The 57,671-nt window shown below is 33.9% G+C and carries 62 protein-coding genes and 1 riboswitch (1 of these 63 cut by a window edge); of the genes, 52 read left to right on the forward strand and 10 right to left on the reverse strand.

Annotation, left to right across the window (positions count from 1 at the left end):
* The 10 genes from ABZA65_RS05420 to ABZA65_RS05465 form a co-directional block, all read left to right on the forward strand.
* Positions 1-986, forward strand: partial view of an SPFH domain-containing protein gene (locus ABZA65_RS05420; RefSeq protein WP_373071632.1) — the 3' portion only. 106 nt of this gene lie to the left of the window's left edge; only the last 986 of its 1,092 coding nucleotides appear in the window; its start codon lies beyond the left edge, outside the window; the stop codon is at positions 984-986.
* Complete coding sequence (gene hisIE, locus ABZA65_RS05425) at positions 986-1,666, forward strand: bifunctional phosphoribosyl-AMP cyclohydrolase/phosphoribosyl-ATP diphosphatase HisIE (RefSeq protein WP_373071457.1); 681 nt, start codon at positions 986-988, stop codon at positions 1,664-1,666. The genes ABZA65_RS05420 and hisIE overlap by 1 nt, the downstream gene beginning before the upstream one ends.
* Before the next feature lie 9 nt (positions 1,667-1,675).
* Complete coding sequence (locus ABZA65_RS05430) at positions 1,676-2,188, forward strand: DUF2393 family protein (RefSeq protein ID WP_373071459.1); 513 nt, start codon at positions 1,676-1,678, stop codon at positions 2,186-2,188.
* A complete protein-coding gene (locus ABZA65_RS05435) occupies positions 2,188-2,727 on the forward strand; it encodes a DUF2393 family protein (protein WP_373071461.1) in 540 nt (179 codons plus the stop codon). Before ABZA65_RS05430 ends, ABZA65_RS05435 begins: the two co-directional genes overlap by 1 nt.
* A 143-nt stretch (positions 2,728-2,870) precedes the next feature.
* Positions 2,871-3,278, forward strand: a complete 408-nt coding sequence (locus ABZA65_RS05440; RefSeq protein ID WP_373071463.1) for a DUF1924 domain-containing protein — start codon at positions 2,871-2,873, stop codon at positions 3,276-3,278.
* A gap of 11 nt (positions 3,279-3,289) precedes the next feature.
* On the forward strand, positions 3,290-3,811 hold the full coding sequence (locus tag ABZA65_RS05445) for a diheme cytochrome c (RefSeq protein WP_373071465.1): 522 nt from the start codon (positions 3,290-3,292) through the stop codon (positions 3,809-3,811).
* An 11-nt stretch (positions 3,812-3,822) separates the two neighbouring features.
* Positions 3,823-4,938 (forward strand): cytochrome b/b6 domain-containing protein, encoded by a 1,116-nt coding sequence (locus tag ABZA65_RS05450; RefSeq protein WP_373071467.1) that lies wholly within the window; start codon positions 3,823-3,825, stop codon positions 4,936-4,938.
* Between the two features lies 1 nt (position 4,939).
* Positions 4,940-5,335, forward strand: a complete 396-nt coding sequence (locus ABZA65_RS05455) for a Spy/CpxP family protein refolding chaperone (protein ID WP_373071469.1) — start codon at positions 4,940-4,942, stop codon at positions 5,333-5,335.
* Positions 5,328-5,999, forward strand: a complete 672-nt coding sequence (locus tag ABZA65_RS05460; RefSeq protein WP_373071471.1) for a response regulator transcription factor — start codon at positions 5,328-5,330, stop codon at positions 5,997-5,999. The genes ABZA65_RS05455 and ABZA65_RS05460 overlap by 8 nt, the downstream gene beginning before the upstream one ends.
* Before the next feature lie 3 nt (positions 6,000-6,002).
* Entirely contained in the window at positions 6,003-7,211 is a 1,209-nt protein-coding gene (locus tag ABZA65_RS05465; RefSeq protein ID WP_373071473.1) for an ArsS family sensor histidine kinase, read from the forward strand.
* A 4-nt stretch (positions 7,212-7,215) separates the two neighbouring features.
* Here the strand turns inward: ABZA65_RS05465 and ABZA65_RS05470 are convergent, their stop codons facing one another.
* Positions 7,216-8,178: a TIGR01212 family radical SAM protein gene (locus ABZA65_RS05470; protein ID WP_373071475.1), complete on the reverse strand. Its 963-nt coding sequence runs from the start codon at positions 8,176-8,178 to the stop codon at positions 7,216-7,218.
* A 17-nt stretch (positions 8,179-8,195) separates the two neighbouring features.
* The gene (gene purF, locus ABZA65_RS05475; protein WP_373071477.1) at positions 8,196-9,557 is read right to left on the reverse strand and encodes an amidophosphoribosyltransferase; all 1,362 of its coding nucleotides are present in this window, start codon (positions 9,555-9,557) and stop codon (positions 8,196-8,198) included.
* Positions 9,558-9,706: 149 nt separating this feature from the next.
* Between purF and ABZA65_RS05480 the strand changes: the two genes are divergently transcribed.
* Entirely contained in the window at positions 9,707-10,510 is an 804-nt protein-coding gene (locus ABZA65_RS05480; protein WP_373071479.1) for a J domain-containing protein, read from the forward strand.
* Between the two features lie 2 nt (positions 10,511-10,512).
* Here ABZA65_RS05480 and ABZA65_RS05485 read toward each other — a convergent pair whose 3' ends face one another.
* Positions 10,513-11,406: a DUF234 domain-containing protein gene (locus ABZA65_RS05485; RefSeq protein ID WP_373071481.1), complete on the reverse strand. Its 894-nt coding sequence runs from the start codon at positions 11,404-11,406 to the stop codon at positions 10,513-10,515.
* Positions 11,407-11,426: 20 nt separating this feature from the next.
* Positions 11,427-12,698, reverse strand: coding sequence for a DNA polymerase IV (locus ABZA65_RS05490; RefSeq protein WP_373071483.1), 1,272 nt, complete (start codon positions 12,696-12,698; stop codon positions 11,427-11,429).
* Between the two features lie 148 nt (positions 12,699-12,846).
* Here ABZA65_RS05490 and ABZA65_RS05495 point away from each other — a divergent pair, with 148 nt between their 5' ends.
* From ABZA65_RS05495 to ABZA65_RS05600, 22 genes are all read left to right on the forward strand, one after another.
* Positions 12,847-13,728 (forward strand): hypothetical protein, encoded by an 882-nt coding sequence (locus ABZA65_RS05495; protein WP_373071485.1) that lies wholly within the window; start codon positions 12,847-12,849, stop codon positions 13,726-13,728.
* Between the two features lies 1 nt (position 13,729).
* The gene (locus ABZA65_RS05500; protein ID WP_373071487.1) at positions 13,730-15,724 is read left to right on the forward strand and encodes an EAL domain-containing protein; all 1,995 of its coding nucleotides are present in this window, start codon (positions 13,730-13,732) and stop codon (positions 15,722-15,724) included.
* 44 nt (positions 15,725-15,768) lie between these two features.
* The gene (locus ABZA65_RS05505; protein ID WP_373071489.1) at positions 15,769-16,236 is read left to right on the forward strand and encodes a hypothetical protein; all 468 of its coding nucleotides are present in this window, start codon (positions 15,769-15,771) and stop codon (positions 16,234-16,236) included.
* A 3-nt stretch (positions 16,237-16,239) separates the two neighbouring features.
* On the forward strand, positions 16,240-17,127 hold the full coding sequence (gene nfo, locus ABZA65_RS05510) for a deoxyribonuclease IV (RefSeq protein WP_373071491.1): 888 nt from the start codon (positions 16,240-16,242) through the stop codon (positions 17,125-17,127).
* A 52-nt stretch (positions 17,128-17,179) separates the two neighbouring features.
* Positions 17,180-18,388: an OmpP1/FadL family transporter gene (locus ABZA65_RS05515; protein WP_373071493.1), complete on the forward strand. Its 1,209-nt coding sequence runs from the start codon at positions 17,180-17,182 to the stop codon at positions 18,386-18,388.
* An 8-nt stretch (positions 18,389-18,396) separates the two neighbouring features.
* The gene (locus tag ABZA65_RS05520) at positions 18,397-20,130 is read left to right on the forward strand and encodes an ATP-binding protein (RefSeq protein WP_373071495.1); all 1,734 of its coding nucleotides are present in this window, start codon (positions 18,397-18,399) and stop codon (positions 20,128-20,130) included.
* A gap of 244 nt (positions 20,131-20,374) precedes the next feature.
* Complete coding sequence (locus tag ABZA65_RS05525; protein WP_373071497.1) at positions 20,375-20,764, forward strand: NAD(P)H-quinone oxidoreductase subunit 3; 390 nt, start codon at positions 20,375-20,377, stop codon at positions 20,762-20,764.
* Positions 20,746-21,255 (forward strand): NADH-quinone oxidoreductase subunit B family protein, encoded by a 510-nt coding sequence (locus tag ABZA65_RS05530; RefSeq protein WP_373071499.1) that lies wholly within the window; start codon positions 20,746-20,748, stop codon positions 21,253-21,255. The genes ABZA65_RS05525 and ABZA65_RS05530 overlap by 19 nt, the downstream gene beginning before the upstream one ends.
* A complete protein-coding gene (locus ABZA65_RS05535) occupies positions 21,255-22,064 on the forward strand; it encodes an NADH-quinone oxidoreductase subunit C (RefSeq protein WP_373071501.1) in 810 nt (269 codons plus the stop codon). Before ABZA65_RS05530 ends, ABZA65_RS05535 begins: the two co-directional genes overlap by 1 nt.
* Positions 22,065-22,075: 11 nt before the next feature.
* Positions 22,076-23,317: an NADH dehydrogenase (quinone) subunit D gene (gene nuoD, locus ABZA65_RS05540; protein ID WP_373071503.1), complete on the forward strand. Its 1,242-nt coding sequence runs from the start codon at positions 22,076-22,078 to the stop codon at positions 23,315-23,317.
* Positions 23,317-23,541, forward strand: a complete 225-nt coding sequence (locus ABZA65_RS05545) for an NADH-ubiquinone oxidoreductase subunit E family protein (protein WP_373071505.1) — start codon at positions 23,317-23,319, stop codon at positions 23,539-23,541. Before nuoD ends, ABZA65_RS05545 begins: the two co-directional genes overlap by 1 nt.
* 9 nt (positions 23,542-23,550) lie before the next feature.
* Positions 23,551-25,593, forward strand: coding sequence for an FAD-dependent oxidoreductase (locus ABZA65_RS05550; RefSeq protein WP_373071507.1), 2,043 nt, complete (start codon positions 23,551-23,553; stop codon positions 25,591-25,593).
* 9 nt (positions 25,594-25,602) lie between these two features.
* Positions 25,603-27,792, forward strand: a complete 2,190-nt coding sequence (locus tag ABZA65_RS05555; RefSeq protein ID WP_373071509.1) for a 2Fe-2S iron-sulfur cluster-binding protein — start codon at positions 25,603-25,605, stop codon at positions 27,790-27,792.
* Positions 27,785-30,274, forward strand: coding sequence for an NADH-quinone oxidoreductase subunit G (locus ABZA65_RS05560; RefSeq protein WP_373071511.1), 2,490 nt, complete (start codon positions 27,785-27,787; stop codon positions 30,272-30,274). The genes ABZA65_RS05555 and ABZA65_RS05560 overlap by 8 nt, the downstream gene beginning before the upstream one ends.
* 3 nt (positions 30,275-30,277) lie before the next feature.
* On the forward strand, positions 30,278-31,258 hold the full coding sequence (gene nuoH / locus ABZA65_RS05565) for an NADH-quinone oxidoreductase subunit NuoH (protein ID WP_373071512.1): 981 nt from the start codon (positions 30,278-30,280) through the stop codon (positions 31,256-31,258).
* A 10-nt stretch (positions 31,259-31,268) separates the two neighbouring features.
* Complete coding sequence (gene nuoI / locus ABZA65_RS05570) at positions 31,269-31,889, forward strand: NADH-quinone oxidoreductase subunit NuoI (RefSeq protein ID WP_373071514.1); 621 nt, start codon at positions 31,269-31,271, stop codon at positions 31,887-31,889.
* 11 nt (positions 31,890-31,900) lie between these two features.
* Positions 31,901-32,476, forward strand: coding sequence for an NADH-quinone oxidoreductase subunit J (locus ABZA65_RS05575; RefSeq protein ID WP_373071516.1), 576 nt, complete (start codon positions 31,901-31,903; stop codon positions 32,474-32,476).
* Positions 32,473-32,781, forward strand: coding sequence for an NADH-quinone oxidoreductase subunit NuoK (nuoK, locus tag ABZA65_RS05580; protein WP_373071518.1), 309 nt, complete (start codon positions 32,473-32,475; stop codon positions 32,779-32,781). The genes ABZA65_RS05575 and nuoK overlap by 4 nt, the downstream gene beginning before the upstream one ends.
* 4 nt (positions 32,782-32,785) lie before the next feature.
* Positions 32,786-34,711, forward strand: coding sequence for an NADH-quinone oxidoreductase subunit L (gene nuoL, locus ABZA65_RS05585; protein ID WP_373071520.1), 1,926 nt, complete (start codon positions 32,786-32,788; stop codon positions 34,709-34,711).
* Between the two features lie 3 nt (positions 34,712-34,714).
* Entirely contained in the window at positions 34,715-36,268 is a 1,554-nt protein-coding gene (locus tag ABZA65_RS05590) for an NADH-quinone oxidoreductase subunit M (protein ID WP_373071522.1), read from the forward strand.
* Positions 36,268-37,782 carry an NADH-quinone oxidoreductase subunit NuoN gene (gene nuoN / locus ABZA65_RS05595; protein ID WP_373071524.1) on the forward strand — a complete coding sequence of 505 codons (1,515 nt, stop codon included), beginning with the start codon at positions 36,268-36,270 and terminating at the stop codon, positions 37,780-37,782. The genes ABZA65_RS05590 and nuoN overlap by 1 nt, the downstream gene beginning before the upstream one ends.
* 22 nt (positions 37,783-37,804) lie before the next feature.
* Entirely contained in the window at positions 37,805-40,180 is a 2,376-nt protein-coding gene (locus ABZA65_RS05600; RefSeq protein WP_373071526.1) for a tetratricopeptide repeat protein, read from the forward strand.
* Position 40,181: 1 nt separating this feature from the next.
* Here the strand turns inward: ABZA65_RS05600 and dapB are convergent, their stop codons facing one another.
* Positions 40,182-40,949, reverse strand: coding sequence for a 4-hydroxy-tetrahydrodipicolinate reductase (gene dapB, locus ABZA65_RS05605; protein ID WP_373071528.1), 768 nt, complete (start codon positions 40,947-40,949; stop codon positions 40,182-40,184).
* 93 nt (positions 40,950-41,042) lie between these two features.
* On the opposite strand from dapB, the gene ABZA65_RS05610 reads away from it, so the two are divergent.
* A complete protein-coding gene (locus ABZA65_RS05610) occupies positions 41,043-41,465 on the forward strand; it encodes a hypothetical protein (RefSeq protein WP_373071530.1) in 423 nt (140 codons plus the stop codon).
* Here ABZA65_RS05610 and trxB read toward each other — a convergent pair.
* From trxB to trxA, 3 genes are read right to left on the reverse strand one after another with little or no spacing between them, the layout of a single operon-like run.
* Positions 41,462-42,400: a thioredoxin-disulfide reductase gene (gene trxB, locus ABZA65_RS05615; RefSeq protein WP_373071634.1), complete on the reverse strand. Its 939-nt coding sequence runs from the start codon at positions 42,398-42,400 to the stop codon at positions 41,462-41,464. The genes ABZA65_RS05610 and trxB overlap by 4 nt on opposite strands.
* Positions 42,401-42,428: 28 nt before the next feature.
* Positions 42,429-42,917 (reverse strand): hypothetical protein, encoded by a 489-nt coding sequence (locus ABZA65_RS05620; RefSeq protein WP_373071532.1) that lies wholly within the window; start codon positions 42,915-42,917, stop codon positions 42,429-42,431.
* A gap of 17 nt (positions 42,918-42,934) precedes the next feature.
* Complete coding sequence (trxA, locus tag ABZA65_RS05625) at positions 42,935-43,255, reverse strand: thioredoxin (RefSeq protein ID WP_373071534.1); 321 nt, start codon at positions 43,253-43,255, stop codon at positions 42,935-42,937.
* 202 nt (positions 43,256-43,457) lie between these two features.
* Between trxA and ABZA65_RS05630 the strand changes: the two genes are divergently transcribed.
* Positions 43,458-43,901 carry a globin gene (locus ABZA65_RS05630; protein ID WP_373071536.1) on the forward strand — a complete coding sequence of 148 codons (444 nt, stop codon included), beginning with the start codon at positions 43,458-43,460 and terminating at the stop codon, positions 43,899-43,901.
* Here the strand turns inward: ABZA65_RS05630 and ABZA65_RS05635 are convergent.
* Positions 43,898-44,677, reverse strand: coding sequence for a histidinol-phosphatase (locus tag ABZA65_RS05635; protein ID WP_373071537.1), 780 nt, complete (start codon positions 44,675-44,677; stop codon positions 43,898-43,900). The genes ABZA65_RS05630 and ABZA65_RS05635 overlap by 4 nt on opposite strands.
* Before the next feature lie 70 nt (positions 44,678-44,747).
* Between ABZA65_RS05635 and ABZA65_RS05640 the strand changes: the two genes are divergently transcribed.
* The 17 genes from ABZA65_RS05640 (at position 44,748) to ABZA65_RS05720 (ending at position 57,151) form a co-directional block, all read left to right on the forward strand.
* Positions 44,748-45,455 (forward strand): chemotaxis protein, encoded by a 708-nt coding sequence (locus tag ABZA65_RS05640; RefSeq protein WP_373071539.1) that lies wholly within the window; start codon positions 44,748-44,750, stop codon positions 45,453-45,455.
* A 6-nt stretch (positions 45,456-45,461) separates the two neighbouring features.
* Positions 45,462-46,754: a peptidase U32 family protein gene (locus tag ABZA65_RS05645; RefSeq protein WP_373071541.1), complete on the forward strand. Its 1,293-nt coding sequence runs from the start codon at positions 45,462-45,464 to the stop codon at positions 46,752-46,754.
* A 36-nt stretch (positions 46,755-46,790) separates the two neighbouring features.
* Entirely contained in the window at positions 46,791-47,717 is a 927-nt protein-coding gene (locus ABZA65_RS05650) for an exopolyphosphatase (RefSeq protein WP_373071543.1), read from the forward strand.
* 47 nt (positions 47,718-47,764) lie between these two features.
* Positions 47,765-48,265, forward strand: a complete 501-nt coding sequence (gene purE, locus ABZA65_RS05655; protein WP_373071545.1) for a 5-(carboxyamino)imidazole ribonucleotide mutase — start codon at positions 47,765-47,767, stop codon at positions 48,263-48,265.
* Positions 48,266-48,287: 22 nt separating this feature from the next.
* A complete protein-coding gene (locus tag ABZA65_RS05660) occupies positions 48,288-48,761 on the forward strand; it encodes a DUF3972 domain-containing protein (RefSeq protein WP_373071547.1) in 474 nt (157 codons plus the stop codon).
* Positions 48,762-48,774: 13 nt separating this feature from the next.
* Positions 48,775-49,632, forward strand: coding sequence for a DUF89 domain-containing protein (locus tag ABZA65_RS05665; RefSeq protein ID WP_373071549.1), 858 nt, complete (start codon positions 48,775-48,777; stop codon positions 49,630-49,632).
* 74 nt (positions 49,633-49,706) lie between these two features.
* A riboswitch (cyclic di-GMP riboswitch) is annotated at positions 49,707-49,788 on the forward strand.
* Between the two features lie 77 nt (positions 49,789-49,865).
* A complete protein-coding gene (locus ABZA65_RS05670) occupies positions 49,866-50,255 on the forward strand; it encodes a hypothetical protein (protein WP_373071551.1) in 390 nt (129 codons plus the stop codon).
* Between the two features lie 62 nt (positions 50,256-50,317).
* Positions 50,318-51,169 carry a S1 RNA-binding domain-containing protein gene (locus ABZA65_RS05675; RefSeq protein WP_373071553.1) on the forward strand — a complete coding sequence of 284 codons (852 nt, stop codon included), beginning with the start codon at positions 50,318-50,320 and terminating at the stop codon, positions 51,167-51,169.
* Complete coding sequence (locus ABZA65_RS05680) at positions 51,169-51,852, forward strand: lysophospholipid acyltransferase family protein (RefSeq protein WP_373071555.1); 684 nt, start codon at positions 51,169-51,171, stop codon at positions 51,850-51,852. The genes ABZA65_RS05675 and ABZA65_RS05680 overlap by 1 nt, the downstream gene beginning before the upstream one ends.
* A 14-nt stretch (positions 51,853-51,866) precedes the next feature.
* A complete protein-coding gene (locus ABZA65_RS05685) occupies positions 51,867-52,652 on the forward strand; it encodes an MlaE family ABC transporter permease (protein ID WP_373071557.1) in 786 nt (261 codons plus the stop codon).
* A gap of 23 nt (positions 52,653-52,675) precedes the next feature.
* Complete coding sequence (locus ABZA65_RS05690) at positions 52,676-53,104, forward strand: hypothetical protein (RefSeq protein WP_373071559.1); 429 nt, start codon at positions 52,676-52,678, stop codon at positions 53,102-53,104.
* Entirely contained in the window at positions 53,086-53,937 is an 852-nt protein-coding gene (locus ABZA65_RS05695; RefSeq protein WP_373071561.1) for an MlaD family protein, read from the forward strand. Before ABZA65_RS05690 ends, ABZA65_RS05695 begins: the two co-directional genes overlap by 19 nt.
* Positions 53,934-54,581 carry a hypothetical protein gene (locus ABZA65_RS05700; protein WP_373071563.1) on the forward strand — a complete coding sequence of 216 codons (648 nt, stop codon included), beginning with the start codon at positions 53,934-53,936 and terminating at the stop codon, positions 54,579-54,581. Before ABZA65_RS05695 ends, ABZA65_RS05700 begins: the two co-directional genes overlap by 4 nt.
* Positions 54,582-54,719: 138 nt before the next feature.
* On the forward strand, positions 54,720-55,013 hold the full coding sequence (locus tag ABZA65_RS05705; RefSeq protein ID WP_373071565.1) for a chorismate mutase: 294 nt from the start codon (positions 54,720-54,722) through the stop codon (positions 55,011-55,013).
* An 8-nt stretch (positions 55,014-55,021) separates the two neighbouring features.
* Positions 55,022-55,876: a sulfurtransferase gene (locus ABZA65_RS05710; protein WP_373071566.1), complete on the forward strand. Its 855-nt coding sequence runs from the start codon at positions 55,022-55,024 to the stop codon at positions 55,874-55,876.
* A gap of 35 nt (positions 55,877-55,911) precedes the next feature.
* Complete coding sequence (gene glyQ, locus ABZA65_RS05715) at positions 55,912-56,793, forward strand: glycine--tRNA ligase subunit alpha (protein WP_373071568.1); 882 nt, start codon at positions 55,912-55,914, stop codon at positions 56,791-56,793.
* 106 nt (positions 56,794-56,899) lie between these two features.
* A complete protein-coding gene (locus ABZA65_RS05720) occupies positions 56,900-57,151 on the forward strand; it encodes a hypothetical protein (RefSeq protein WP_373071570.1) in 252 nt (83 codons plus the stop codon).
* 2 nt (positions 57,152-57,153) lie between these two features.
* Here ABZA65_RS05720 and ABZA65_RS05725 read toward each other — a convergent pair whose 3' ends face one another.
* Positions 57,154-57,621, reverse strand: a complete 468-nt coding sequence (locus tag ABZA65_RS05725; protein WP_373071572.1) for a rhodanese-like domain-containing protein — start codon at positions 57,619-57,621, stop codon at positions 57,154-57,156.
* Positions 57,622-57,671: the final 50 nt, after the last annotated feature.

The raw sequence follows: 57,671 nt of genomic DNA on the forward strand, positions 1-57,671 counted from the left end.
TGCCTAAGATGGATCTTAATTTCGGCGGTGGAAAAGCCGGTATGATCTATTTCTTAATAGCAGTGGTTTTACTATTAGTTTTATCTAAACCTTTTGCAATTATTGAAGAGGGTGAGCGCGGTATTTTAAGTACTAACGGTAAGTACTCTAACGATGCTTTACTTCCTGGTCTACATTTTGTAATACCTGTTATTCAAAAAGTGTATGTAGTTGATACTCGTGTACGTATTATTAACTATGCTTCAAAAATTGAAGCAAGCGGGGGTAGCAGTGCAGGTATCAATGCAAAACCGGCAGTTACAGTTTTAGATAAACGCGGTCTTCCTGTTTCAATTGAGCTTACTGTTCAGTACAGACTTAATTCACAGTTTGCCGCTCAGACAATTTCAAACTGGGGATTTAGCTGGGAAGACAAGATTATCAATCCTGTTGTTCGTGACATAGTAAGAACTGTTGTTGGTAAGTATGATGCAGAATCTCTACCACAGCTTCGTAACCAAATAGCTGCAGAGATCGACAAGGGTATTCGCGACAACATTGAAAGTTTAAAAAATTCACCAGCTGATCTTCAGTCTATTCAACTTCGCGAGATCATTTTGCCTCCTAAAGTAAAAGAGCAGATCGAGCGTGTACAAGTTGCAAAACAAGAAGTTCAACGTGCAGAACAAGAGGTTCAACGTGCAAAACAAGAAGCGCTAAAACGTGCAGCTGAAGCTGAGGGTATTGCTCAGAAAAAACGTATTGAAGCTCAAGGTAAAGCAGATGCAGTAACTATTGAAGCAAAAGCTCAAGCAAAAGCAAATAAAATTATTGCAGAATCTTTAACATCTAAACTTTTACAATTAGAGCAGATCCAAGTTCAAGGTAAGTTTAACGAAGCACTTCAAGTAAATAAAGATGCTAAAATTTTCTTAACTCCTGGTGGATCAACTCCAAATATCTGGGTTGATATGAAAAATAAACAACAAAGAACTACGGCTCAATAATGCAAGAGATCTTAAACAGAGTTGATTGGGAGAAGCAAGAGCTTCTTCCTGTTATTGTTCAAGATGTTGAATCAAATGAAGTTTTGATGATGGCATATATGGACAAAGAAGCGCTAGAACTCTCACTTAAAACAAAAACTGCTCACTATTTTTCACGTTCAAAACAGCGTATTTGGAAAAAAGGTGAGAGCAGTGGACATATTCAAACAATTCATTCATTTAATATAGACTGCGATAACGATACTCTTCTTATAAAGGTAACTCAAGAGGGTGTAGCTTGTCATACGGGAAGAAAATCTTGTTTCTTTACAGAACTAGAATCCGGTGAAGCTACTAGTGAATCAGAAGTAAGCTCTGAAGCTATTTATGGAGTTATAGACACACTTTACCATACGATTCAAGAGCGTAAAAATGCAGATCCAAGTGAGTCTTGGACAGCAAAACTTTTAAGTAAAGGGGATAACACTATACTTAAAAAAGTAGTTGAAGAAGCAGGTGAGTTCTCTTTTGCTTATAAAGACAACGATGAGCCAGAGATGATCTACGAAGCTGCTGATCTGACTTACCATATGTTAGTTGCCTTAGCAGCTAAAAATATCTCTCCTGATCGTATAAAACAAGAACTGGCACGCAGATTTAACATGAGTGGAATAGCAGAAAAAAATTCGAGAAAAGACTAGAGCTTTAGAATGAGAAAAAACATAGATGCAATTATAGATAATTTGATTGTTCAAGATTACATATTATTTGCAAGTGTGTTTATTCTTTTCATAGTTTTAATGATCTTGGGGGTTATACTAAGAGCGAAAAAAAATGTATCTAGACTTATAGTCTCAATCGCTTTTTTGATCCTTTTATTGGGGCCGACACTTGGTTATATAGAGATGCACAAGTTTTTATTTAAAAATCATGTAGAACTCCTCAGAGAACAAAAACTTGAATTTACAAAAGCCATAGTAGTAGAAGGTAAGATTACAAATGGTTCAGAAGTTGATTTTTATGCTTGTAAAATAATAGCTACAGCCTATAGAAAAACACCAAATGAATATAAAAATTACATATTAAGATTAAAACCAATACAAATATCGTCGATTGTTATACAAGATATTCAAAAAAATCAGACAAAAGAGTTCAAAATGTTTATAGAACCGTTTAGCTATTCAAATGAATACGAAGTTGGGCTGGAAGCGAGCTGCAAATAATGACTTTGTTTAATTTTTGGCATTTTCTTACACTAGCTGTACTTCTTGTTATCTATATTGTCGGTGTAGTTGTTGCAAAAAAACAAGAGAAAAGAAAAATAAGAATAACATTCATAATTGCTTTAAGTATTATTATGATTTTATTTTCTATATTCTCTATATTAGCCGTAGATAAGTATACAAAGCATGTAGAACTTTACAAATTCGATAACAAACGACTACTCAGTATTGAAAAGATTGTGTATACAGGGATAGTTAGAAATGAGGGTAATTATCCTATAGGTGAAGTTACACTTGAAGTAAAAATAGTAAATAAAGCACGCCAAATGGGCGCTAGGGCTAGCTTTTTTACACCTAGCGGATTTGCTGAGTTTTTCGGAGGAGGGGCAAATATACTTTACAGGCCTCAACATATTGTAAAAACTTTTGTTGTAGCTGAAAACTTACAACCGGGTCAGGCAAAATCGTTTAGAGTTCATTTTGATTACCCTGCTTATTTTAAAAACGTATCTCAGTTCGCAAAAGTATACGGTCACTAATTAACATTAAAGTTTATCTTTCTTCTCTCTTTTTAATTTTATAAAATTCCCAACTTTTAAATGTCAAGAAACTGTCAAGTAAATATCCTTATAACTTGACACTATAGTAATACTATATCAGTATCAAAATATAAGGAGAGAAAATGAAAAGCTTGATATTGATAATATCTTTAACATTGTCTATATATGCTAATAGTGATGAAGTAAATTCATACATAGAGACTTTGAAATCAGAAGTTCAAAAAACAGATCCTGCTTTTAAAGGTTTTGATGCTAAACGTGGAGAGATTATCTTTACTTCTAAACATATAGGTAAAAAAGGAAAAGAGATATCTTGTGAGAGTTGTCATTCAAACAATTTGAGAAAAAAAGGTGAAAACTTTTTTACAGGAAAAACTATAGAACCTCTTTCACCAAATACAAATAAAGAGCGTTTAAGTAGTGTTAAAAGTATAAAAAAATGGTTACGCCGTAACTTTAAAGATGTTTATAACAGAGAAGGGACTGAAAAAGAGAAAGGTGATGTACTGACATACATCTCAACAAAGTAAAAGGATAAAAGATGAAAACAATAATATTAACATTAGTAGTACTAAGTACAGGTTTGTTAGCAGATGATGATTATGGACATAGAGGATATAAAGGTGTAGCACCTGTAACTAATCAACTCTATATTAAGGAGTGTGCAAGTTGTCACTTTGCATATCAGCCCGGTTTATTGCCTGAGCGTTCATGGGTAAAGCTGATGGATAATTTGGAAAACCATTTTGATACAGATGCAACCATTGAGCCTGAAGATAATCAAAAAATACTAAGATATCTAGTAAATAATTCGGCAGATAAGTTTACAAATTATAAAAGAAGCAGAAAAATCAACAATAGTATAAGACCATGTGAAACACCTATCGCCGTATCTGATACACCGTATTTTAGAAAAGAACACAGAGGTATAAGAAAAGACCTGATTGAGCAAAAAGATGTTAAATCAATATCAAACTGTAAGGCTTGTCATACTAGTGCCGATAGGGGTATATACGGTGAGAGATATATAGACATTCCAAACTACGGAAGATGGGATGATTAATTAGGAGGTATATGATGAAAACATATGTTTGGACTTTGCCGACACGTATTTTTCATGCCTTGCTTGTTATATTTGTTATCAGTGCATTTATAAGTTCTGAATGGGATAAATACCTAACTCTGCACGTCGCTTTTGGCAGTGCTATTGGAGTATTGGTTATATATAGAGTTATATGGGGATTTATAGGTCCGAAATATTCAAAATTCAGCGATTTCAATCTTAGTATATACCCTTTAAAAGAGTATATATTTTCTATGTTTAATCCTAAAAAAGAATATGTAGGACATAACCCTGCAGCTGGATATACGATGGTTGCTATCTTAATTGTTCTGCTATTACTTATAATAACAGGATTTTTAACATATGGTATACAGGAAAATCGTGGTGTATTTGCATTTTTGCACAGTTCGTATTTCAGAGAGATGGAACTTTTTGAGGAGATTCACGAGTTTTTAGGCGGGCTGTTATATCTGCTGATTGGTGCCCATATAGCAGGTGTGTTGTTTGATAAGTTATTACATTCAAAAAGAGGAACTTTAGAGTCCATAGTTAAAGGGTATAAAAATATTGAAGGTGAAGATACTAAACTTTCATTTTTGCAAATATTGCTATCTATAATTGGTATAGGGTTAAGCATATATGTATTGATATATATCTTAAGTGTAAAAGACAACCCCGTAACATTAGGATATAACGAGGTTATAGACTACAAAAAGGAGAACACTCTTTTTGTAGATGAATGTGCCTCATGTCATACCTTATATCCTCCCTCACTACTTCCAAAAAAATCATGGAATATTATGATGGCTGATCTTGAAAATCATTTTGGTGACGATGCATCATTAGAAAGTGAAGATGCCCAGAATATTTTGAGATACTTGCTTAATAATTCTGCAGAAGACTCAACAAGCGAAGCTTCGGTAAATATATTGAAAACTTTGGAAAATAAAGATACTATAGCTATAACACAAACACCTTTTTGGAAAAGCAGACACAAAGATATAGATAAAAAATATTTTGAAAGTGAGAAAGTTAAAACTAAAGCAAACTGCAAAAGTTGTCATATGGATGTAGAAAAAGGTCTGATTGAAGATGGTAATATTAAAATGCCTGAGTTAGGGAGTTGATATGAGATTATTAATTGTTTTTTTGTTAGTTATATCACCTATTTTTGCAGATCATGATGAGTATGATGAATATGAACGTCAAGAGTATCATCTACCTTTGGATGTTAGCTATCTAAATCTAAATAATGATCAATACAAACAGATCAAACATATAGTGAAAAAATTTAAACATGAGCATAAAGAGTTTCATGAAGAGAGTGAAAAAATTAGAAAAAAAATCTCAAAGCTTTTCTTATCAGAGAAATTTGACAGAGATGAGTTTGTTAGGTTAAGTAACAATCTCAAAAATTTATCTGTCGAGATACAAGCTGATTTTTTTGTCAAAGTTCACAGATTACTTACTCCAAAACAAAAGAAGCGTTTTGTAAAGTATATGCAGGAGTGGGAAGTTGAGTAAAAAAGTATTACTAATTGAAGACGATTTACAAATGCAAACTTTAATAAGTAACTATCTGAAAAACTATGATTTTGAAACTGTTGTATATACTAATCCTAAAGATGCAATTGAGTCCATCTTGGTTCAAAAAGAGCCTTTTGATATTGTAATTCTTGATTTGATGCTCCCTGAAATGGATGGCTTTGATGTAGCAAAAGCTATAAAAGAGAAACTCGATATACCCATAATTATTTCTTCTGCAAGAGGTGATATTGGAAATAAAATATACGGCTATGAACTTGGTGTTGATGACTATTTGGAAAAGCCGTATGAACCAAGAGAATTGGTACTTAGAATAGAAGCGGTACTTAGCCGTTATAACAAAAGCAGCAGTTTAAAAATTTCAGATTTTGTAGTAGATGAAAAAGCTTATAGTGTGTCGATGGACGGTTATCCTATAGAATTTACTAAAATAGAATTTGAAATTTTTATTTTCTTGATTAAAAATAGAGGAAAAAATGTCTCAAGAGAGCAGATCATAAATGCAACTACATTAGAGTACGATACAAAAGCAAGAACCATAGATACCCATATAAGTAATATTCGTCATAAAATAGGAGATGATGCGAAAGAGGCTCAGTATATTAAGTCTGTCTGGGGTATTGGATATAAATTTATAGGATAATAGATGTCTATTTTCAAAAAAATCACCATTCTTTTTCTGATCAGCCTATCTCTTATGATTGTAATCGGTTATAAAATGGATAGTATAAATACCACTAGGATTGAAGCTCTTATTACACAAAAGTATCTTCAAGATGCAAAGGAGATATTTGTACTTCTAGCAACTTCAAATCCGAATCAGATAGAGAATAAACTTAGAACTTTAAATCTAACCAAAGTAGATACTTCTTATAATAAAAAAACGGAACTGATCTTAAAGCAGATCCATTCATTCGGTAAACTTCAAATTTTAAAAACAACAGATAATAAGTACATTTTATTTATACAATATATGGACGATACCATTTTACTTATTGATTATAAACTTCAAAAAAGTTTTCAAGAACAGTGGCTTCTTAATATACTAGTTGTATTTGACATAATAGTACTCATTGCTATTTTTTTAATTATTTTAAAAATATTAGCACCTTTAAAAGAGTTGATCAGCAAAATGAAAAATTTTGCTAATGGAAACTATTTTGGCCAAATAGAGGTTAAAAGTAATGATGAGATCGGTAATGCAGCCGCTACATATAATATGATGGCACAAAATATACAAAATTTAATAACTTCAAGAGAAGAGTTTTTGAGAGATATAAGCCATGAGTTAAAAACACCTATATCAAAAGGTTTTTTCGCTACTGAAACTCTTGAAGATTCTGAATCAAAAACTATTATTCAAAAATCGTTTAGTGAATTAGAGCGTTTAAGTGCAGAGCTTTTAGAGATAGAAAAACTTCATGCGGTAGATGAGGTAAATCAAGAAAGATTTAAAGTTGAGACATTGATTTTAGAGGCACTTTCAAGACTTATTTTAGAAGACGAATCAAAAATAAGTATAGATATTAAAGAGAATTTTTTTATAGATGGTGATTTAAATTATCTATCATTGGCACTAAAAAACCTTATCGATAATGCTATAAAATATACTACAACATATCCGGTATATATAACTGCTGATGAAAGTAAGGTAACAGTTAAAAATAAAGGTGATAAGTTGGTAAATGATATATCGTACTATCTTGAAGCTTTCACCCAGGAAGAAAACTCAAGGTCATCAAAAGGTTATGGTCTTGGGTTAAATATTGTAAAAAAGATTATAGATAAACACAAGATAAAATTATCTTACATTTATAAAGATGGATCTCATCTGTTTTCACTGGATTTTAAATAGTACTTTAGTATTTTAACCCTATCATTTTTAGTGCTTTATTTATATTTTTTACTTGGTTGTTTTTATTACGGCACCACTCAGGTGCAAGTAGTGAATCATCGTCTATTCCGGCAGTTATTCTTTGAACACTTACATTTGAAGGTTTCATTACAAGGGCTTGAACTAATACATCCAAATAATCTACTTCACTGATCGGTGTAAAGTCTCCTCGAGTGTATTCGTTTGCCAGAGCTGTTTTTTTTACAACATATAGAGGATGGTATTTTACGGAATCTATTCCCCATTCATACGCTTCTTTTGCCGTTTCAAGCATCATCTTTTTATCTTCACCAGGAAGTCCGAAAATCAGGTGACCACATACGTTAAGACCTGCATTTTTAGACTTTAAAATCCACTCTTTTACGTTTGCACTGCTGTGACCGCGGTTTATGCGATCTAGTGTCTCATCATATATAGACTGGATTCCAAACTCTATCCAGATCTCTTTTGTTTTATTTAGTTCAGCTAAATACTCTAATGTCTCATCCGTAATTGAATCACTTCTGGTACCTATGCTTAGACCTACAACATTCTCAAATGACAAGGCTTTATCATAAAGAGCTTTTAGAGTAGGAAATGGTGCATATGTGTTTGTAAATGATTGAAAATATACTAAAAACTTTTCAGCTCCGTACTCTTTTTGTTGCCTTTTGCTAATAGCGTTAAATTGAGATTCAAGCTGAGCTAGTTGTTTTTCTAAATATGGATTTTCTTTAGAGTCAAGATTAAGATGAAAACCTTTTAACTCTTTCGTCTCACCTGTAGATGCACTAAAAGAGTCATTCTCACAAAAGGTGCATCCACCTTTTGCAACGGTTCCGTCAATATTTGGGCAAGTGAAGCCGGAAATATTAATACCGACTTTATATACTTTGGTTGAAAACTTATCTTTTAGATAGTTTCCAAATGTATAGATTTGTTGTTGCATTAAACTATCTAGCTACTTTAAACAATATATTTGCCTGTAAAACAAGCTGTACAATAGTGCTCATCACCCTCTTTAGCACCAACACTTCTTAGTAGTGCAGCTTCATCTATATATGCTAAAGAGTCAGCTTGAATATATTCGCATATAGCATCTTCACTCATATTTGCAGCGATCAGGTTTTCTTTATCAGGTGTGTCAACACCGTAAAAACACGGATCAGTTGTTGGTGGAGAAGATACACGCATATGAACTTCACTTGCACCTGCTTCTTTTAACATTTTTACAATTCTAAGAGATGTAGTTCCGCGAACTATTGAGTCATCGATTACTATTACACGTTTTCCTTTGATCAAATCAACCATAGGTGATAGTTTCATTTTAACTTTTAGATCACGCATCTCTTGAGTTGGCTCAATAAATGTACGTCCCACATAGTGGTTACGCATAATACCCATTTCATAAGGGATGCCGCTCTCTTGAGCATATCCGATAGCAGCAGGTACACCACCATCAGGTACAGGAATAACAAGGTCAGCTTCAACAGGTTTAACGCGAGCTAACTCTTTACCCATCTCTTTTCTTGCGTTGTATACGCTTTTACCAAATACATTTGAATCAGGTCTTGCAAAATACACATACTCAAATATACAGTGCTTAGGAGTTGGCTCAAAAACTTTGATGCTTTTTGGCTCTTTTCCCTCTGAGAATATAAGCAGTTCACCTGGTTCAACATCACGAATAAACTCTGCACCAACTAAATCAAATGCACAAGTTTCACTAGCTACTATGTAACCACCATTCTGTAAACGTCCAAGGCTTAGAGGACGAAAACCGTGACGATCACGCATTGCAAACATTTTAGTACGACTTAAAAATACTAAAGAAAATGCACCCTCTATTCTTTGAACAGCATCTATAATACGATCAAGAAGTTTCTCTTTTGAGCTTTTTGCGATCAGGTGAATAAGGTTTTCAGTATCCATATATGTCTGAAATATTGCACCTTGCTTGATCAGATCATCACGAACCTCTTTTGCATTTGTAAGGTTACCATTATGAACAATTGCCATTTCACCTAAATCATATCTTGCAAAAACAGGTTGTGCATCTAAGATCGAGTCATCACCTGCAGTAGAGTAACGAGTATGTCCTATAGCAGAAGAACCACTTAAAGTTTTTAGTTTTTGCTCATCAAAAACACGTGTAACTAAACCTCTTTTTTTGATTGTATGTAGTTTTTTATCATCAGCTGAAGAGATTCCAGCGGCTTCCTGACCACGGTGTTGTAGTGAATGGAGTGAGAAGTAAGCAAGTTTTGAAGCTTCCTCATGACCAAATACACCTACAACAGCACACTTTTCGTTTACATTTTCAAGCAATAGTAAGTCCTCGTTATAATATATTCGCAATTATACAAAAAAAATACTAGCTGAAGTTTAAACTTTTTTATTATTTTTAATATGATATTTTTATAAAAATGGAATAAAAAATGCTTTAAAATTAGGAAAAATCTATAAAAGGTAGGAATATGGATATAGTTTTACGTAATAACCTTATACTTATCACAACTGGATTTGAAACATTAAATACATCTTGGATGAAAGAGTTTTTAAATTGTCATTCACGCGGAATGCTTTTTTTACCAAAGGCTGTTTTGGTATTTAGAAATGAAACTTTAAAAGATGTACGCGAAGATTTTCTGCGTGAACTTTCACGTCACCATGCAGAGGTTCATGATTATGAGCATGAATTTTTCTTACGATCTATGTTGAAGTACGGTACTCAACCCATTAGAATTGAATTAGACAAGTTAGAAGAGCCGGAAGTTGTAAAAGTGAATCTTTATGCATACGATAAAAATACGGTTTTAATATCACTAGATTATCCAAATGCTTGGGTTTTAGCATATTTACGTTCACAACTGGAAGTTTATGTTGAGAAAGGGACAGATGTCTCTTTAGTAATTGATGTGAGTGATCATAAGGCAAAGGCTAGATTAGAGCGTGCTTTAAATAAAAGACACATACTACATTACCAAATTCAGTATACATACGATAATAAATTTATGAGTAAGTTATACAGTGATTTTGCTTCGTATAGTTTTGGAGATCTGTGTAAAGATTTTGAAGATGATAAAAACAAAAAATTCTATACTATTTTAGAATGTCCTATTGGTGCAAGCCAAGATGCACTCAAGAAAAGCTATAAAAAGTTAGCAAAGGTTTATCACCCTGATAAGATAATACACGAAGCACCGCATATGGTTACACATTATAAGCAGAAGTTCCAGCTTCTGCAAGAAGCGTATGAGGCTTTAAGAATAGTATCTTAAAGCTATCTACTTTTTAGTAACGCTTCAAAATCACTTGCTTTATAAAGTGCTAAATCTTTTCCTGCCATTCCAGCTAGTTCTTTGGAAAAACCGCGTTTAGAAAAAAGTATTATCTGAGTTGGGGCAATATCCAGTTTCTCACATTTGTCTTGTAATTTGTTTAGCTCTTTTTTGTTCACTTTGTGGTTTGTCCATTTACACTCGGCTACATATATACTCCCGTTATCTGTAAGTGTCAGTATATCTATCTCCATATTCATATCCCAGTAACTCCCGCTGCTGAGTATTTGTGCATCTCTAAGATTGTAGTTTAAAAGAAGTTCCGATAACTCTTCAAAAACTAAAGATGTATATTGATTTTGTTTTTCATTAAATGCTTCGAAGAAATTATCATATTCCCCTAATTCTATCTCTTTTCTATAAGGAGATATAAAATAAAACCAAAAACGCAAGTACGGCTGTGTAAATAATACCTTATCAGATATTCTATGACGTGCAAGTTCCCTTTTCACTTTAGTATCTTGCAACTCTCTTGGATGGGTTTCTCTTGAATATTCAACTTCTACCACACCGCGCTCTTGAAGATACTTTAAAGCAGCTCCGCCGTTAGAGTTGTTAAGTCCCGCTCTTTTAAAAGCGGAAAATATTCTTCTGTCACCTACGGCCAAAGCTTTTAAAAGCCTAATATTTATTGGATCACTATAGGTAATTCTTTCAACTTGTCTTGATAATACATCAAAATTCTCAAATATATGCAAGCGTATAAGCTCAGTTATATGCATAGATGTGTCAAGTTCTACATCAAGTCCGCCGAAAATTGCAAAATATTCAATAAGTTGTTCCATGTCATCAGGATAGTTTTTAAAATAAAATGAACGAAACTGTTCTAAAAGCATTCTATATTATCTCTCTATTTTTATAATTCACTACCCCATTTTAACATATCAAGTCCATATTTTTCTCTTAGTTTTTGATTTTGTTTTGTAAGTTTCTCCATTTTTTCCTCATCCGCAAAATTTATGAGTGATAGCTCCTTTCTGGAGTGCTGTGTAAAGCTTGAACAGTTTATACTAAGTCTTATGACACAAAGCCGTTTGTGTATATCTGCTTCGTTAAACAAAGATATACAAAGAGAATCAAATTTTTTCTCAGTAAAACGCTCACATAAAGATATGTTCTTATGAGATTTTTGATTCATTTCATACCTTATTCCAAGGTGATAAACAGTCGGTATAACACCGAGTTTTTGAATGGCGAAATTTAGATGACGGGCAAGTATATGTACGCGGCGTCTAAGCTCAACCCTGTCATAAACAGGCTCAATAGTGCGTGAAATTCCTATGCTTTTTCTTTCATGCTTTGTTTGTATAGGGGCATCACTTAAACCTTCTACACGTTTGTAAAGCTCTTTCGCATAAGGTCCCCAGCTTTCTAATGTGCCGCGGCGTTTACGCAATTCACCTAGTGTATGGATCTGTGCATCTTTTAATCGTTTAGACATGCTTCTGCCTATACCTGCAAAGTCTTCCACTTTTATAGGATTTATAATTTTGTCAAAATTATGTTTATTTATAAGTTTACATCCAAACGGTTTTGCATAAGATGTTGCCATCTTTGCAATATAACGAGTTTTTGCAGCACCTATAGATACCGGAAGATTAATCTCTTTTTTTATCTCATGTCGTAAATTATCTATAAACTCTTCGACATCCTCATCTTCTATCCAGCCACTTAAATCACCGTAAAACTCATCTATACTTGCCTGTTCTATCAAAGGGATCTTTGTCTGTAGAAACTCATGCAATTTATGTGATAACTTTTGATATAAAGACATGTTTGGTGCTTTGATGATCAGATGTGGACATAACCTTAGTGCATCCTCAATGCGCATAGCAGTTTTAACGCCGTATGAGCGTGCTTCATAGCTGGATGTTGTTAAGATACCGCGTATTTTTCCGTCACTATCTCTAAAGGCATTTAAGTCATCATCTTTAGCCTCGTAAGCTTTGTAAAAAGTTGGTACGAAGCTTCCTGAGTTTTCTAAATTCACGGTTTGGTTTTTAGCTTCATTGTCAAATATTTTAGTATCGCTTCTCCCGCCTATAGCTACGGCTTTATGCTCAAGGCTGGGATCTATTGTACGTATGGCACTAACAAAAAAACAATCTATATCTATATGGATTTTCATATTGTAATATTAATAAATTATCTTTTTAATTCTCAAAAATATGTCAATTTGCCAAAAAAATCACACATATTATTATATGTTATTAAATATTTTACTTTTATAGATATTTATGATATAAATATGTTCTCATTTAAAAAGGGGATTTACTTTGTACAAAAAAATATTTTTATTTCTATCACTTATATTTTTACTTACATCTTGTTCATCAACGGAAGAAAAAAAACTTAAAGTATCTGCTTCAACATGGATAGGTTATTCACCACTTTATTACGCAAAAGAAAAAGGGTGGTTAAAGCCTTTAAATATAAAACTGTTACACGTTACATCATTAAGTGAAAACATGTATCTTTACGAAGCTGGGAATGCAGATGCATATGTAGGTACACAGTATGAACACAGCGTACTTTCAAAAAAAGATGCTTCACTTATGCCTATAATCTTGTTTGATCGCTCTTACGGCGGAGATATAGTTATGAGCAACGTATCAATAGATATTCTAAAAAATACTACAGAAGAGATCGATGCATATTTGGAAATGGACTCTATAAACAATACATTGCTAAAAGGTTTTATAAAAAAGTACAAACTACAAGATAAAAAAATAAACTATATAAACCGTGATCAGGGATACATATCTTCTATTAATTCTAAAGATCTCCAAAAGCCTACTATAATCGTTACATACACTCCATACGATCTAAAGCTTAAAAAACAAGGTTTTAAAAACATAGCTTCTACAAAGAGTGACTTAGACCTCTTGGTGATCGATGCATTGTATACGAAAGAAGAAACGTTGCTTAAGCATAAGGAACAGTTTGTATCGTTAAAAAAGTTAGTCGATAAGGCTATAAATAAACTTGAGAAAGACCCTTACGAATTTTATAAAACGATAAAGCCGTATATGTTAGAACTAAGCTATAAAGATTTTTCTGAAAGTCTTGGAAATATTAAGTGGATAAATAAAAGTCTTACGAAAGAGTTAAAAAACAAAATGAAAGATTCTCATTATCAAATGAGCGGGTTACTGTAATATGCTTTTGACAATACAAAGATTTACACAAATTACACTGATGTTTGTGCTTTTAATCGTATACTTGATTTTTGCAAACTATTATTTAAAGCAAAAAGAGGAAACATCACTTGTTATATTAAACTCTCTAAAAAACAATATGTCTGAACTTAGTTATATACTTTCAAAAAATATCTCTCAAGATTCAAATGTAAACTCTTCCCGTGCTATTTTAGACAGATACACGTCAAATAACGATTATATAGCTGCTATACTTGTTGTAGAAGGTGATGAGATAGTAGTAACGACAGATCCATCTTATAATAGTATCCCATATGTAACAGATTTGATTTCGGATAGTACTTTATCAGCATATGAAAAGATATATTCCCAAAAAGGTATTGAGGGACTTGTTAGGTTTTATGATAATGGCGTGCAACACACGTTAAGATTAATATTTATGTTTGATAATGAAGAGATCGATATGCATTTTAATCAAAATAAAATATATTTTTCAATTTATTTTGGTCTATTGCCTATTATATTACTGCTTGTCTCATGGACAATCATAAAATATATAATTGCAAGGCCTTTGGAAAAATTACGTCAATATGCATATTATCAGAGCGCTGTTCCAAAATCATTTAAAATAAAAGAACTCGAAGCTATACGTGCATCGATGGTTCAAACATTTTCAAGGCTTAACAAAGAGCAAAAAGAGTTGTATAGAATGGCTAGAACAGATTCTTTAAGCGGTTTGGCAAACCGTCACTCTTTGGATGAATATTTAAAAAGACAAATCGCAGACTCAGCGCATGATAAAAAAGAGTTTGCATTTTTATTTTTAGACATAGATCACTTTAAAACAGTTAATGATGAACTAGGTCATACAATAGGTGATGAGTTATTAAAATCAGTATCTTCAAAAATCAAAGAGGCTATTCCTGAAAATGATTTTGTAGCACGTGTAGGAGGGGATGAATTTGTAGTTATTCTGCATCAATATGACACATTAAGTGAATTGACGAAGATAGTTGAAAATATACAAAAGTCACTTAGTACACAGTGGGTTATAAAAACTCATCCTGTTAATATAACTTGTAGTGTAGGTATAGCTATATATTCAAAAGACGGAAAAGATGAAGTATCTTTAATGCAACACGCTAGTATGGCAATGTACGAGGCTAAGAAAAACGGGCGTGCATGTTATCATTATTTTACAGAGGAACTTAATCAAAAAGTTAAAGATACAATAACGCTTGATAAGATGATGCGTCAAGCACTTAAGGATAAAGAGTATGAGCTCTATTATCAACCTAAAACAGATGTAAAAACCGGAGAAATTTTAGGTGTTGAAGCTTTAATTAGATGGATAAGCCCGTCAAAAGGTATGATCCCGCCAAATGTGTTTATTCCACTTGCAGAGGAAAATGGGTTTATTACAGAACTTGGCGACTGGGTTTTAGAAGAGGGGATTAAACAACAGGCTGCTTGGAAGGAAAAAGGGATAGATATTATAGTATCTATAAATGTCGCTACAAAACAACTGCTTGATAGGAGTTTTGAATATAAACTTACAAAACTGCTTAAAGATACAAAGGTTGATCCCTCAAAAATTGATATAGAGGTTACGGAATATCTGTTTTTAGAAGAGAATGACAATAATCTTTATACGTTAAATATGATACGTGAAAACGGACTTACTATCTCACTGGATGATTTTGGTACTGGATATTCATCTCTTTCATATTTGAAAAAGTTCCCAATCGATAATATAAAAATTGACAAAGTATTTATGGATGATTTTAATACAAAAGAGGGATCGATATTTGTTGAGACTATAGTTAAAATGGGTCAAACTTTAAATATGAATATCATTGCAGAGGGTATAGAGCAAAAAGAACAAGTTGAGTATCTTAAAGAGATAGGTTGTAACTGTTACCAAGGATATTATTGTTCTAAGCCACTCCCTGTGGAAGAATTTGAAAAATTTTATAAAGAATATAAACCAAGTTAAAAGCATAAAAAAGATAATTCTTTATTTATGTTAAACTTCCACTTATGAGATATCTTTTAGTAGCTTTAGTTTTAATGTTTTCAGGGTGTAGTTTAAAAGAGTATAAACACACCCAAAGCAAAATAATCATAATAAAATCACCAAAGATAAAGTTTGCAGATCTTGGATATATAAGAAATTCTGACAAAGCTATAGAATTGGAGCTTTTTATAGCCGGAAACAGTATTAAAAAGATCTCTATTAACCATCTAGTGTGCGTTGATGAAGGATGCATGACAAAGAGTGGTTTTAATGCAGATTATTTAAACCATTCATATCCAAGTGATTTGATGCAAAATATACTTTTATCAAAACCTATATATGATTCGATAAATTTAACTAAAACAGATAACGGTTTTTTTCAAAAGATCCAAAATGAAGATGTAGACATAAAGTATAAAGTAGATGCTAAAACTACTTTTTTTAAAGATATGAAAAATAACATAATATTTAAATTTAAAGAGGCGGAGTAAACAATGTCAAATAAATTTGTTGGTGCACATACAAGTGCAAGCGGTGGAGTTCAAAACGCAGTAAATCATGCTATGGATATTGGTGCAAAGGCATTTGCACTTTTTACGAAAAACCAAAAACGTTGGGATGCAAAACCTTTTGATGCAAAAACTCTTGATCTATGGTTTGAGAGTCTTGAAAAATCTGGAATTTTGCCAAAACATATACTTCCACACGATAGTTATCTTATCAATCTTGGACATCCTGAAGAGGATAAGCTTGAAAAAAGTAGAAACGCTTTTATAGATGAGTTAGAGCGTTGTGAAGTTTTAGGACTTGATCGTCTTAACTTTCATCCTGGAAGTCATCTTGTAAAGTTATCTGCTAAAGAGAAAAAAGATGAGGTCTTTTTACGTGATGTTGAAGAGAGATGTTTAGACGTTATAGCCGAATCTATAAATATAGCCCTAGATCGTACAAACAATGTAAAAGCAGTTATAGAAAATACGGCGGGTCAAGGTACAAACTTAGGTTATACGTTTGAGCATCTTGCTTACATTATAGATAAGGTTGAAGATAAAAGTCGTGTCGGTGTTTGTATAGACACTTGCCATATGTTTGTATCAGGATATGATATCCGTACTCGCGAAGCTTATGATAAAACATGGGGTGAGTTTGACAGAGTTGTAGGTCGTGACAAACTTATGGGTATGCACATAAATGATTCTAAGCCGCCACTTGGAAGTAAAAAGGACAGACACCATTCAATAGGTGAAGGTGAAATAGGTCTTGATGCCTTTAAGTTTATTATGAATGATGAAAGGATGGATGATATTCCACTTGTGTTAGAGACTATAAATAGTGACATTTGGAAACAGGAAATTGAGCTGTTATACTCATTTGTAGAATAAGTTAAGCTATAGTTTTGTAAGATTTGTCAATATACGATCTAGGGGAGAATAAATGAAAAAAGTTTTTGTACCAATGTTTGCAGCTTCTGCATTACTTGCAGGGGGATACAATATACCTGAAAAATCAGTTAATGCAGTAGCACTTAGTTCAGCAGTTGTAGCACACTCTTCAGGTGTTGATTCAGCTTATTATAATCCGGCGAACATCTCGTTTATGAGTGACGGTTCACAAATGGAACTAGACCTTATATATATAGGATTAAGCAAGGTTGATTATAAAGGTAGTGTTACAACATTACTCGGAACTACAAACGGTGTAGCTACAAGCTCAGAGAAAGAAGACTTTTTAGTTCCTTCTTTTCATTATATATCACCTAAAGTTGGACAGGTTCGTTATGCTTTAAGTATGGTTAGTCCGGGCGGACTTTCAAAAAGATGGTCTCAGCAGCCTGCAGCTGCACTCTCAGAAGAGTTTTCCCTGCAAACTATAGAGCTTAATCCCAGTGTTGCATATATGCTCAATGATAAGTTCTCATTAGCAGCTGGACTTAGAATGGTGTACAGTTCAGGCGTTGTAAAAGCTCAGATTCCTACCGTATATTTACAAAAACTAGAGGGTGATTCTTTGGATTTTGGATATAACTTAGCACTTGCATATAAACCAACTAAAGAAGTTGAGGTAGGTGTGACTTATCGTTCAAATATTGATCTGACTTTAGACGGTGATGCCGATATATATCATATGGCGTTAATTAATCCCCAAAGAAAAGTCGGAGTTAGCGTATCAGTACCGCTACCGGCATCTTTAAACATAGCTTTGGCATATACAATTGCTGAAAAAACAACAGTTGAATTTGTATATGAGAGAAATTTTTGGTCATCTTATAATAGTTTGAATTTTGACTTTGAAGATGTAGTGGGAGAAGCAGTATTTGGAACACCTAGTTTAAAAGACTGGAGTGATGTGAGTGCATACCGTTTTGGTGTTACGCATCAGTTAGAGAAATACAAGTTAATGGCTGGTATAGTTTTTGATAACACTCCAATACCAGAATCAACTCTAGGACCTGAATTACCTGATTCTGACTCTACGTCTGTATCGGTAGGTATGAGATATCAGGTAAATGAAAAGTTAGACTTTGGAATATCAACATTGTATTCAATGCGTGATGACAGAAAAGTTAATAATTCTCACTTAAGCGGTGAGTTTACTGATTCAAATATATTACTTGTATCTACGGGTATAGGATATAAATTTTAAGGATTTTTTTGAAAACATTAGTAGAATTTTTAAAAGAAAAAAATATAGCTAAATCGCAAATATTTTCACAATTAAAATGTAGTGAAAACGAGGCTAAAATCCTTCAGTATTTAGCTTTTAAATATGTAGAAGGTAATGATGATGTCTTAGTTCTAGATATACTGCAAAGTCTTTTTGGAGCAGATAACTATGAGTACCTAGCACATTTAAAAGAGATTAAAAATCTTCTTGAACTTGGTTGGTTAAATCAGCAAAGTTTCACACCTATGAAAATAGCTGAAGTAACACCATTAGAGCTTTTAAATACTGCTGTAGGATTAGCTGCATCATTTTTAAAATTGATGCAGGATGTTACTGCAGAGATGGATCTTCCAGAAGCAAAACCATATATAGATCATCTGGAATATCTGCAAGATCAGTTCTTTAGAATAGAGTTATATCAAAAGATAAGCTCAATTCGTCAAAATGTACATGAACACTCGCTTGGGATTGAGAGAATTCAAAACAAGCTAAAACTGCTTGAAGCAAGAATTGAGCAAAGAGTTGAACAAACGGAAGAGAAACTTGTTTTAGATAAGTTTTTCAAACAAAAAAAGATGGAAGGGTTAGAGCAGGTTATATTTATAGCACTTTTACGTGAAGAATACTCAGCGACAGATGCATCTTTAAGAGAGATGAATACTCTTATTGATCTAATCTCAATAGATGAGTATGATCGTATAAAAAACCGTTCACTATTAGAAGAGGGTTCACACCTTTTAAGTGAAGGTATAATTGATTATGAAGAGATGCTAAATCCATTTGGTGGAATCAGCCGTGCATTTTATATAGCTGATGATGTACTTCAAAGTATAATCCATCCAAATAAAAATAAAAAAGTAACACGCTTAAAACTAAACGCACTTATAGAAGAACAAGATATTTTTGAACTTGTTGAGCCTACAACTTCACTTGATGATGTTGTATTAAGCCCAGATACTAGGGACACGCTTGATAACTTGATGCGTCAGGTTGATAAAGAGGTTGTAAACCGCCTTGTGGAGTGGGGTATAAAAGACAAAAAACGCGGAATAGATGCGCGTATTATTTTTTACGGAGCTGCTGGAACCGGTAAAACAATGACGGCATATTCGTTAGCAAAATCACTTAAGCGTCAGGTTCTAGCATTTGATTGTTCTAAAATTCTTTCTATGTATGTAGGTGAGAGTGAAAAAAATGTACGTAAAATTTTTGATACATTTTATGATCTGACTGAGAAGACTAAAACAGAACCAATACTATTACTAAACGAAGCAGATCAATTTCTAGGTTCACGCTCAAGCGGTAACATTACAGGTTCAGATCAGATGCATAATCAGATGCAAAACATATTTTTAGAACAAATTGAAAACTTCAGAGGCATGCTTATAGCTACTACGAATCTACTTGAAAATATTGATAAAGCATTCTCTAGACGTTTTAACTATAAAATAGAGTTCAAAAAACCAAATGAGGCTCAAAGGGAACAGCTTTGGGAAAAAATGCTTCCTAAAAAAGCCCCTTACGAGAAAGATTTTTCTATTAAAAAGTTAGCTCATTATCCTCTTTCTGGTGGTCAAATAAATCTCATTGTAAAAAATACTGCATATAAGGTGGCAGTTAAAGATAAACCTCTTTTTACAATGAAAGATTTCGCAGATGAGATCCACAGAGAAAAAGTTGGAAATTTTGATTCTGAAAAAGTCATGGGATTTTTAGAATAGTTACAAATCTTCCATATTTTGTATATTTAGGGTGAAAAACTATTACTTTTCTACACATATAGTTTTTTATCTATAATTTTGATGTTGCATTTTGTTACATTTATCAATTCTTATTTCTTTTCACAACTTCATTTAATACTCTTTTTGATATAGTGCAAGTAACTGTTTTTTCTATAGTCATGTCATGGGTATTTTAATGGCAAAAAATAGGGAATCAAAAGATATATATTGAAGGATAGCTTAGATGGAGCATATTACTACTGCAAATCCGTATTTTGGTGTATTTGTACTATTTGTAATAACATTTGGTGCATTTATAGGAACTACGATAATTGCAAGACTTGCAAGTCGTGCTTTAGCGGCAAAAGATACTGAAAAGATTAAACTTTCAGTTTATGAGTGTGGACCGGAAGTTACGAAACAACCAAATAGAGTTTCACCACAATTTTACTTATTTGCATTACTGTTTTTACTTTTTGATGTGGAGATTATCTTCATGTTTCCGTGGGCAGTTGATTATAAAGCATTAGGCTGGTTTGGTTTAGCTGAGATGCTAATGTTTATCGCATTATTAGCAATAGGTTTTGTTTATGCATGGAAGAAAGGAGCGCTTGAATGGCACAACATAAAATAAATTATACACAAGATGGTGGTTTACCTGTAGCACTTACATCTATTGATAAGATTGCTAACTGGGGACGTTCGAACTCACTATGGGCACTTACTTATGGTCTTGCTTGTTGTGGTATCGAGATGATGGCATCAGGTGCGTCAAGATATGACTTTGACCGTTTTGGTACTATTTTCCGTGCATCTCCTCGTCAGGCAGATGTTATGATCGTAGCAGGTACTTTAACTAAAAAGCACGCTGAATTCATTAAACGTCTTTATGATCAAATGACTGAGCCTAGATGGGTTATCTCTATGGGTTCATGTGCAAATACTGGTGGTATGTTTAACACATATGCAACTGTTCAAGGGGCTGACAGAATTATCCCTGTTGATTTATACCTTCCAGGTTGTGCACCTCGTCCAGAGACACTTCAGTATGGTGTTATGTTACTTCAAAAGAAAATTCGTGCAAACAAAGCAGGTCGTGCACAAAAAGCTAAAAGGTTAATGTAATGAGAGCATATAAACCAAAAGATAATGTACAAAAAAAACCTTACTACACAGACAGATATTGGAAAGCTCCACAAGTTGCAAAGTTTGATGTAGAAAGTGATGCACAGTTTTTAGCTGATCTGAATGCTATTAAAGCTAAGTTTGAAGTATTGGATGCATTTATCCAAATTGAGCAAATGACTGTATGGATCAATCCATCAGATATTTACGGTGTATTAGAGCTTATGAGAGATGAGTTAGAATATACACAGCTTTCAGAGATGAGTGCTATTGACTTTTTAGCTGATCGCGGTGAGTTTGAGATCTTCTATCAGATGTTAAGTATGGCTAAGCGTAAACGTATTCGTATCAAAATGGCTATCAAAGATGGTCAGGCTGTTGATTCTGTATCTAGCCTTTTCCGCTGTGCTGACTGGAGTGAGCGTGAGATGTTCGATATGTTCGGTATCGAAGCAAACGGACACCCGTTTATGAAGCGTATACTAATGCCTTATGACTGGCAAGGTTTCCCTCTTCTTAAAACTTATCCACTGCAAGGTGATGAGTTTGCTGCATGGTATGAAGTTGATAAAATTTACGGAAAAGAAGCACGCGATATTATCGGGCCTGAACTTCGTGATACTGCTCGTATTGACAGATATGATTCTGAGCGTTTTGCACGTCTTGGTCATGAAGTACCTAAGGGAATGGATCCGGATAAAGAAGAAAATAAAGATAAAGCACAGTCTTACCAAGAAGACGGCGGTGTATTTATGATTAAAAAATTAGATAAAGAGTCATCAAAAGTTATTGATGATCCTCAAAGATAGGTGGTAAAAGTATGGCACAAGTAAAAAATAGATTAACGCCGTTTTTTGAAAATATTACTTTTGATAGAGAAGATAATGAACTTATATTAAACTTCGGTCCTCAGCACCCATCAGCTCATGGACAGTTACGTTTAATGCTTCACCTTCAACAAGAGCAAATCGTAAAAGCACATCCTGATGTTGGATACCTTCACCGTGGTATGGAGAAGATGGCTGAAAACATGATCTACAATGAGTTCATGCCGACAACTGACCGTATGGATTATATCGCTTCATCTTCAAACAACTACGGTTTTGCATTAGCAGTTGAAAAACTTGTAGGTTTAGAAGTACCTCGTCGTGCAAAAGTAATTCGTATGATGCTTTTAGAGATCAACCGTTTAATGTCTCACCTTTTCTGGTTAGCTACAACGGCACTTGATATCGGAGCAATGACAGTATTCTTATTTGCATTCCGTGAACGTGAATATTTAATGGATATTATGGAAGGTTACTGTGGTGCACGTTTAACTCATGCAGCTATCCGTATCGGTGGTGTACCTTTAGATATTCAAGACAGTTTTATAGCTCAGCTAAAAACTTTCTTAGATAAACTACCTCAAAACATTAAAGATTACGAAGATCTACTTGATCAAAACCGTATCTGGTTAATGAGAATGGAAGAGGTTGGTACTATACCAACTGATATGGCACTATCTTGGGGTTGTACAGGTCCAATGCTTCGTGCATCTGGTGTAGCTTGGGATATCCGTAAAGAAGAGCCGTACGAGTTATACGATGAAGTTGAGTTTAATGTTCCTTACTCTGACAAAGGTGATAACTATGCTCGTTACCGTATCTACATGGAAGAGATGAGAGAGTCTGCGAAGATCCTTTATCAAACAATAGATATGTATCAAGAGACTGTAAAAAACAACCAAACTGAACTTATGGCTCATGCACCTCAGTATGTTTCAGCTCCAAAGTTAGACATTATGACTCAGAACTACTCATTAATGCAACACTTTGTACTTGTAACTCAAGGTATGCGTCCACCTGTAGGTGAGGTTTATGTTCCGACTGAATCTCCAAAAGGTGAGCTTGGTTTCTTTATCAATTCTCAAGGTGGAGCTTATCCGTATAGACTTAAACTTCGTGCGCCGTCTTTCTGGCATACAGGAATTTTAACTGACCTATTACCTGGTCACTATATTCCGGATGTTGTATCGATCATCGGTACTACAAATATCGTATTTGGTGAGGTAGATAGATAATGAAAAGATATGACCTTAGACATTTAAAAGATAACTATGAACCTCGTATGAAAGAGATTTTAGACGAGCATAAAGCAGGTGAAGTTGCTATATTTTTATTTGAAATCGGTGATTTTACACCGGTTCAAAATTCGGCAGACTTAGTAAAAGAATGCGGATATGAGCTTCTTAATTCATTAAAATTCAACGAAGTTGACTGGACTATCGTTGTTAAAAAAGGTTAAGGGTTAGTTTTGAGTAAAGTATATTTCTCAACGTGGCGCGAAGAGCAGATCAACAATATCGGTAAGCCTGAAGCTGAATGGCAAGAATCAGCTTATAATTTACCTGTTCAATATAATGAACATTCTTCTTCTAAAGCGTTTATAGGTTGGGATGGTGTAGCTATATTTGATGAAAATATAGATGTTGTAAAGCTGGCTACTGAATATGCTCATCAATATCAAGAGTATTCTGAAGCGTGTGGTAGATGTGCACCTGGACGTTGGGGCGGACGTATTTTATACGATCTACTAGATAAGATTGCTCGTGGTGAAGGTAGTGTATCAGATATGGACCATTTAAAAGAGGTTTGTAAATCTATGCAGCTGACATCTAAGTGTGAGATTGGTAAAACTGTACCAAATCCACTGCTTGATCTTATGACACATTTTGAAGATACTTTTTTAGAGTGTATCAATAGCCAAAAACCATCAAAACACTATAACGAAGATGTGGATTATATAGCTAAAATTACTGCACCTTGTATGGATGCATGTCCTGCGCATGTTGATATTCCTGCATATATTGAAGGTGTTCGCGATTTAAGACTAGATGATTCTCTACGTGCTACTAGACAAACAATGCCTCTTGCACATACATGTGGACGTGTATGTCCGCACCCGTGTGAAGATGAGTGTAGAAGAACAAATCTTGATTCTCCTATATCTATTATGGAGTTAAAACGTCTTGGTGCTGACTATGAAACAGATCACGGTCTTGGTTTTTACCATCCTGGCAAGGGCAAGAAAAAAGCTCCTATAGGAAAAAAAGTAGCAGTTATCGGTGCAGGACCTGCAGGCTTAACTACAGCATACTATTTAGCACTTGATGGTGTAGAAGTAGATGTTTATGAAGAACTTCCAGTTCTTGGTGGTGAAGTTACTGTCGGTGTACCTGAATATCGTATGCCTTGGGGTAAATATCAAAAAGATATAGAAGCCGTAAAAGATCTTGGTGTTAACTTTATAATGAATCATAAAGTAACAGCTGATGAGATGCGTCAGTTTGAGACAGACTACGATGCGACTATGATAGCTTCAGGAACTAGACTTTCTAAAAAAGTAAGATGTGATAACGAACGTACAGAGATTCAAGGTTACTGGGGTGCAATCGATTTTCTTGATTGGATAAACCTGTATGAAAAATTCGATATTACAACACCTGAACATGTTCAGAAGCAGCAAATGCTTCCAACTGATCATGTTGACCTAACTGGCAAAACAGTTGCATGTGTTGGTGGTGGTTTTACATCTATGGACGTTGTTCGTTGTTCAATTCGTGCAGGTGCTAAGCGTGTAATTATGCTTTATCGTCGTGATGAAAAAACAATTATCCGTAACACTACCTACGAAGAGTACCATGAAGCAGTTGAAGAGGGTGTAGAGTTTATTTTCCACTCGGCAGTTGCAAAAATGAATGATGAAAACGATGTATTAAAGTCACTTGATGTAGACAAGTTTGAGCTAGTACCTGACCCTGATGGTGGTCGTCCACAGTTAGTTAAAATTGAGGGTGCTACTGAGACTATTGAGGTTGATTATCTAATCCCTGCTGTTTCTCAGTCGGCTGACTTTTCACACTTACCAGAAGAGTGGGAATTAGAGATGACGTCTTGGGCATCACTTAAAACAAACGGTAAAGATTACATGACTAGCCGTAAAGGGATCTTTGCAGCAGGTGACTGTGAATATGGTCCAATGACTATTGTTAATGCAGTTGGTCAAGCAAAACGTGCAGCATCTGTAATTAGCCGTTATGTTCAAAACGGTGGTGAGATTACATTAACTGATGATGAGATAATGGAAGATCACTTAAGAAAAATGAAGGTTTATGACAAAAATGAGAAAATTACTGGTTGGTTAGCCGGTGTTCCTCGTCAAAAATCTGAAGTTCTAGATGTAAATATTCGTAAGTATAATAACCAAGAAGTTAATTTTGGTTTTACGCAAGAACAAGCGATTAGCGAAGCTGAACGTTGTATGCGTTGTTACTACATCGCTATGGTAGCTAGGTAAGGAGGCGCTATGATTAAGTTTAAAATTAATGGACAAGAATTTAGCGCTAACAAAGGTGAGACTATCTTAGACGTTGCAAGACGTGAAGGTATATATATACCTACTATGTGTTATCTGCCAAAAACTACAGCTAATGCATCATGTCGTATGTGTTGTGTAGAGGTTGAAGGTCAAGATGGTTTCGTACTTTCATGTAATACTCCTCCTGTAGAGGGTATTGAAGTAAAAACTGATTCAGATTCACTTTACAAAGAGCGTCAGAATATCATGAAGATGTACAATGTAAACCACCCTTTACAGTGTGGTGTTTGTGATAAGTCTGGTGAGTGTGATCTTCAAAATAAAACTCTTGAGTTTTCAGTTGAAGAACAAACGTTTGCAGTACGTGATCAAGCACGTAAGAAGAAAAAGTGGGGTGTTCACACTTATGATCCGGGTCTTTGTATTCTTTGTGAAAAGTGTACAGCTGTTTGTAACGAAGTTGTAGGTAGTGAAGCACTTTATATTAAACCGGGTGGATACAAATCTGAGATCGATATAAATCGCAAGAACTGTATAGAATGTGGTGAGTGTATATCTGTTTGTCCTGTTGGAGCAATGGCTTCTACAGAGTTTAAATATTCATCAAATGCATGGGAGCTAAAACAGGTTCCATCAGCATGTGCACATTGTTCAAGTGCGTGTTCACTTAACTACGAGTCCAAAGGTGATAGTATTCTTAGAGTTACTAACGAATCAGAGTTTTCATCACTATGTGGTGCAGGAAGATTTGGATTTGATTATGAAAACAAGGTTCTAAACAAAGATGAAGATTCATTTGCTGATGCACTTCAAAATTTAAAAAGTGCTAAAAATGTAATATTCACTTCTGCAATAACTAATGAAGAAGCTTATATTTTAAATGAGTTAAAGAAAAAACTTGGATTTAACCTTGTAAATGATGAAGCTAAAAAATATCAAGAGTTTATGGAGAGTTTTGCATCATCAGCAAATACTTTACTATATAATGGGACACTCGAAGATATTAAAAAAAGTGATTATGTAATCTCAGTTGGATGTTCAATATCTTCTGATAATCCTATGATCAGATTTTCACTTGCACAAGCTGTAAACCATAATAAAGCATATGTAGCATCTGTACACCCAGTAGAGGAAAGCTCTATTGCAAACTTAGTATCTTTATTTATTAAAAATGAAGTTGGAAGTGAAGAAGCTGCCTTAGCTATGATAGCTGATACATTTGTTGAAGATAAGTCAAATCAACAAGATTTTTTTGATTCACTTGACTTAGGTTATCTTTGTGGTGAGAGCAATATATCTGAAGAAGAGTTAGAACAGTTAAAACGTGGATATTTTAGAAAAAACAACCCAATGTTAATAATCGGTGAAGATGTTATTAATCATCCTCGTGCGAACAACATAGCACTTATTGCAGGATATTTACAAAAAAATACTTCGTTCAAAGTTGTTGTAATTCCACCTGTAACAAATACACTTGGTGTAAGTCTGATCTGTGATCTAGATGAGGCTCAAGATGGACTAAGTGTAGGTTACAACGTTAAAGCTGATTACACGTTGAGTGCAAAAGGTAACGGTGATTTAGATATGCCTGCTTTAAATCAGCAAGAGGGGACATTTGTTAATATTGACAAAAATCTTGTTGTTCTAAATTCAGGTGTTGAGTATAAAGGTTATGAGTTAAACGATTTAGCTTCAGCCTTAGGTGTAGTTAGTGAAAATACTATTGATTATACTCACAAGTTAGGTTTTAAAGATATAGCATTTGATGAACTTGATTATTTTTATGACAATATCGGAAATGAATACCGTGGTTACAAAATTGAAGCAAAAAGCAATAGAAAAAGACCAAAACTGGATGAAGTAGAAGAATTAGGTGAGTTTAACGGAAGTGTTGTATATAGTAAAAATCCAATAGATCAGTTTTCAATCTTTACAAAAGACTGTAAACAGATTATGGAAAAGACTGATTTAGTAGGTTCTGAGCAATTTGCAATGGCAGCTAAAATAAAGTCTGGAGATAAAGTGAAATTTATAATTGATGGAATAGAGTATGTAAGAAACTTTCAACTCGATAGACATTTAAAAGGTACGATTGCCTATAATCCTACTTTCGATGTCGATTCAAAATCATCAAATTATAGATACAATCAAGTAAAGTTAGAGGTAATAAATGAGTAGCAGTATTACAATTACAATAGATAATCAAGAGATTCAAACTACAGAGGGTGAATTTATATTAAATGCAGCGCGCGCAAATGATATATTTATACCTGCAATTTGTTATTTAACAAGATGTAGTCCAACTCTTGCATGTAGAATTTGTTTGGTAGAAGCTGATGGTAAACAGGTGTATGCTTGTAATGCCAAGGCTAAAGAGGGTATGAATATTACCACTTCTACTGAGAACATTGAAAAAGAACGCCGTGCAATTATGGAGGTTTATGATGTAAATCACCCTCTACAATGCGGTGTTTGTGATCAAAGTGGTGAGTGTGAACTTCAAAACTATACACTTGAACTAGGCGTTGATTCACAAAGTTATGCCATCAAAGATGTGAACCGTGAAGCGAAAGATTGGGGTCACCTTCACTATGATCCGGGCCTTTGTATAGTTTGTGAGAGATGTTCAACTGCATGTAAAGATATGATCGGTGACAACTCTTTAAAAACTGTACCGCGTGGTGCTGATGCATTAGATGCTGAGTATAAAGAGACAATGCCTAAAGATGCATATGCTATGTGGAATAAGCTTAACAAATCTGTAATAGGTTTAACAAGCGGTGAAGATATGCTTGATTGTACATCTTGTGGTGAATGTGCTGCAGTTTGTCCTGTTGGAGCACTTGTAGATACTCAGTTTATGTATAAATCAAACGCTTGGGAATTAGAGCAGATTCCAGCTACTTGTGGACACTGTTCTGCAGGATGTCAGATCTCTTACGATGTTAAACATACAAGTGTTTCGGATGATACTAAGAAAATTTATCGTGTTATGAATGAGTGGAACTATGTATCACTTTGTGGTGCAGGACGTTATGCATTTGACTATGAAAACAGAGTTGAAGGTAAAGACGAAGCTGCATTTGCATCTGCAGTTGAAGCGTTTAATAAAGCTGAGTCTATTGAATTTACATCAACTATTACAAATGAAGAAGCATTGATCTTACAAAAGATCAAAGAAAAAACAGGTGCTAAACTAGTAAATAAAGATGCATATGCATTCAAAACATTTTTAAATAATTATAGTGAAGTAAGTGGAACAAAACTGTACGGAAACGACTTAAAAGCTACTCATAACTCTAACTTCGTTGTTTCTATCGGTACTGCACTTAAGAGCGATAATCCAAATGCTAGATATGCACTTAATAATTCTATGACTGTAAACAAAGGTGCTGGTTTATACTTCCACCCTGTAAAAGATCCAATTATTGAGGGTCTAGGTAAGTCTATTATGACAGTAGAGCATGCACCACTACAAGAAGAGGCAGCACTTTATTTAGTACTTGATCTATTTGCTGAAAAAGACAATTTGCCTGCTGATGTGAAAGAGTATTTAGCATCTTTCCACTCTGAAAAAACTGTAACTGTAACTGAAACTATTAAAGAAGAAGTTATAGAGATGGTAACAGAGACTAAAGTTAATGAAGAGACAGGTGAAGAGGAAGAGGTTCAGGTAGAGAAGAAAAAGATGGTTCCTAAAAAAGTTGAAAAAGATGTAGTGGTTGATGACAACGCTCTTTTAGCTGTTTTAGGTTTAGATGATAAATTTATGGAAACATTAAATAAAAATCTTGCTAAAAAAGATACTTTTGCTCTAATAGCAGGACCGGATCTATATAACCATCCAAACTCTAAAAACTGTGCTCGTTTACTTGGATTAATTGAAAAATGTACAGATTTTGGTGTAACAATGATCCCGACTCTAACAAATACTTTAGGTGTAAGTCTAATTTGTGACTTGGATGAGACTGCTAGTGGATATACAGTTGGTTATAACACTAAAGGTGATTTTACTTTATCTGCTTTAGGTAACGGTGATTTAGATATGCCGGCGATGAACCAGCAAGAGGGTACTTTAACTTCTATAAATAAAAGAGTTAACCCTACAAATGCAGCACTACCGTACAACGGTTATGTATTAAATGATATAGCAAATGCACTTGGTCTAAAAGCTGAATTTACAGTTGATTACACTGCACAGCTTCCAGAAGATGCTGGATTTAAAACAGTAGATTTTGATTCTCTTCCAAATCACTATGAAAATGACGGAACAGAAAAACGTGGTTACGTGCTTGAAAATGTAAAAGTTAAGAAAAGTACAAACCAAAAAGTTGCTCCGTTTGGTGAAGATAAACTAGAAGGAACTTTAGTTTACTTAGCTAACCCTGTTAGACAATTTTCTGAGTTTACAAACAAAGCTACAAATGTAGATGAAGTAAGCGGTGTATATATGAGTGCAGATTACCTAAGTTCAAGTGACTTTAACGAAGGTGATAGTGTAAAAGTAAAAACTGATAATGGTGAGCTTGTTGCAAACATTGTAAGTGATAATAAAATAAGTGGTGAAATAGTACTTTTACCGACTTTTGATTCAAATCTAAATTCAGAGGCTTTATTTAGCGGTTACCGCTTCAGTTCAGCTTCGATAGAAAAGGTATAATATATGGAAACAGCATATTTAATTGAAACTATTGTCAAAATAGTTGTAATTTTACTTGTATTTTCTGCTTTAGCAGGTTTAGGTACATACTTTGAAAGAAAAGTGCTTGCATTTATGCAACGTCGTCTTGGACCAATGTATGTTGGTCCATTTGGATTACTGCAAGTTGCAGCAGATGGTATAAAGCTATTTACAAAAGAGGATATTATCCCATCTGGTGTTGTTGGTCGTATCTTTAAAATAGCGCCGGTTATTACAGCTGCAACAGCTTTTATGGCTGCAGCTGCAATTCCATTTTTACCATCTTTTGAGATATTTGGATACAAAGTTAATCCAATCGTATCAGATATCAATATTGGTATTTTATATATCCTTGGTGTAATGGGTGTTGGTCTATACGGTCCGCTTCTTGGTGGTATGGCATCAGCTAATAAGTTCTCACTTATCTCTGCTGCTCGTAGTGCTGCTGTATTTATCTCGTATGAGGTTGTTACAGGTTTATCTATTTTAGCTCCGATAATGATGGTTGGTTCATTGTCTCTTATAGATTTTAATAACTACCAAGCTGAGCATGGTTGGATAGTTTGGTCTCAGCCAGTAGCATTTATTTTATTCTGGATTGCAGCATTTGCTGAAACAGGTCGTACACCATTTCACTTAGTTGCAAATGATCACGAAATTATTGATGGTTTCGGTACTGAGTATTCTGGTATGAGATGGGGTCTTTTCTTCATCGGTGAGTATGCAAATATGTTCTTTATCTCTTTTGTTATCCCTCTTCTTTTCTTAGGTGGTTTTGGTGATGGAAGTTTATGGGGTGCATTAGCATTACTTGGTAAGATGTCGTTTTTCTTCTTCTTTTTCTTATGGACAAGAGCAGCTTGGCCAGATGTAAGACCAGACCAACTTATGTGGTTATGTTGGAAAGTTTTAATGCCAATAGCAGTGATAAACATAGTTATCACTGGTTTAGTTATGATGTAAGGGGTGATTGATGAAAATTGAAGAACAATTTAACGATAGAAATGTAAGCGATAACGGCTACTTTATGGTAGATATCGCTGATTACCCTACTACACCGTGGGGTAAGTTTAAGCGCGTAATGAGCAGAACTTTTAAAGGTGAGCTTTTTGTTGGTCTTTGGGTAGTACTTCGTGAGATGATCAAATTTGATATCCATACTGTACAATATCCTGAAGAAAAAATGCCAATAGGTCCTAGATATCGTGCAGTTCACGAGATGAAAAGACTTTGGGAGAGTGATGCTGAGAGATGTATAGGTTGTGGTCTATGTGAGAAGATCTGTATATCTAACTGTATTAGAATGGACACTAAAATTGATGAAAACTCTCGTAAAGAGGTTAGTGAATACAGCATTAACCTTGGTCGTTGTATTTTTTGTGGATACTGTGCAGAGGTTTGTCCTGAACTTGCAATTACACACGGTGGTGAGTATGAGAATGCATCAGAACAGCGTGAACACTTCATTCTTTATGAAGATATGTTAACACCACTTGATAAGATGAAGGCGGGAACTCAACAAGAGTTTGAAGGTTTTGGTGCTATTACACCACATGAAGATGAGCGTGTTAAGAAAACACCTCTAGCATATTAAGGAGTATGGGTATGTTTGAAGCGATTGCTTTTTATCTGTTTGCTTTTTTAACTATTGCGATGTTCTACATTACAGTAACAACATCTCAAGCGTTATACGCTCTTACGGCACTGGCAGCAGGGATGATTTTTATTTCGGCATTTTTCTTTATATTAGGTGCTGACTTTTTAGGTGCAGTTCAGATAGTTGTTTATTCTGGTGCTGTTATGGCTCTATATGCTTTTGGTATGATGTTTTTTGACACTACGAGAGAGATTCAAGAGAAAAAAGGTAATCAGTACCTTGTAGTAGGACTAGCTACTATCAGTGCTGTTTTAGTTGTTGTAATTTTTGCAGCTCCAATTCTTGGTGATAACATCACAGCACTTTATCCAATAGGAGATGAAGGAAATACACAAGAGGTTGGTATGGTTTTATTTACTAAATACCTAGTGCCTTTTGAAGTAGCAGCTGTTATGCTTTTAGTAGCTATGATCGCTGGTATTGTATTAGCAGGTAAGAAAATGGATGAATCTTTAACTCTTATGACTGAAGAAGAAATCAAAGATATGCGTGCTGAAAAAATGAAACCAAAGGATCTTAAATGATGGAAATTGGATTAAATCACTACCTTGTATTATCAACAATCCTTTTTGCTATAGGATTAGTTGGTGTAATGAAGAGAAAAAATCTTTTAATGCTGTTTTTTGCAACTGAGATTTTATTAAACTCTGTAAATATTGCTTTTGCAGCGATCTCACATTACTATGGAGACCTTACAGGTCAAATGTTTGCATTCTTCGTAATTGCTATTGCTGCAAGTGAAGTTGCAGTTGGACTTGGTTTATTAATTGTTTGGCATAAACGTTACAACAATATCGACCTTGACTTTATGACAAGAATGAAAGGATAAGCTAATGGAATTATTTTTATATACAGCTTTATTTGCACCACTAGTTGGTTCTTTATTTGCAGCACTATTCGGTTCACGTCCAAAGATGGTGATTACTGGTATTGTTCCAAGTATATTATTAGGTGTATCACTAATTAGTTCAACTATTCTTTTAGTACTAGTTTTAACTACAGGGCATACTTTACATGTTGAGATGATGACTTGGATGGCTACGGGTGATCTTTACATACCTTTTGGTTTTGTAGTTGATCAAGTGTCTGTAACTATGATGATGGTTGTTACATTAGTTTCAACTGTAGTTCATGTTTACGCTATCGGATATATGTCTCACGATAAAGGTTTTAACCGTTTCTTTGCATGGCTATCAGCTTTCGTTTTCTCAATGCTTGTACTTGTAATGAGTGACAACTTCGCAGGACTATTTATTGGTTGGGAAGGTGTTGGTCTTTGTTCATGGGGTCTAATCGGATTCTGGTACAAAAAAGAGTCTGCTACATGGGCTGCTAACGAAGCGTTCATTATGAACCGTATAGCTGACCTTGGTATGTTAATCGGTATCTTCTTAATTTACTGGAACACAGGTTCTCTTCAGTATGATGTAGCATTTCCTGCAATGGCTGGTTTAGATGTAGCTACTTTAACTTGGATCGGTATCTTCTTATTTGTTGGTGCTATGGGTAAATCTGCACAGTTTCCACTACATACTTGGCTTGCAGATGCAATGGAAGGTCCTACACCGGTTTCGGCTCTTATCCACGCTGCGACAATGGTAACGGCTGGTGTATACTTAGTTGTTCGCTCAAATGAGTTATTTGCACTTATTCCTAATGTTGGATTATTTATCGCTAGCCTTGGTGCATTTGTTGCAATTTTTGCAGCTACTATGGCACTAGTTAACCGTGATATTAAACGTGTAATCGCATACTCAACTCTTTCACAGCTAGGTTATATGTTTGCTGCGGCTGGACTTGGTGCTTATTGGGTTGCACTTTTTCACTTAATGGCTCACGCATTCTTTAAAGCTCTATTATTCCTAGGTGCTGGTAACGTTATGCACGCAATGGATGATGAACTTGATCCGTTTAAAATGGGTGGACTTGGTAAGGCTATGAAAGGTACAATGATCATGATGACTATTGCATCTGTTGCACTAGCAGGTATCTTCCCATTAGCTGGTTTCTTCTCTAAAGATCTAATCTTAGAGGTAGCATTTGTTGATCATCATTTTATAATCTATTCAGTACTATTAGCTACTGCAGGTTTAACAGCATTCTATTCATTTAGAATTATCGCTCTAATCTTCCATGGTGAAGATCGTCACTCTGCTCTTGGATTCCACCCACACGAAGCATACAAATTTATGCTTTGGGCAATGGCTCCATTATTAGTATTAGCAATTATCGGTGGTTTTGCACTTAAAGGTAGCTACTATGAGATGGTTACTCAGCTTCTACCAGCTACAGAGTACCATGTACACTCAGCTGTTGCTTACTGGACTATGACAATTGGTACTCAGCTTTTAGTACTTTTATCTATTGCATTTGCATATAAAAAATATATGTCAAAAGACATTAAAGTACCAGATGGTACAAGTGAAATGGAAAATAGATTTTGCTATAAACTACTTAAAAACCAATACTATATTCCATACTTTTATGAAGAGTATTTAGTAAAACCATATAGAGAATTATCAACACTATTCTGGGAAAAAATTGATCTTAAAGTTGTTGATGCTACTGTTGATGGTATCGGTAAGATACTATATGCAACAGGGGAGAATACAAGAGGGATGCAAAGTGGAAACTTATCTACTATGCTTAAATGGATGGTAGCCGGACTTATAGGTTTACTGTCATTAGCTGTTGTTTTTGGACTAGCAGCAAGATATTCTGGTGAGATTAAAACAATCTTATCAGGTTTAGGAGTTTAATAGATGTTAGATCATATCTTATCGATTTTAATTTTCTTTCCGGCAGTAGCTGCAGTTTTTGGATTTGCTATCCAAAAAGACAGCTTGCGTGCTTACGGTACTGCTGTTGCAACGATTGAGTTCGTATTATCATTAATCTTATGGTATTCGTTTGACTCAAATGTATCTGGTATGCAGTTTATGGAACAAATTGCATTAGTACCTGCTTTTGGTATTAACTATACTTTAGGTATTGATGGAATTTCACTTTTCATAATTGTTTTAGCATCGTTCTTTACTATGATAGGTATTGCTTCACTGACTCCAACTAAAGATGAGAAGAACTTAATTATCACTCTTCTATTTTTACAAATGACTATGGTTGGTGTTTTTGCTGCTTTAGATGCAATCGTGTTCTACGTGTTCTGGGAACTTTCACTAGTACCAATGTTATACATTATAGGTGCATGGGGTGGTCCTCTTCGTATATACGCATCTGTTAAGTTCTTCCTATATACATTTGCAGGTTCACTTGTAATGTTAGTTGGTATCCTTTTCATGGCATATTTCTACTACCAAGCTACTGGTACATGGAGTTTTGCAATCTTAGAATGGTACAGACTTATATTACCTGAGTCATTCCAGATGTGGTTATTTGTGGCATTTTTCCTTGGTTTTGCTATCAAGGTACCAATGTTTCCATTCCATACTTGGTTACCATATGCTCACGGTCAAGCACCGACTATAGGTTCTGTAATACTAGCGGCAATTTTACTTAAAATGGGTACATATGCGTTTATCCGTTTTTCACTGCCACTATTCCCGGATGCTTCTGTTGCATTTATGTTCCCAATCGCAGTTATCTCGATCATTATGATTATCTATACTGCGATGGTAGCTTATGCACAAAAAGATGTTAAACAAGTTGTTGCATATTCATCAATTTCACACATGGGTGTTATCATCCTTGGTACTTTTGCACTAAATGTTGAGGGTATTTCAGGTTCAATCTTTTTAATGATTGCTCACGGTGTTGTTTCAGGTGCACTGTTCTTACTAGTTGGTGTAATCTATGACAGACGTCATACAAAACTAATGAGTGAGTTTGGTGGTCTTGGTTCAGTTATGCCTCACTATGCAACTATATTCGGTATCATGTTAATGGCTTCAGTTGGTTTACCGTTAACTATAAACTTCGTAGGTGAGTTTTTAAGTTTACTAGGTTTCTATCAACAATCTCATATCTTAACTTTACTTGCAGGTACTGCAATTATCGTTGGTGCTATCTATATGTTAGCAGCGTATAAAAAAATGTTCTTCGGTGAAGTTACAAAAGATGAGAATAAAGATCTTCCAGATGTTAATAAAAGAGAATTAGTAGCACTTATTCCATTAACTATTATCACTATCTGGTTAGGTGTATATCCTAAACCTGTATTAGAACCAATTAATAACTCTGTAGAGTCAGTTGTACAATTAATGCACGACAAAGCTATTTCAGAGGAAGCAAAATCTCGTATCCCTAACTTAATTGAAGGTGTTGAGATTACAAAAACTTCTGCGAAGGAGGCAAACTAATGTCACCAGTAAATGTATCTGTAGAATCATTAAACTTAGTTACACTTGCACCAATGCTAACTCCAATAGTTGGTGCACTATTAATCTTAATAGTTGATCTTTTTAAAGGTGGACTAGATAAGAGTTTATATGTAATGCTAAGTTTCTTATTTTTAATTATTGACTTTGGATTATTATTAGACAGTTCATCTGTTTTCTCTCAAGTTGGAACTGTAATGGGTCTTTTTGACGTTATGCTTATAGATGGTTTAGCTATTCTTTCGCAGTTTATAATCGTTGGTGCTTCACTGTTATTTATAGCATTAGCACTTACGCCAAAGCGTTTCCATGAGTTCTCTTACCCTGAGTTCTTTGCACTTTTCCTATTTATGATCGGTGGATTCCAGTTCATGGTTGCAACTGACAACTTAATCTTAGTATTTGTTGGACTTGAGACTGCATCTTTAGCTCTATATACAATGATTGCTATGCACAACCGTGATAAAAGTTTCGAAGCAGCTGTTAAGTACTTTACAATGGGTGCATTAGCGGCAGGTTTCTTCTCTTTTGGTGCAATGGTATTTTACGCTCTTACTGGAAGTGTAGAGATCAATCAAATAGCAGCTGTACTTAATGCAAATAACTATGCTGATATAGGTTTTGTACTGGTTGGTGTAGCATTTATATTAGCTGCTTTTGGATTCAAATTATCTATGGTTCCATTTCATACTTGGACACCTGATGTTTATGAGGGTTCTTCTGCCGCATTAGCTGGTTATATGTCAATTGTTCCAAAAATAGCTGGTTTTATCGTAGCTATGCGTATCTTTGAATTTTTAATTCATAGTGGGATAGTATGGTTAGAAGTAGTATTATATGTTGTTGTAGTTGTAACTATGACTGCTGCAAATATTTGGGCATTAGTTCAGACTGATGTTAAACGTATGCTTGCATATTCATCTATTTCACATGCAGGTTTTGTAATGGCTGCATTATTAATAGGGACTACACAAGCAAATTCAGCTTTATTTATGTATTGGATACTATTTAGTTTTACTAACCTTGGATCATTTTCTATGTTATGGATTTCACGTCAGAAAAACTTGCCGTCATACCAGAGTTCAGACCATACATTTGAGAAGTTCTCAGGTATGATCAAAACTTCACCTGTAGCAGCTTCAATTATGGCTCTATTTATGTTAAGTTTAGCAGGTCTACCTCCATTTGCACTATTCTGGGGTAAAATGTATATGATATCTTCTGCAGTAACAAGTGGTTATACTGTTCTGGCACTTATTATGGCACTTAACTCTGCAATTGCTGGTTACTACTATCTTAAACTTATTGTATATATGTTTATGAAAGATCCTGCTGAGCAAAGTATCAGTACAAACGGTAAAGTATATGTTGCAAATGCATCAACTTCACTAAAAACTATAATCGGTATTGCTGTTATAGGAACTATTTTTGCTTTTATTGCAGTAAACCCAATATTAGAGTTCGTTACAACTTTTGTATATAATAGCGGGTATTAATATTATATAAAAAGGAGTATAGTTGTTAAAGGTATCGCTATTACTCCTTTTTTTCTTTTTTTCAAACTCTTTAGCGCTTGAAGTATATATAAACAGTGCTAAAGAGGATCACCAAAAATTCTCTACACTACACATAAAAGACACTGATAAGTTTCTTTGTCAGAAAGAGTTAAACGACTTTAAAGAAACAGTAAAAGTTATATGTGCATTTTCAAAAAGTCCAAATCAAGAGATTAAAAAAATACAAAACGACTTTTTTAATATAGATACTCAGATAAAAAATAAAACATTTTTTTTAATAATAAAACCGTTTAAAAAGATGAAACTACTGCCTGTCATATTTGATTTAAGTGAAGATGATAGTGTATATGTACCTAATGTTAAGCTTTCAAATCACTGGATGCTTGTTGGTTATGACCAAGAGTTACCATATATAAAAGAACAACAATATTCTCAAAACAGTATAAATTTTCCATTTTTAATGGAAAGAGACAAGCTTCCTTATGTAGGTGGACTAGATGTAGAGGGTAATCCTGTTAAAGTAAAACAGGTACAGGATATAAAAGAGTTTTTAAGTCTTAAAGATTATTTTGAACAAGGTGACTATGAAAGATCTTTAGATAAGCTTGAAGAGGTGTTAGCTGAGTATCCAGATACTCTGTTTAAGCCTGAACTTTTGTATTATAAAATCAAAATCTTTGACAAGATGGACAGGTTCGATGATATTGTTCCGCTATCCAAAGTATTTTTACGTGAATACTCGGCTAATGATAATGTAGCTGAAGTTTTATCTATAACTTCAAAAACCTATGCTCGTTTAGGTCAGGGTACAAATGCAGATTACTTTTTTGACAGACTTTTTGAAGAACATAAAGATAGTGAATTTGCAAATTGGGGACTAGTTTATAAAGGCGAGATGTTAGAAGATGAGGGGATGTCTTCTAAGTCGATAAGTTTTTATGAAAGAGCCTTAAATAGAACAAATGATATCGATATAGCGGCAACAGCTGCATATAATTTGGCAAAATACTACTTAAATCATTTAAAACAAGAAAAAGCCAGTGAATATATAGCAAAGATATCAAATGCAAAACCATCGTACTTTAAAACCAGATATAACGAATCTAGAGATCTGATGGAGCAGTTTGCAACAGAGAAAGAGTATAAAAGTGCAGCAGATATAGCAGCAGCATTGGTAGAAGGGCAAAATAAAGACGATGAAGATGCAGAGTGGCTGCTTATGAATCAGGGTGTATGGCTAAGTCAGAGTAAAAACAAAATAGAAGCATTAGAGCCTTTGAAAAAATATTTGGAAACTTATGAGTACGGTTTATATGAAGATGAAGTAAAAGTAGCAAAAGACAGCCTGTTTTTTGATGAGAGTGCAGATGATAAAAATGTAAGCAAAAGAATTGCCAAATATGATGAACTTATGGATGTATATAAAGGTGATAGCATAGGTGAAAAAGCTATATACGAAAAAGCAAAATTGCTAAATGAAAATAAAATGTATTTCGATACATTAAATATGGAAGATAAACTTTTAGCAATAGATAAAACTAAATACAAAGATACTGATAATATTATTCATAATGCAGCTGTTGGTTTTATGAAAGAGTCTTTAGAGAAAAGAAAATGTAACGAAGTGCTAATCACATCAAATGAGTATAATATAACTTTATCGGATGAATGGGATGACGGCATTTATGAATGTGCGATGAAGGGAGGCGATTATGAGCTTGCTAGGAAAACATCCACTAAAAATCTAAATTCGACAAATATAGAGCATAGAAAAAAATGGTTATATAGACATATTAAACTTGATTTTGCTACTGGAAATTATAGTGATGTGCTGCAAGCATCAAAAGAGTTGATAAAATTAATAGGTAAAGATAAAGCTTCGGAGTACTTAGATGTATATAGAGTGATATTTGATACATACCAAAGATTAGAACAAGATGAGAATATGCTAAATGCTGTAACTGATCTAGAAAAAGTATATGGTATTAACCATAAAGACATAGAGAGGTATGTATCTGTTATAGGTATTGGTGTAGATAAAAAAGATAATATACTTATAATAAAATATGCAAAAGATGTTATAGAGTTGCAGAATTCATCAAAAACATATACACAGTCTCCATATGTTGAGTTTTCACTATATGAAGCTTATGTAGATATAGAAGAGTTTAATAAGGCTTTAGAAGTTATTGAGTCTTTAGAGACAATAGATTTAAAACCAAAAGACAGAGTAAGACAAAAATATCTGCTAGGAAGTATATACAGTAAATTATGGCGTGATAGTGAAGCTATAGAAGCTTATAACGAAGTAATTAAGTTAGATCCAAACTCTGCATGGGCAGAGCTTGCAAAAAGTGCTAAAGATATAACTAAATAGATTATAACTCTAAACAATCACTTATTGTATATAGACCTGCTTCTTTATCTACAAGCCAGCTAGCTGCACGGATAGCACCTTTAGAAAATGTATTTCTAGAAGTTGCAGTGTGGTTTAGTTCAATAAACTCGCCGTCGTTATAAAAACCTACAGTATGGCGACCAACTATGTCACCGCCGCGAAGAGCCATAACACCAATCTCATCTTTAGTTCTCTCCCCAATATCACCATCACGTCCACTTACTCTTACTTTGTCTAAATCAAGTCCACGACCACGTGCTGCTGATTCACCAAGAGTCAGTGCCGTTCCGCTAGGTGCATCTTTTTTATGTTTATGATGCATCTCAACAATCTCTATATCAAAACCTTCCAGAGCTGCAGCAGCTTGGTATACAAGCTTGTTAAGAAGAGCTACACCTAAAGACATATTAGTAGCATAAAGTATCGGCATCTTTTCACTAGCCTGTTGTAACATATTTGCTTGGTGAGCACTCAAGCCTGTTGTACCTATAACAAGAGGTTTAGGGTGTTTAAGGGCAGCTTCTAGCAGAGCTTCACAAGCTTCTGGTAGTGAGAAGTCTATTACTATATCACAAGCATTTAAAAATGAATTGATGTCAGATGATACTAAAACAGACGGATCAACATTAAAATCAAGTTCACTTCTAACATACACACTGCTTAGAGATATATCTTCAGTAGTTTTAAGATCTTCTAGTATTAGTTTTCCTACGCGACCGTTTGCACCAAATACACCAACTTTTGTCATATAATTTACCTTGTTTAATTGTTTTTAAAATGATATCGAATCTTTATTTTATTTTTGTTAAAAAAGTTGGTATAATTTTTCAAAGGGCAGTAAATGAATTTAGATGACAATACAAGAACAAGATTAGAATCAGAAATTAACAGAATGAACGATGCAAGTGAGAGATATGGTTCGGACATCTTAAGTGCAATTGTTTACCATGAAAAAGATATAGATTTAGCTTTATTTGGCAGTTTTTTAAGAAAGAATGATAAAGTTGTAAGACTAGATAAAAATCATCATTTTGTAATGTTTTATTTTACTTCAGAACAAGAAGCATATGAAGCTGCAAAACACTTACTTGCTCAATTAGATGATCATTTTGAAAACACTACATCATGCATAGCTATAGACTCTGATTGGAAAAATGACTCTACAAATATGCTTATAAATAAACTTTATCAAATACTCCAAGAAACCAAGAAGCACTCGGTTTCAAGAATAGAGTATGAGGATATTTTGGATGAGATCTTTTAGTTTAGCTTCTCATCAACATAAGATATAGCCTGAAGTGCTGCAACTGCACCATCACCTGCTGCCGATATAACCTGCTTTGGAGCAGCTATACGCATATCACCTGTAGCCCATAGACCTTCACAAGAAGTTTTCATACTTATATCAACTATAACTTGACCTTGATCGTTTAGATCACATAAGAAGCTGCCGTCTTCTTGTTTAAGTGTTTGGTTGTTTACATCGTTCCCTACAAATGTAAAAACTCCAGGAACTTCAATATCACGGATTTCACCATTAGCGTTTTTTACTTTAAGGCCTGTCACACCCATAGCATCACCGTAAACTTCCTCAGGAGATGAGTTTAAAACTAGCTCAATATTTTCAGTGTTTTTTACACGATCTACTGTATTTGGAGCAGAACGGAACGTATCACGTCTATGTACAAGGTATACTTTATTACATATTTTAGCAAGGTATAGTGCTTCTTCTAAAGCAGTATCACCACCACCTATTACCGCCACATCTTTTCCTTTATAGAAAAAACCATCACAGGTAGCACATGTACTTACACCTTTTCCAAAAAATTCACTCTCACCTTTATATCCTGCTAAACGAGGGCGGCTTCCAGTACCTATAATTACAGAATGAGCTTCATCAACCTCACCATCACCACGATGAATTTTAAAAACATCACCGTCTTTGCTTACACGAATAACTTCAACCATATCATGTTTAAGACCAAATTTTTGACATTGTTCAGGCCATGGTTGCATAAGATCCATTCCCGTGATCTCACCCGTAACACCTGGATAGTTTTCTATCTCTGAAGAGTTAGTTATTTGACCGCCCGGCATACCTTTTTCATACATTACTACATTCTCTAATCCACCACGAGTTGTATATAATCCAGCTGTAAGTCCAGCAGGTCCACCGCCAATAATTGCACAGTCTAAAATAGCCATTTAAATCCTTTTTTAAATATGTTTATAGTTTTTTTACTTGAGATGCAAGCTCATCAAGATTATCAAGTTTGCGTATCATACTATCTTGTTTATAAAGAGTATCTTTGTTTTTCTTTATAAAAAAAATAGATGGGGAATCATATATGTTAAAGCGCTGAATAAAGTTTAATGAGTTTTTAGTTCCTGATCGTAAAAAAGTTGTTGTCTTTGAATTTTCCCTTACTGTATTGTAGTAATCTATGGCTATTATAGGTATATTTAAATCAGTATTTGCAAGTTTTTCCTGTGTGTCTGATTCACGTGATGAGTAAAAAACTACAATGTATTTCTCTTCTGTAGGAGTAAAGACATCTTTTTTTTCATAAAAAGTCCACTCTTTAAAGTCTATAAATTTGTATTCTGAAAATTTAAAATTGAAGTAAGCAAAAGCTGCAGCTATAAGAGCTGCACCAAAAAAAGAAGCTAGTAGCGTAGAGACTGAAAGAAGACTTTTCCCTCCAGATCTTGCCACTAAAAGCCTTTAAGAAATTACGCTAAATGAGCGTCGATTTTTTCTGCTAGAGCTTGTTTAGATTGTGCTCCGACAACTTGGTCTACCATCTCACCGTCTTTGAAGAACATGATAGTAGGGATAGAGCGAATACCGAATTTTACAGCAATATCTTGCTCTTCATCTGTATTTACTTTACAGATTTTCGCTTTACCTTCGTACTCTTCAGCTAACTCTTCGATAACTGGAGCAATCATACGACATGGTCCACACCATGGAGCCCAAAAGTCTACTAAAGATACACCTTCAGCTAAAGTTGATTCAAAATCTGCATTTGTTAATTCTAAATATTTACCCATTACAATTTCCTTGTATTATTTAATTGTTATGAAAGTATTATACAATCACAACTTTAAAGATTACTTTTGTTTTTTAGCATTTTTAAAAATAGTTTATTTCCTCTAAGTAACAAAAATACTTATGAAATATCTTGAATTAAAATTCATAGTTTCCCTTAAAGTTTTAGTATGTATAATAAGCCAAATTAACAGAAGGTTTGAAATGGATTTAAAAATTTCAGAGGGTGAATTTGGTGTTAGACCACCTGTAACAAAACCGCATCCTGGTTTTTTACACGAAGTTGGTGAAGAGAGATTTAAAAAACTGGTTTATGATCATTATACTGCGATCGAGACTAGTGATATAGCATTTTTGTTTCCTGTATTTGATGAAGAAGATTTTGCAGAAGCTAAAAAACACGCTTTTGATTTTTTAATTCAAATTTGCGGTGGTCCAAGATATTTTGAACAAACTAGGGGTGAGCCTAGAATGGTTGGACGTCATGCACCGTTTCGTATAGATGAACATGGTAGAAAAACTTGGCTTGGTTTATATAAACCACTTTTAGAAGCTTTGGTTGATGAAGGCATTACAGAGGAATATATCCAGTCTTTCTGGGATTATCTAGATACATTCTCAATGTGGCTTGTAAACACAAAAAGTTAAAACTCTAAAAGCTGTCTTTTTCTATTTTTAAAGACAGCACATTCTTTATATCCTACACTTTTTGCCATCTCAATAAGCTTATCAGAACTAAATCCGACTTGTTCAGGAGAGTGTGCATCTGATGCAAAAGTGATTGGTATATCTAACTTATACATATACTCTAGAATTTCCATTGACGGATATGCTTCTGCGATAGGTTTTCTAAATCCAGCAGCATTTAACTCTACAACCATATCGGCTTCTTTTATTGCGTGGAGCGCATTTTTTGCAATCTCTAATATGGGTTTTTTCGGTAAAAATTTAAATACTTTTATAAGGTCAATATGTCCAACTACATCAAAAAGTTTTGATCTAGCCATATCTTCAATGGAGTTAAAATATTTTTCCCAGATCTCGTCTATATCCATCTCTTCATATTTACCTATAAACTCAGGATTGTCAAAGCCCCATTTATCAATAAAATGCACACTCCCTATTAAGTAATCAACATCAACATCGAGTACTCTTTTATCCATATAACCATCTAAATAATCTACCTCATAAGCTAAAAGAATCTCTATTTTATCTTTATATTTTTCTTTTGCATCCAAAACATTTTTTTCATAAGTTTTCATTTGTGAAAAACTCATTCTATACTTTGGATCGAAGTCCATAGGGGCGTGATCTGAAAACCCAAAATATTTAGTTTTGTTATCTATAGCTTTTTCAATATATTCCTCTATAGTTCCCTCAGCATGGTTACAAAGGCTTGTATGGTTATGTAGATCTACTATCATAAGAATTACTCTTTATTTATACTTTTTATGTTATTATAGTGTTAATTAAATTAATTTAGGGAAAAGTTTTATGACTCAAGAAGAATTAGATGCATTGATGGGTGGAGACGTAGACCTTGATGCTTTAGATGAGAGTGTTGAAGAAGAGTCAAGTGCAGATATAGCTGAAGAGATTATTGAAGAGGTTGAGTCTGCTAAAATGGAAGAAGATATTCCTGATGGATATAGTGAAAAAACATCTCATCATTGGCCTCTTCCCGCAACAGATGAAAATAAAATGGTTCATCAACTTGATGATGTTACAAAAGAGAGTGAAGAGAAAGCGACTCAGATCTTTGATATCATTGAAAATATATCAAATGAGTTGATGGAAAAAGAGGAAAATGTTAATAATACTCTAGAAGTTATTAACTCAAATATAGAGCTTTTTACAACTTTAAGTGCAAAATTTCCTGAAGTCGAAGCTTTTAAAACGCAATTATCTAAAAATGAGTCGGCATTAGAAGACGCAAATATAACTTTAGAGATGCTTCAAAACAGTGGTGACGACATTATGAATGTTATGGATATTATGCAGTATCAAGATATCCACCGTCAAAAAATCGAGCGTGTAATAAATGTTATGCGTGCACTCTCAAAATATATGAATACTCTATTTGAGAGTAAAGTAGATGATGATAAACGTGTGTCTTCGGCTCAACATATTGTGGGTGATACGCATAACGATGTTGCGTCTACGGATGATATCGAAGCTCTACTTGAGCAGTTTGGAAAATAATAATATATGAGTAAAGTTGAGTTACTGTCTCCTGCGGGGACGCTAGAAAAATTAAAAATTGCATTTGATTATGGTGCAGATGCAGTATATGGGGGAGTTAGCCACTTCTCACTTCGTATCCGTAGTGGTAAAGAGTTTACTATGGAGGATTTTGCTTTAGGGATAAAGTATGCCCATGAGCGAGGCAAAAAAGTATATGCAACTATAAACGGTTTCCCTTTCAATTCACAACTAAATCTTTTGAAAAAACATATAGTTGCTATTGGCGCTTTGAATCCGGATGCTATCATAGTTGCAACTCCCGGTGTTCTAAAGCTGTGTCATGAACTATTACCTGATATGCCTTTGCATCTCTCGACTCAGGCAAACGTTATGAATGTACTTGATGCTAAAGTATATGCAGATATGGGTGCTACTCGTATAATAACAGCACGTGAGATATCTCTTAAAGATCTAAAAGAGATAAAAAAAGAGCTGCCAGAACTGGAGCTTGAAGTATTTGTTCATGGTTCTATGTGTTTTGCATACTCTGGTAGATGTCTGATATCTACACTTCAAAGCGGTCGTGTACCAAACCGTGGAAGTTGTGCTAATGATTGTCGTTTCCCATATGAAATGTACGCTGCAAACCCTGAAACAGGAACACTTTTTAAACTTGAAGAGGAAGAGGGTGTAGGGACATATATAATGAACGCGAAGGATCTAAACTTAGCTTCACATATGCAAGAGATATTAGACAGTGGTGTAGTTGACTCACTAAAGATAGAGGGTCGTACAAAAACAGCTTACTATGCAGCTACTACTGCCAAGGCTTATCGCATGGCTATTGATGACTATTATGCAGGCAAACTTGATAATGATAAGTACCAGTATGAACTAGAATCTCTGCAAAACCGTGGTTATACAGATGCTTATTTAGTATCCCGTCCTTTTGAGAAAAATGATACTCAAAGTCTTGATTTTACTATGCAGCTTGGTACTCATCAGGTAAGTGGTCAGGTAAATGAAGAGGGGACACACTTTTTATGTAAATATAAAACATACCCAGGAGATGAGCTTGAAGTTCATATGCCATTAGATTCTAAAATAGATTATGTTGATAACGATATTGGAACTACTTATGAGCGTGATGGCAGAGTTTATTTAAAGTTAAAACAACTAAAAGCTCAAAACGGAAAAATCTGGGAGTCTGTTCATAGCGGAAATGTAAACCCGATAGAGCTTCCGACTAAAATGCCAAAATTTACCTTTTTGAGAATACCGTCACATCCTGATATGGGGACATATCCTAAAAACTGATATAATTACTTTTAAAACCAATTCAAGGGGTAGATTATGAGTAAAAAATTTCGTTTAGTTACTAGAAGTGATATGGACGGACTTGTATGTGCCGTTATTTTAAAACAGCTTGAAATGATTGATGAGATAACGTTTGTGCATCCAAAAGACATGCAAGACGGTACAATCACAATTACTGAAAATGATATTATCACAAATCTTCCCTATGTGCCACAGGCTCACTTAGTATTTGATCATCATGAAAGTGAAACACTGCGTAATGAAAAAGCAGACAATCATATAATTATTGCTGATGCTCCATCGGCAGCACGTGTAGTATATGACTATTATGTAAAAGACAATGACCTCTCAATAATCAGAGAAGATATGATGTTAGCGGTTGATAAAGCCGATGCCGCTCAATTTTCAAAAGAAGACATTTTAAACCCTCAAGGATGGGATCTTCTTTCATTTTTAATGGATTCTCGTACAGGATTAGGCAGATTTAGAGATTTTAGAATATCAAATTATCAGTTGATGATGGACTTAATAGACTATTGTCACGATCACGGTATTGACGATATTATGAAACTTCCGGATGTCAAAGAGAGAATAGATCTTTATGAGATGTATGCAGATGATTTTAAAGAACAGTTAAATCGTTGTTCAACTGTATACGGGAATTTAGTAGTACTTGACTTAAGAAAAGAGGAAATAATTTATCCTGGTAACCGTTTCATGATCTATGCGCTTTTTCCTGAACAAAATATTTCTATACATGTAATTATGGGCTTTAAAGGGCAAAATACTGTTTTTGCTACAGGTAAATCTATACTTAATAAAACATCCAACACAAATGTAGGTGAGCTGATGCTCTCTTATGGTGGTGGCGGACATTCAGCAGCAGGGACTTGTCAGATAGATAATGATAAAGCTGAAGATACATTAAAAGAATTAATAACTAAAATAAATCAAGACGGGTAAAGATTTAATTCTGTATAATTTCACAAAAATTTAATAAGGGTATATATATGAAATTCGTTTCAATAGTAATGGGTTCAAAAAGTGATTATGAGGTAATGAAGTCTTGTTCAGACACATTAGAGGCATTTGGAGTAAACTATGAGATGATTATCTCTTCTGCTCACCGTTCACCTGAGAGAACAGCTGAATATATTAAAACTGCTGAAGCTAAAGGTGCACAGGTATTTATTGCTGCTGCCGGTATGGCTGCACACTTAGCAGGTGTTTTATCTTCTAAAACTGTTAAACCTATTATTGGTGTACCAATGAGCGCATCTGCATTAAGCGGTATAGATGCACTACTTTCAACTGTTCAAATGCCTGCTGGAATGCCAGTTGCTACAGTAGCAATAGGAAAAGCCGGTGCAATCAATTCAGCATTTTTAGCAATGCAAATGTTAGCACTTAATAATGAAGAGTTAGCGGTAAAATTAAAAGAAGATAGAATTGCTAAAGCTAAAAAAGTTGAAACAGATTCTATGGAGATTGAAACAATCATAGAGGCGTAAATACAACGGGGGAATATTATTCATGAAGTGGATGAGTGACAAAGAATATATGGAGCTGACAGGCTTAGAGATGGAAGCTATAGATGATCTGTGTGATCGTGGAAAACTAAGCATAAAAGTTGAAGACGGTGTTAGATATATTGACCCCTCTAAAGGTGCACAAGAAGTAGTCGTTCCAGCAAAACTGCAAGAGCTCTCTGAGCGTAACACTCATGAGATGTTAGTACAACCAGAATTTGTTGAAAAAACAATAGGTACTATCATTAACCTTCATGAAAAAGTCCTTGATTCAAAAGATGAAACTCTACAAGCCGTAAAAGCTGAAAATGAGTTTCTAAAAGAAGCACTAGCTAGCCTGCAAGAGCTTTATGATGAAGATAGAAAAACTATCCATACTCTTCAAGAGCAGTTAAAACTTTCACAACAAGAAGTTGAATTTATGAGACGTAAATACAAATTAATGTGGAACAAAGCAATTGATGATCATACAAGTTAATTAAAAGTAGTTTATGAATATAGCAAATGAATGCATAGGATGCATTGTCAACCAAAGTGTAAAAGTCTCAAAAGCGATAGATGCAGATGAGACACTCTCAAACAAACTAGTATCTACAGTAGAAGATATGAGCAAAAGTTTTTCATATTCAGATACTCCTCCAAAAATTGCGGCTGATGTTTATGAAAAGATGGCTGAGATAGCGAATAAAGAAGACCTTTACGATGAGGTTAAGGAACATTCGACTAAAAAAGCACTCTCTTTTGTACCGATAGTTAAAGAAAAACTCCAAAATTCAAGTGAAAAACTTTTAACTGCTACAAAAATTGCAGTAGCTGGAAATGTAATAGACTTAGCTGCTGAAGTAGAGTTTGACTTGGAAGAAGAACTTGAAAAGATTTTTCATACTGAGTTTGCTTATAATGATTTTGATAGATTCAAAGATCAACTATCTGTTGCGAAAAAAGTAGTTGTTTTAGGTGATAATGTAGGCGAGCATATCTTTGATTATATGTTTGTAGAGACTTTAAAAGAGTTGTATCCAAATATTAAGCTTACATATATGGTTCGTGGAAATCCAATAATCAATGATGTAACAATAAAAGAGGCTAAAGAGGCCGGATTTGATCAAATATGTAATTTAGTAAATTCTGGGGTAAATACTCCAGGTTTTACATATGCAAGAGCTACAGATGAAGCCAAAGAGTTATTTGACAGTGCTGATCTAATTATCAGTAAGGGTATGGGAAATTACGAGTGTATGAGCCCGTCACATCGTAAAAATATTTGTTTTTTATTAAAAGTAAAATGTAGTGTTGTTGCATCTTCACTTTCTAAAGAGATAGGAGATATCGTCTGTAAACTTACTTAAGCTTCAATTCTTCTTGTACTAAATCTAATCTAAACACTTAACTTTATTTTTATGTAAATATAACTACAATGATAGTTGATGATTGCCAAACTTACTGTGAAGTAAGGACGGAAAGCCATGGGTCTCAGGTTTTAATGAGATCGCCAGGTTGCTGATAATGTTCTCGCATTATTATATTTTCCCCCTAGCTTTTAGTAGTATGCAAACATATACTTGATTTCAAAGGATCTGTTATGAAAAGTATTTTGTTTATTCTACTCGTTGCTTTAATTTCTCTAGAGGCCAATACACACTACATGGCCCATGAAAATGAGTCTGTACAAGTCCCAAAAAATGGATTAGGGTATTCGTACGAAGTCAATAAGCATTTTGAACCGTTTGTTTATCTAAACAATAAACTTCAAGATATGAAGATGAATTTTAAAGATTTCGATCTTTCAAATATCGGTATAGATATTGGAGTTTCAGGAGATTTAAGTAACTCTTTTAGCTATTTTTTTAAATACTCTTCTACAGAGAAGATGTATTACAAATTAAAGGATTATTACGAGCACTATAGTACTCTTAAACAAGACACTATGGAAAACTCAAAGATATACCTTGGTTTAAATATTAGATTTTAAATTAACATTTTTTATATATTAGAAAAGGTACAATTGCATAACTAAAAACGACGGAATTACTTATGCAACAAAATAAACACCTGGAATTAGGCGTAATAAATACGCTTCTAATTGATAGAGAAACACCTCATGGACTTTTTTTAATATCTGAAGATGAAAAAGATGTACTGCTTCCAAAAGCTTATGTAACTGAGGATATGGAAGTAGGATCTCTTATAGATGTATTTTTATATACTGACTCAGAAGATAGATTAATAGCAACAACACTAACACCAAAAGCTAAGTTAGATGAATTTGGCTTTTTTGAAGTTGTGGATGTGGCAAAATTCGGTGCATTCGTGAACTGGGGCTTGCCAAAAGATCTTCTAGTTCCAAACAAACTGCAAAAATCACCATTTAAAATAGGTCAAAAACGCTTTTTAAAAGTTGTTTACGATGAACGCACACACAGACTTGTCGGAAGTGAAAAAACACAAGATTTTTTTATTCACAAACCAAAGGGATTAAAACCGCATCAAGAGGTTAAGATAATTATTATTGCCAAAACACCGCTTGGTTTTAAGTGTATAGTTGAAGATAAATATGAAGGTTTGATTTATAAAAATGAAGTTTTTCAAAAAATTGATATAGGTGATGAAACAAAAGCTTATATCAAGACTGTAAGAAAAGACGGTAACTTAGATATCTCACTTCAACCAAGTGGAAATAAGAAAAAAAGCAGTGATGCTGATCAAGTTTTACAACTTTTAAAAGATAACGGCGGGCTTATGCCTTATAACTATAAAAGTGATGCAGACCTAATAAGCGATGTTTTTTCCATGAGTAAAAAATCTTTTAAAAAGAGTTTAACTAAATTACAAGATGATGGTATAATTGAAGTCAAAGATACCGGCATCTATCTAAAGGTAAATTGATGACATTTAACCAGCTTAAAATGGCTATTTATGCGACATACTTAACAAATATATATGGATATAAATTAACAAAAGTTTCAGACGTACAGGATAAAAAAAAGTTAAGAACTGAGTATTCAAACAGATTATTATCAAAACTAAATATAGAGATAAAAGTTATAAATGAAGACAAAATTCCAAAAGATGGACAATACCTTTTATTATCAAATCATCGCACAATTATAGACCCTTCAATTGTAGAAATAGCTACCCAAAACAGTAATATATATGGTCATTGGATAGCTAAGAAAGAATTGTATAACTCTTTCTTTTTTGGTATGTTCGTAAGAAATGCAGGTACTATTTTGTTAGATAGAGAGTCATCTCAGATGAGCGGTTTTTTCAAAGACATAAGAAAAGTAGTTAAATCAGGTGATAGTGTGTACATATTTCCAGAAGGTACGAGAAATCAGACTGATGACGTGCTTGGAGAGTTCAAAGGCGGGGCTGAAAAGATAGCAAAAATGAACAAAATAGATATGCTTCCTGCTTTTATACGCGGTCGTGCAGATCAAACACTTAAAGATGCTATTAGAGATTCTAGCGAGCATAGAGTTATTGAGATTGAATTTGGTGATTTGATATCTTATGAAGATAATATAGATTCAATTGAAGAGCTATATAAACAGAGGTTTAATTTATAAAAAGGGTGTAATTCTTGTTTGGATTTTTGCAAAGCATAGGTGATAAAACAATAAAGATATTTTTCTCATTTTATGAGGCTATTGTATTTATCGGTATATGTTTAATCCACATGATTAATCCAAAAAGCTACAATCCAGCAATGCGTGTCGTTTTGGTAAAACAGATATATTTTACATCTATTGGAATTTTGCCAATATTTTCATTTATGGCTATCTTGTTTGGTACTATATTCATCGGAATAATTATATACTTTGCCACACTTTACGGTCTTGAAGATGACATAGGTGAAATACTGGTTACATTTGCCATTAAAGAGTTCTCACCGTTTTTTACAACACTTCTTATTGCACTTCGGTCATCTACTGCCATTAATACCGAGATCGCAGTTATGAAAGTAAATAAAGAGATAGATAGCCTAAGAGCGTTCAAAATAGATTTTATAGATTATCTGTTTTTACCAAGAATTATAAGCGGTGTAGTCAGTGTGACTGCTCTATCAACTCTTTTTGCTATTATTATGCTTTTAGGCGGTTATCTTTTTACCCTTTTTTATATGAATATGGATTTTCATACATATAAATCGATACTTATAAGTGCTATAGATTTTGAAGATCTGGCAGTGTTAATACTAAAGGCGATGTCTTTTGGTTTTGTTATCATGATGATTCCGATTTATAGCGGTTTAAAAACTGCTCACGGGTATACCGCGATTCCAATCTCTGTTCTTAATGGGATGATGAAGCTTTTTATAGCTATCTTTTTTGTAGAGGTGTTATCATTACTAATTCAATGGATTTAAAACTTTTTCCTACGTATAAGGAGTTGGATAAATATATAAAAAGCAGTTCTGATTATGCTGTTATATCAAAAGATTTTCCGCTTATATCTAATCTTAATATGACGGAAAATATATCTCTAATAAAAGAGGTACAAGAGTTTATGAGTGTAGAAGATGCCCAAAAACTGGCACGTGAGTATTTAAAACTAATATCCTATGAAGATCTTGGAAATAAAAGGGTAAACAACTGCACTGAGGTTGAGATTTTTTATGTAAAGTTTATACGAGCTCTTTTTAGCGATGCTCAAAATATTTACATTTCTACACCGTTTGTAATACTTCAATCAGTTGTAAATATGGATGAGATTATAAATAATCTGCTAAAATATAATTCTGAAAAAAATATAATGATTTTAGATCTAAATTCTAATGAGCATAGATACAAGGGGAGTACTTGCAATACGATAAGATAAAAATTATTGTCGGTATTTTTGTTTTAGTACTTTTGGTAACTATAACATCATTTTTATATATGGTTATGGATGAGAAGGGTACGTTCAACAAACGCTACACTTTCCACTTTAATACCGCATCAGCAGAGTCTTTCCATGTCGGTATGCCGCTAAAATTTTCCGGTTTTAATATTGGTGTAATAGATTTGATGAAACTTCGCTCAAACGGAAGTGTAAAGATGGAGTTTTCCGTACCTGAAGAAAATAAAAAATGGATAACTAAAGATTCGGTACTGATCATTAAAAAACCGCTAATCGGAGCTTCACATATAGAGCTTTACTCTGCTTTTGACAACCCTTTACTCGAAGATGGTGGAGAGTTGATGTTGATCATGAATGACGATATAAACGACATGGTAGATAAACTGCATCCACTTATAGACAAGGTTATAAGTATTGTAACTAATGTAGATAAAATAACAAAAAAACTATCTTCGAATGATTCGCTGCTTACATCATTAACAGGTTCTGAACAGACAAGTAAAGATTTTCAAAAGATACTGCAAAGTCTTGCCGTTATGATGGATGATATAAAAAAGATTACAAAAAATTTAGATAAAGATATTGTAAGTCCTGCATCATCTGCCGTTGGCGAATTAGACAAGATACTAAAAGACGTAAATCAAAAATTAAAAGATCTGGATGGAACTGTCAAAGCTGTAGGATCTTTTGATACTGAACTAGAAGATATAAAAACACAAATTAGCTCAGGTCTGCAAAAATCAAATGAATTAATGGATAAGGTTGATGCAATTTTAGTTGATGAAAAAAACTTTGAGGTAAAATTACCATGATAAAATTTAGTGCTATATTTTTTATTATGTTTTTTAGCGCATGTTCATTTAAAACACCTCCTAACGAGTGGCAATACAAATCAGTAAATGCTTACGAATCATATAAAAAAAATTTTCTCTCTTCAAACAATTCTTTGGCAGATAGTGATTTAAAAAGAGCAGTAGGACATGCGAAGAAAAGTTCTAATCTGGACCAACTAGCTAGAATATATTTAGGCAAATGCGCTATAAATAACTCTGTAGGTATAGAAGACAGTTGTACTGAGTTTAAAGAGCTGGAGAGTTTGGTAGATGATCAAACTATGCATAGTTATTATCTTCTAATAGTAAATAAACTAACATACGATGATATAGAGAATTTACCGGATACATACAAAAGTTTTGCATATTCGTATATAAATAAAGACTATAAACAAGCTGTCAAAGAGATGTTTGATATTCAAACCATTACATCAAAATTAATTGCCGCAAATATCGTTAAAAGTAATATGTCGGTTGAAGATATAGAAAAATTGCTTGAAGAAGTATCATTTTATGGTTATAAAAAAACTGTTGTGTATTGGTTGAAAGTTATGAAAACTAAAGTGGAAGACACACTGAAGATACAAAAAATTGATAAAAAAATAAAAATTTTGGAATCTTAAGTGCGGTACAGTCTTTTGAGTCAGTAAAGACCATACATGGAGAATCGATATAAAAATTATATATAAAGATTGTTACAGAATTGTTAACAAATTTTTATCTATATTTAGTTAATATTACTTTAAACAAAGGATACGAATATGAAAGAGTGTAAAACGTTAGCAGAGGTTAGAGAAGAGATCGATAAAATAGATGATGAAATAGTTGAACTTATAGCTAAAAGAAATCGTTATATTCACCAAGCTGCAAAATTTAAAAACTCTATTGATGAAGTTAAAGCTGATGATAGAATAGAAGAGGTAAAGCAGCGTGTACGTGCAAAAGCTATTGAGTTAGATGTGTCTCCAAACCTTATTAGTGAGCTTTTTACAAAAATGATAGATGAGATGGTAGAATCTGAGATAGCTCAGTTTCGTGATACTACAAACTTTTAAAGTGTGACATGAAGAAAATATTTTTTTTAATTTTAACAGCTCTGAATATTTATGCATATGATCCTTTTATAAGTGCACAAACTTTAAAAGGTATTTTAGATGATAAAGAATTAGTTTTAATAGATGTTAGTGACAGCTATGAAAAGAGTCATATTATAGGTGCACAAAGTTTAGATGTAGATGTACTGCTAAAAGATGAATTATACACCCCTTTAATTGATAATGAAGACATGCAGGATCTTTTTAGAGATATGGGTATAAATAATAGTTCAACTATAGTAATCTATGGTAGAAGTAATAATACAGATATAGAAAATGCAGCATTTTTAGCATATGTTTTAATATCTAAAGGTTTTGAAAATGTAACAATACTTGATGGTGGATATATGGCATGGGTATTTGAATATGATCTGTTTACTACAACAAAAGAACCTGAAATAGAAGATGGTTTTATTAGCTTATATGATAATAACTTATCAGTAGATTTTAGTTATATAAAAGAGAATCAAGATACTTTTTTTATAGATGCCAGATATCCTCAATTATATTATGGAATATCTGAAGATGAAGATGATAAGTATATAGGACATATTTTAGGTGCTAAAAACTCTTACTATGCATATAAATTTTCAAGAGATAAAACTCTGCGCAGCCAAAATGAATTAGATGAATTTTACAAAGATGGTTTAGGTATAGATAGAGCAAAAAATATTGTAATATATGCAAATAATCCAAAAGAAGCTGCTGTAGAGTGGTATATAATTCACCAACACCTAGGGAATAAAAACGCTAAGATCTACTATAATTCATTTAAAGAATATGTTGATTGGGATATGGAAACAGAGCGTTTTAAGTGGGAATAGTGTAAAATTCCAAAAAATTATTTGAGAGAGATAAGATGATAACTTTTAGTGAGATGCTATTAAAACTTCAAGAGTTTTGGATGAAAGAGGGTTGTAATATTGTTCAGCCTTACGATATTCCAGCGGGTGCGGGGACATTTCACCCGGCTACGTTTTTACGCTCACTAGACTCAACTCCTTGGGCTACGGCTTATGTAGCACCTTCTCGCCGTCCTACTGATGGGCGTTACGGAGAGAACCCAAATAGACTTGGATCGTACTATCAGTTTCAGGCACTTATAAAACCATCACCGGATAATATTCAAGAGCTTTATCTAAAATCATTAGAGTATTTAGGTCTTGATGTAAGTAAACACGATATCCGTTTTGTTGAAGATAACTGGGAGTCTCCTACACTTGGTGCATGGGGTCTTGGTTGGGAAGTATGGTTAAACGGTATGGAAGTTACTCAGTTTACTTACTTCCAACAAGTAGGTGGTGTTGAGTGTAATCCAGTTGCAGTTGAGATCACTTATGGAACTGAGCGTTTAGCTATGTATCTTCAGGGAGTTGACTCTGTTTTTGACATTGTTTGGAATGAGAACGAACACGGTAAGACTCTATATAAAGATGTGCATAAAGAGAGTGAAATAGAATTCTCTAAATATAACTTTGAAGTAGCAGACACTGATATGCTTTTTGCAGAGTTTAACGCAAAAAGCGAAGAGTGTTTAAAAACTCTTGAAGCTGGTCTTCCTCTGCCTGCATATGATCTATGTATGATGGCATCAAATACTTTTAACGTTTTAGATGCAAGAAAAGCAATCTCTCAAACTGAGCGTCAAAACTACATACTGAAAATTCGTGAACTTTCAAAAGGTTGTGCCGAACTATATAAGGCTCAAGAGGAAGAAAGACTAAAAAGAGTCAAAGGTTAATATATAAGAAATAATTATTTAATTTCCTAGATTGTCACTAAAAACTATCTACTTTTAAAAAATTATATTATAATGTTTTGTAATATTTTGATAGATAGGTTTAGCGATGGAAAAAATAGTTGATTCACTTGACTTAATGTATTATAAGTATGACAAGAAAAACAAAACTCTTTTTTATGAGGGTAAGTTTTCTACCCACTTCATTGAACCTGAATTTTTCAAAATAACATATCATCTCAGCTCTAAAAAAATAGATTATAAAGTTCTAAAAGATAAAACTATCCAATTTGGTTACAGTGAATTATCTCTAATAGAAAAGTTTAAAACATATATTAAACAGATTATGTATAAAAAATAAAACTATTTTTTAACTAAAGTAATTTCACCAAAATAACTATTAAGTGTCCTTCCACTATCAAGCCAGTTAACTAAACCGTTTCTTATATTTTTTACATTTGTAAACCCCATTTTTTTAAGCTGCTCTGCTGCTAAAAGTCCCCGTGGACCTTTGAAACAGTAAGTTACAATAGGTACATCATGACCATATTTTTCAAATATCTTTTTTATAGCTACAAACTCAAGTTTTCCTCTAGGAATAGTCATGTGGTTTTCTTTTCTCAAATATCCGCTTGCAAACTCTTCAGGTTCTCTTACATCTAAAAGAAGTATGTTTAAATCACTTAGATCAAGTTCGTCCGGTTCAATTTGCTTAACCTCTTTTTCCGCATGAGCAATTAGTTTCTTAAATTGCTCAGTTAGATAAACTTCAGCACGTCTTTGTGCCAACTGCTCCAGGTCTAGGTGTGCCGAATCTTTAATAGTGTCCATTCTGTTGTTTCCCATTCTATATGTTTTGTTATTATAACCGTTTTAAGTAA

The organism is Sulfurimonas sp. (assembly GCF_041583195.1).
Lineage (GTDB): Bacteria > Campylobacterota > Campylobacteria > Campylobacterales > Sulfurimonadaceae > Sulfurimonas.

Excerpts from the sequence above, each read along its gene's own strand:
- nuoK (WP_373071518.1), top strand. The coding sequence starts at position 32,473 with ATGATGGAAATTGGATTAAATCACTACCTTGTATTATCAACAATCCTT.
- ABZA65_RS05645 (WP_373071541.1), top strand. The coding sequence starts at position 45,462 with ATGAGTAAAGTTGAGTTACTGTCTCCTGCGGGGACGCTAGAAAAATTA.
- hisIE (WP_373071457.1), top strand. The coding sequence starts at position 986 with ATGCAAGAGATCTTAAACAGAGTTGATTGGGAGAAGCAAGAGCTTCTT.
- ABZA65_RS05675 (WP_373071553.1), top strand. The coding sequence starts at position 50,318 with ATGCAACAAAATAAACACCTGGAATTAGGCGTAATAAATACGCTTCTA.
- ABZA65_RS05630 (WP_373071536.1), top strand. The coding sequence starts at position 43,458 with ATGGATTTAAAAATTTCAGAGGGTGAATTTGGTGTTAGACCACCTGTA.
- trxA (WP_373071534.1), bottom strand. The coding sequence starts at position 43,255 with ATGGGTAAATATTTAGAATTAACAAATGCAGATTTTGAATCAACTTTA.
- ABZA65_RS05445 (WP_373071465.1), top strand. The coding sequence starts at position 3,290 with ATGAAAACAATAATATTAACATTAGTAGTACTAAGTACAGGTTTGTTA.
- ABZA65_RS05485 (WP_373071481.1), bottom strand. The coding sequence starts at position 11,406 with ATGCTTTTAGAACAGTTTCGTTCATTTTATTTTAAAAACTATCCTGAT.
- ABZA65_RS05610 (WP_373071530.1), top strand. The coding sequence starts at position 41,043 with ATGAATTTAGATGACAATACAAGAACAAGATTAGAATCAGAAATTAAC.
- ABZA65_RS05575 (WP_373071516.1), top strand. The coding sequence starts at position 31,901 with ATGTTTGAAGCGATTGCTTTTTATCTGTTTGCTTTTTTAACTATTGCG.
- nuoL (WP_373071520.1), top strand. The coding sequence starts at position 32,786 with ATGGAATTATTTTTATATACAGCTTTATTTGCACCACTAGTTGGTTCT.
- ABZA65_RS05670 (WP_373071551.1), top strand. The coding sequence starts at position 49,866 with ATGAAAAGTATTTTGTTTATTCTACTCGTTGCTTTAATTTCTCTAGAG.
- ABZA65_RS05440 (WP_373071463.1), top strand. The coding sequence starts at position 2,871 with ATGAAAAGCTTGATATTGATAATATCTTTAACATTGTCTATATATGCT.
- ABZA65_RS05720 (WP_373071570.1), top strand. The coding sequence starts at position 56,900 with ATGGAAAAAATAGTTGATTCACTTGACTTAATGTATTATAAGTATGAC.
- ABZA65_RS05490 (WP_373071483.1), bottom strand. The coding sequence starts at position 12,698 with ATGAAAATCCATATAGATATAGATTGTTTTTTTGTTAGTGCCATACGT.
- ABZA65_RS05430 (WP_373071459.1), top strand. The coding sequence starts at position 1,676 with ATGAGAAAAAACATAGATGCAATTATAGATAATTTGATTGTTCAAGAT.
- ABZA65_RS05530 (WP_373071499.1), top strand. The coding sequence starts at position 20,746 with ATGGCACAACATAAAATAAATTATACACAAGATGGTGGTTTACCTGTA.
- ABZA65_RS05525 (WP_373071497.1), top strand. The coding sequence starts at position 20,375 with ATGGAGCATATTACTACTGCAAATCCGTATTTTGGTGTATTTGTACTA.
- ABZA65_RS05660 (WP_373071547.1), top strand. The coding sequence starts at position 48,288 with ATGAAGTGGATGAGTGACAAAGAATATATGGAGCTGACAGGCTTAGAG.
- ABZA65_RS05505 (WP_373071489.1), top strand. The coding sequence starts at position 15,769 with ATGAGATATCTTTTAGTAGCTTTAGTTTTAATGTTTTCAGGGTGTAGT.
- ABZA65_RS05665 (WP_373071549.1), top strand. The coding sequence starts at position 48,775 with ATGAATATAGCAAATGAATGCATAGGATGCATTGTCAACCAAAGTGTA.
- ABZA65_RS05535 (WP_373071501.1), top strand. The coding sequence starts at position 21,255 with ATGAGAGCATATAAACCAAAAGATAATGTACAAAAAAAACCTTACTAC.
- nfo (WP_373071491.1), top strand. The coding sequence starts at position 16,240 with ATGTCAAATAAATTTGTTGGTGCACATACAAGTGCAAGCGGTGGAGTT.
- ABZA65_RS05450 (WP_373071467.1), top strand. The coding sequence starts at position 3,823 with ATGATGAAAACATATGTTTGGACTTTGCCGACACGTATTTTTCATGCC.
- ABZA65_RS05555 (WP_373071509.1), top strand. The coding sequence starts at position 25,603 with ATGATTAAGTTTAAAATTAATGGACAAGAATTTAGCGCTAACAAAGGT.
- ABZA65_RS05470 (WP_373071475.1), bottom strand. The coding sequence starts at position 8,178 with ATGCAACAACAAATCTATACATTTGGAAACTATCTAAAAGATAAGTTT.
- nuoH (WP_373071512.1), top strand. The coding sequence starts at position 30,278 with ATGGAAACAGCATATTTAATTGAAACTATTGTCAAAATAGTTGTAATT.
- dapB (WP_373071528.1), bottom strand. The coding sequence starts at position 40,949 with ATGACAAAAGTTGGTGTATTTGGTGCAAACGGTCGCGTAGGAAAACTA.
- ABZA65_RS05435 (WP_373071461.1), top strand. The coding sequence starts at position 2,188 with ATGACTTTGTTTAATTTTTGGCATTTTCTTACACTAGCTGTACTTCTT.
- ABZA65_RS05710 (WP_373071566.1), top strand. The coding sequence starts at position 55,022 with ATGAAGAAAATATTTTTTTTAATTTTAACAGCTCTGAATATTTATGCA.
- nuoI (WP_373071514.1), top strand. The coding sequence starts at position 31,269 with ATGAAAATTGAAGAACAATTTAACGATAGAAATGTAAGCGATAACGGC.
- ABZA65_RS05725 (WP_373071572.1), bottom strand. The coding sequence starts at position 57,621 with ATGGACACTATTAAAGATTCGGCACACCTAGACCTGGAGCAGTTGGCA.
- ABZA65_RS05465 (WP_373071473.1), top strand. The coding sequence starts at position 6,003 with ATGTCTATTTTCAAAAAAATCACCATTCTTTTTCTGATCAGCCTATCT.
- ABZA65_RS05590 (WP_373071522.1), top strand. The coding sequence starts at position 34,715 with ATGTTAGATCATATCTTATCGATTTTAATTTTCTTTCCGGCAGTAGCT.
- ABZA65_RS05680 (WP_373071555.1), top strand. The coding sequence starts at position 51,169 with ATGACATTTAACCAGCTTAAAATGGCTATTTATGCGACATACTTAACA.
- ABZA65_RS05640 (WP_373071539.1), top strand. The coding sequence starts at position 44,748 with ATGACTCAAGAAGAATTAGATGCATTGATGGGTGGAGACGTAGACCTT.
- ABZA65_RS05480 (WP_373071479.1), top strand. The coding sequence starts at position 9,707 with ATGGATATAGTTTTACGTAATAACCTTATACTTATCACAACTGGATTT.
- ABZA65_RS05545 (WP_373071505.1), top strand. The coding sequence starts at position 23,317 with ATGAAAAGATATGACCTTAGACATTTAAAAGATAACTATGAACCTCGT.
- nuoD (WP_373071503.1), top strand. The coding sequence starts at position 22,076 with ATGGCACAAGTAAAAAATAGATTAACGCCGTTTTTTGAAAATATTACT.
- ABZA65_RS05515 (WP_373071493.1), top strand. The coding sequence starts at position 17,180 with ATGAAAAAAGTTTTTGTACCAATGTTTGCAGCTTCTGCATTACTTGCA.
- ABZA65_RS05560 (WP_373071511.1), top strand. The coding sequence starts at position 27,785 with ATGAGTAGCAGTATTACAATTACAATAGATAATCAAGAGATTCAAACT.
- ABZA65_RS05650 (WP_373071543.1), top strand. The coding sequence starts at position 46,791 with ATGAGTAAAAAATTTCGTTTAGTTACTAGAAGTGATATGGACGGACTT.
- glyQ (WP_373071568.1), top strand. The coding sequence starts at position 55,912 with ATGATAACTTTTAGTGAGATGCTATTAAAACTTCAAGAGTTTTGGATG.
- ABZA65_RS05500 (WP_373071487.1), top strand. The coding sequence starts at position 13,730 with ATGCTTTTGACAATACAAAGATTTACACAAATTACACTGATGTTTGTG.
- purE (WP_373071545.1), top strand. The coding sequence starts at position 47,765 with ATGAAATTCGTTTCAATAGTAATGGGTTCAAAAAGTGATTATGAGGTA.
- ABZA65_RS05705 (WP_373071565.1), top strand. The coding sequence starts at position 54,720 with ATGAAAGAGTGTAAAACGTTAGCAGAGGTTAGAGAAGAGATCGATAAA.
- ABZA65_RS05635 (WP_373071537.1), bottom strand. The coding sequence starts at position 44,677 with ATGATAGTAGATCTACATAACCATACAAGCCTTTGTAACCATGCTGAG.
- ABZA65_RS05700 (WP_373071563.1), top strand. The coding sequence starts at position 53,934 with ATGATAAAATTTAGTGCTATATTTTTTATTATGTTTTTTAGCGCATGT.
- ABZA65_RS05455 (WP_373071469.1), top strand. The coding sequence starts at position 4,940 with ATGAGATTATTAATTGTTTTTTTGTTAGTTATATCACCTATTTTTGCA.
- nuoN (WP_373071524.1), top strand. The coding sequence starts at position 36,268 with ATGTCACCAGTAAATGTATCTGTAGAATCATTAAACTTAGTTACACTT.